The sequence below is a fragment of the Variovorax paradoxus genome (genome assembly GCF_030815855.1).
GTDB classification, from domain to species: domain Bacteria; phylum Pseudomonadota; class Gammaproteobacteria; order Burkholderiales; family Burkholderiaceae_C; genus Variovorax; species Variovorax paradoxus_M.
The window spans coordinates 110,325-166,234 of sequence record NZ_JAUSXG010000001.1 but is presented as its reverse complement, the minus strand read 5'-3'; the positions used below and the strand labels follow the sequence as shown (position 1 = coordinate 166,234).

General features: G+C 67.2%; 52 protein-coding genes and 1 tRNA gene (2 of these 53 cut by a window edge). 27 read left to right on the top strand and 26 right to left on the bottom strand.

The window, feature by feature from the left end; translation table 11 throughout:
- Positions 1-1,623, top strand: partial view of a putative bifunctional diguanylate cyclase/phosphodiesterase gene (locus QFZ42_RS00785; RefSeq protein ID WP_307699119.1) — the 3' portion only. 645 nt of this gene lie to the left of the window's left edge; the window shows 1,623 of its 2,268 coding nt (coding positions 646-2,268); the start codon falls outside the window, past its left edge; it ends in the stop codon at positions 1,621-1,623.
- 185 nt (positions 1,624-1,808) lie between these two features.
- On the opposite strand, the gene QFZ42_RS00780 is transcribed toward QFZ42_RS00785, so the two are convergent.
- From QFZ42_RS00780 to QFZ42_RS00755, 6 genes are all read right to left on the bottom strand, one after another.
- Positions 1,809-2,555, bottom strand: coding sequence for a lysophospholipid acyltransferase family protein (locus tag QFZ42_RS00780; RefSeq protein ID WP_307699118.1), 747 nt, complete (start codon positions 2,553-2,555; stop codon positions 1,809-1,811).
- A 24-nt stretch (positions 2,556-2,579) separates the two neighbouring features.
- Positions 2,580-3,863 carry a dihydroorotase gene (locus QFZ42_RS00775; RefSeq protein WP_307699117.1) on the bottom strand — a complete coding sequence of 428 codons (1,284 nt, stop codon included), beginning with the start codon at positions 3,861-3,863 and terminating at the stop codon, positions 2,580-2,582.
- The gene (locus QFZ42_RS00770; protein WP_013543579.1) at positions 3,860-4,822 is read right to left on the bottom strand and encodes an aspartate carbamoyltransferase catalytic subunit; all 963 of its coding nucleotides are present in this window, start codon (positions 4,820-4,822) and stop codon (positions 3,860-3,862) included. Before QFZ42_RS00770 ends, QFZ42_RS00775 begins: the two co-directional genes overlap by 4 nt.
- An 85-nt stretch (positions 4,823-4,907) precedes the next feature.
- Positions 4,908-5,405 (bottom strand): bifunctional pyr operon transcriptional regulator/uracil phosphoribosyltransferase PyrR, encoded by a 498-nt coding sequence (pyrR, locus tag QFZ42_RS00765; RefSeq protein ID WP_307699116.1) that lies wholly within the window; start codon positions 5,403-5,405, stop codon positions 4,908-4,910.
- The gene (ruvX, locus tag QFZ42_RS00760) at positions 5,402-5,854 is read right to left on the bottom strand and encodes a Holliday junction resolvase RuvX (protein ID WP_307699115.1); all 453 of its coding nucleotides are present in this window, start codon (positions 5,852-5,854) and stop codon (positions 5,402-5,404) included. The genes pyrR and ruvX overlap by 4 nt, the downstream gene beginning before the upstream one ends.
- A complete protein-coding gene (locus tag QFZ42_RS00755) occupies positions 5,854-6,453 on the bottom strand; it encodes a YqgE/AlgH family protein (protein WP_307699114.1) in 600 nt (199 codons plus the stop codon). The genes ruvX and QFZ42_RS00755 overlap by 1 nt, the downstream gene beginning before the upstream one ends.
- Between QFZ42_RS00755 and QFZ42_RS00750 the strand changes: the two genes are divergently transcribed.
- Positions 6,454-7,953 (top strand): cryptochrome/photolyase family protein, encoded by a 1,500-nt coding sequence (locus tag QFZ42_RS00750; RefSeq protein ID WP_307699113.1) that lies wholly within the window; start codon positions 6,454-6,456, stop codon positions 7,951-7,953.
- A 43-nt stretch (positions 7,954-7,996) separates the two neighbouring features.
- Here QFZ42_RS00750 and QFZ42_RS00745 read toward each other — a convergent pair whose 3' ends face one another.
- The 6 genes from QFZ42_RS00745 to QFZ42_RS00720 all read right to left on the bottom strand — a co-directional run bounded on the left by QFZ42_RS00745 (position 7,997) and on the right by QFZ42_RS00720 (position 17,984).
- On the bottom strand, positions 7,997-14,011 hold the full coding sequence (locus QFZ42_RS00745; protein ID WP_307699112.1) for a hybrid sensor histidine kinase/response regulator: 6,015 nt from the start codon (positions 14,009-14,011) through the stop codon (positions 7,997-7,999).
- A 28-nt stretch (positions 14,012-14,039) separates the two neighbouring features.
- Positions 14,040-16,370, bottom strand: coding sequence for a methyl-accepting chemotaxis protein (locus QFZ42_RS00740; RefSeq protein ID WP_307699111.1), 2,331 nt, complete (start codon positions 16,368-16,370; stop codon positions 14,040-14,042).
- Positions 16,371-16,413: 43 nt separating this feature from the next.
- Complete coding sequence (locus QFZ42_RS00735) at positions 16,414-16,947, bottom strand: chemotaxis protein CheW (protein WP_307699110.1); 534 nt, start codon at positions 16,945-16,947, stop codon at positions 16,414-16,416.
- Positions 16,948-16,966: 19 nt separating this feature from the next.
- A complete protein-coding gene (locus tag QFZ42_RS00730) occupies positions 16,967-17,332 on the bottom strand; it encodes a response regulator (protein WP_307699109.1) in 366 nt (121 codons plus the stop codon).
- Entirely contained in the window at positions 17,332-17,730 is a 399-nt protein-coding gene (locus QFZ42_RS00725) for a response regulator (RefSeq protein ID WP_126749384.1), read from the bottom strand. Before QFZ42_RS00725 ends, QFZ42_RS00730 begins: the two co-directional genes overlap by 1 nt.
- A gap of 83 nt (positions 17,731-17,813) precedes the next feature.
- Positions 17,814-17,984 (bottom strand): rubredoxin, encoded by a 171-nt coding sequence (locus tag QFZ42_RS00720; RefSeq protein ID WP_007838397.1) that lies wholly within the window; start codon positions 17,982-17,984, stop codon positions 17,814-17,816.
- Positions 17,985-18,095: 111 nt separating this feature from the next.
- Between QFZ42_RS00720 and thiD the strand changes: the two genes are divergently transcribed.
- Both thiD and hemL read left to right on the top strand, forming a co-directional pair.
- Positions 18,096-19,055 (top strand): bifunctional hydroxymethylpyrimidine kinase/phosphomethylpyrimidine kinase, encoded by a 960-nt coding sequence (gene thiD / locus QFZ42_RS00715; protein ID WP_307699108.1) that lies wholly within the window; start codon positions 18,096-18,098, stop codon positions 19,053-19,055.
- Complete coding sequence (gene hemL, locus QFZ42_RS00710; protein WP_307699107.1) at positions 19,055-20,350, top strand: glutamate-1-semialdehyde 2,1-aminomutase; 1,296 nt, start codon at positions 19,055-19,057, stop codon at positions 20,348-20,350. The genes thiD and hemL overlap by 1 nt, the downstream gene beginning before the upstream one ends.
- A gap of 100 nt (positions 20,351-20,450) precedes the next feature.
- On the opposite strand, the gene purH is transcribed toward hemL, so the two are convergent.
- Genes purH through dusB form a run of 3 tightly spaced genes read right to left on the bottom strand, consistent with a single transcriptional unit; the run spans position 20,451 to position 23,393 of the window.
- Positions 20,451-22,058, bottom strand: a complete 1,608-nt coding sequence (gene purH / locus QFZ42_RS00705; RefSeq protein ID WP_307699106.1) for a bifunctional phosphoribosylaminoimidazolecarboxamide formyltransferase/IMP cyclohydrolase — start codon at positions 22,056-22,058, stop codon at positions 20,451-20,453.
- Between the two features lie 16 nt (positions 22,059-22,074).
- A complete protein-coding gene (locus QFZ42_RS00700) occupies positions 22,075-22,311 on the bottom strand; it encodes a Fis family transcriptional regulator (protein WP_028259705.1) in 237 nt (78 codons plus the stop codon).
- 23 nt (positions 22,312-22,334) lie between these two features.
- Entirely contained in the window at positions 22,335-23,393 is a 1,059-nt protein-coding gene (gene dusB, locus QFZ42_RS00695) for a tRNA dihydrouridine synthase DusB (protein ID WP_307699105.1), read from the bottom strand.
- A 182-nt stretch (positions 23,394-23,575) separates the two neighbouring features.
- Between dusB and QFZ42_RS00690 the strand changes: the two genes are divergently transcribed.
- Positions 23,576-24,046: a YqaA family protein gene (locus QFZ42_RS00690; RefSeq protein WP_307699104.1), complete on the top strand. Its 471-nt coding sequence runs from the start codon at positions 23,576-23,578 to the stop codon at positions 24,044-24,046.
- Between the two features lie 66 nt (positions 24,047-24,112).
- On the opposite strand, the gene QFZ42_RS00685 is transcribed toward QFZ42_RS00690, so the two are convergent.
- Both QFZ42_RS00685 and ychF read right to left on the bottom strand, forming a co-directional pair.
- Positions 24,113-24,787 carry a glutathione S-transferase gene (locus QFZ42_RS00685; protein WP_307699103.1) on the bottom strand — a complete coding sequence of 225 codons (675 nt, stop codon included), beginning with the start codon at positions 24,785-24,787 and terminating at the stop codon, positions 24,113-24,115.
- Between the two features lie 452 nt (positions 24,788-25,239).
- Complete coding sequence (gene ychF, locus QFZ42_RS00680) at positions 25,240-26,331, bottom strand: redox-regulated ATPase YchF (protein WP_307699102.1); 1,092 nt, start codon at positions 26,329-26,331, stop codon at positions 25,240-25,242.
- A gap of 197 nt (positions 26,332-26,528) precedes the next feature.
- Between ychF and QFZ42_RS00675 the strand changes: the two genes are divergently transcribed.
- From QFZ42_RS00675 to rbsD, 6 genes are all read left to right on the top strand, one after another.
- Positions 26,529-27,482, top strand: a complete 954-nt coding sequence (locus tag QFZ42_RS00675; protein WP_307699101.1) for a sugar ABC transporter substrate-binding protein — start codon at positions 26,529-26,531, stop codon at positions 27,480-27,482.
- A 118-nt stretch (positions 27,483-27,600) separates the two neighbouring features.
- Positions 27,601-29,232, top strand: coding sequence for a sugar ABC transporter ATP-binding protein (locus tag QFZ42_RS00670; RefSeq protein WP_307699100.1), 1,632 nt, complete (start codon positions 27,601-27,603; stop codon positions 29,230-29,232).
- Positions 29,229-30,212, top strand: coding sequence for an ABC transporter permease (locus QFZ42_RS00665; protein WP_307699099.1), 984 nt, complete (start codon positions 29,229-29,231; stop codon positions 30,210-30,212). The genes QFZ42_RS00670 and QFZ42_RS00665 overlap by 4 nt, the downstream gene beginning before the upstream one ends.
- A 26-nt stretch (positions 30,213-30,238) precedes the next feature.
- Positions 30,239-31,342, top strand: coding sequence for a LacI family DNA-binding transcriptional regulator (locus tag QFZ42_RS00660; protein WP_307699098.1), 1,104 nt, complete (start codon positions 30,239-30,241; stop codon positions 31,340-31,342).
- Complete coding sequence (gene rbsK / locus QFZ42_RS00655) at positions 31,339-32,304, top strand: ribokinase (protein ID WP_307699097.1); 966 nt, start codon at positions 31,339-31,341, stop codon at positions 32,302-32,304. The genes QFZ42_RS00660 and rbsK overlap by 4 nt, the downstream gene beginning before the upstream one ends.
- Positions 32,301-32,693 (top strand): D-ribose pyranase, encoded by a 393-nt coding sequence (gene rbsD / locus QFZ42_RS00650; protein ID WP_307699096.1) that lies wholly within the window; start codon positions 32,301-32,303, stop codon positions 32,691-32,693. The genes rbsK and rbsD overlap by 4 nt, the downstream gene beginning before the upstream one ends.
- 13 nt (positions 32,694-32,706) lie before the next feature.
- Here the strand turns inward: rbsD and QFZ42_RS00645 are convergent, their stop codons facing one another.
- On the bottom strand, positions 32,707-33,588 hold the full coding sequence (locus QFZ42_RS00645; protein ID WP_307699095.1) for an MOSC domain-containing protein: 882 nt from the start codon (positions 33,586-33,588) through the stop codon (positions 32,707-32,709).
- A gap of 89 nt (positions 33,589-33,677) precedes the next feature.
- Between QFZ42_RS00645 and QFZ42_RS00640 the strand changes: the two genes are divergently transcribed.
- From QFZ42_RS00640 to QFZ42_RS00625, 4 genes are all read left to right on the top strand, one after another.
- Positions 33,678-34,826 (top strand): FAD-dependent monooxygenase, encoded by a 1,149-nt coding sequence (locus QFZ42_RS00640; protein WP_307699094.1) that lies wholly within the window; start codon positions 33,678-33,680, stop codon positions 34,824-34,826.
- A gap of 20 nt (positions 34,827-34,846) precedes the next feature.
- A complete protein-coding gene (locus QFZ42_RS00635) occupies positions 34,847-35,569 on the top strand; it encodes a DsbC family protein (RefSeq protein WP_307699093.1) in 723 nt (240 codons plus the stop codon).
- Positions 35,569-37,419: a M61 family metallopeptidase gene (locus QFZ42_RS00630; protein WP_307699092.1), complete on the top strand. Its 1,851-nt coding sequence runs from the start codon at positions 35,569-35,571 to the stop codon at positions 37,417-37,419. Before QFZ42_RS00635 ends, QFZ42_RS00630 begins: the two co-directional genes overlap by 1 nt.
- Before the next feature lie 75 nt (positions 37,420-37,494).
- Entirely contained in the window at positions 37,495-38,274 is a 780-nt protein-coding gene (locus QFZ42_RS00625) for an enoyl-CoA hydratase (protein WP_307699091.1), read from the top strand.
- 27 nt (positions 38,275-38,301) lie between these two features.
- On the opposite strand, the gene QFZ42_RS00620 is transcribed toward QFZ42_RS00625, so the two are convergent.
- Both QFZ42_RS00620 and QFZ42_RS00615 read right to left on the bottom strand, forming a co-directional pair.
- Positions 38,302-39,579, bottom strand: a complete 1,278-nt coding sequence (locus tag QFZ42_RS00620) for a hypothetical protein (RefSeq protein WP_307699090.1) — start codon at positions 39,577-39,579, stop codon at positions 38,302-38,304.
- Complete coding sequence (locus QFZ42_RS00615; RefSeq protein WP_307699089.1) at positions 39,576-40,244, bottom strand: sigma-70 family RNA polymerase sigma factor; 669 nt, start codon at positions 40,242-40,244, stop codon at positions 39,576-39,578. The genes QFZ42_RS00620 and QFZ42_RS00615 overlap by 4 nt, the downstream gene beginning before the upstream one ends.
- A gap of 149 nt (positions 40,245-40,393) precedes the next feature.
- Between QFZ42_RS00615 and QFZ42_RS00610 the strand changes: the two genes are divergently transcribed.
- A tRNA-Met gene (locus QFZ42_RS00610) sits at positions 40,394-40,470 on the top strand.
- Positions 40,471-40,704: 234 nt separating this feature from the next.
- On the opposite strand, the gene QFZ42_RS00605 is transcribed toward QFZ42_RS00610, so the two are convergent.
- Positions 40,705-41,412: a TetR/AcrR family transcriptional regulator gene (locus QFZ42_RS00605; protein WP_307699088.1), complete on the bottom strand. Its 708-nt coding sequence runs from the start codon at positions 41,410-41,412 to the stop codon at positions 40,705-40,707.
- Positions 41,413-41,560: 148 nt separating this feature from the next.
- Here QFZ42_RS00605 and QFZ42_RS00600 point away from each other — a divergent pair, with 148 nt between their 5' ends.
- Positions 41,561-42,472, top strand: coding sequence for a c-type cytochrome (locus tag QFZ42_RS00600; RefSeq protein WP_307699087.1), 912 nt, complete (start codon positions 41,561-41,563; stop codon positions 42,470-42,472).
- Between the two features lie 36 nt (positions 42,473-42,508).
- Here QFZ42_RS00600 and alkB read toward each other — a convergent pair whose 3' ends face one another.
- Together alkB and QFZ42_RS00590 are read right to left on the bottom strand one after the other, a co-directional pair.
- The gene (gene alkB / locus QFZ42_RS00595) at positions 42,509-43,168 is read right to left on the bottom strand and encodes a DNA oxidative demethylase AlkB (RefSeq protein WP_307699086.1); all 660 of its coding nucleotides are present in this window, start codon (positions 43,166-43,168) and stop codon (positions 42,509-42,511) included.
- On the bottom strand, positions 43,165-44,616 hold the full coding sequence (locus QFZ42_RS00590; RefSeq protein ID WP_307699085.1) for an aminotransferase-like domain-containing protein: 1,452 nt from the start codon (positions 44,614-44,616) through the stop codon (positions 43,165-43,167). The genes alkB and QFZ42_RS00590 overlap by 4 nt, the downstream gene beginning before the upstream one ends.
- Before the next feature lie 98 nt (positions 44,617-44,714).
- Between QFZ42_RS00590 and QFZ42_RS00585 the strand changes: the two genes are divergently transcribed.
- The 4 genes from QFZ42_RS00585 to QFZ42_RS00570 all read left to right on the top strand — a co-directional run bounded on the left by QFZ42_RS00585 (position 44,715) and on the right by QFZ42_RS00570 (position 47,349).
- A complete protein-coding gene (locus QFZ42_RS00585; protein ID WP_307699084.1) occupies positions 44,715-44,903 on the top strand; it encodes a DUF2970 domain-containing protein in 189 nt (62 codons plus the stop codon).
- On the top strand, positions 44,903-45,619 hold the full coding sequence (locus QFZ42_RS00580; protein WP_307699083.1) for a c-type cytochrome: 717 nt from the start codon (positions 44,903-44,905) through the stop codon (positions 45,617-45,619). The genes QFZ42_RS00585 and QFZ42_RS00580 overlap by 1 nt, the downstream gene beginning before the upstream one ends.
- A 16-nt stretch (positions 45,620-45,635) precedes the next feature.
- Positions 45,636-46,919 (top strand): cytochrome c, encoded by a 1,284-nt coding sequence (locus tag QFZ42_RS00575; RefSeq protein ID WP_307704136.1) that lies wholly within the window; start codon positions 45,636-45,638, stop codon positions 46,917-46,919.
- A 181-nt stretch (positions 46,920-47,100) separates the two neighbouring features.
- Positions 47,101-47,349 carry a hypothetical protein gene (locus QFZ42_RS00570; protein WP_307699082.1) on the top strand — a complete coding sequence of 83 codons (249 nt, stop codon included), beginning with the start codon at positions 47,101-47,103 and terminating at the stop codon, positions 47,347-47,349.
- Positions 47,350-47,359: 10 nt separating this feature from the next.
- Here QFZ42_RS00570 and QFZ42_RS00565 read toward each other — a convergent pair whose 3' ends face one another.
- The 3 genes from QFZ42_RS00565 to ruvB all read right to left on the bottom strand — a co-directional run bounded on the left by QFZ42_RS00565 (position 47,360) and on the right by ruvB (position 50,416).
- Complete coding sequence (locus QFZ42_RS00565; protein WP_307699081.1) at positions 47,360-48,229, bottom strand: UDP-2,3-diacylglucosamine diphosphatase; 870 nt, start codon at positions 48,227-48,229, stop codon at positions 47,360-47,362.
- A gap of 172 nt (positions 48,230-48,401) precedes the next feature.
- On the bottom strand, positions 48,402-49,346 hold the full coding sequence (gene dmeF / locus QFZ42_RS00560) for a CDF family Co(II)/Ni(II) efflux transporter DmeF (RefSeq protein ID WP_307699080.1): 945 nt from the start codon (positions 49,344-49,346) through the stop codon (positions 48,402-48,404).
- Positions 49,347-49,351: 5 nt separating this feature from the next.
- A complete protein-coding gene (gene ruvB / locus QFZ42_RS00555; protein ID WP_307699079.1) occupies positions 49,352-50,416 on the bottom strand; it encodes a Holliday junction branch migration DNA helicase RuvB in 1,065 nt (354 codons plus the stop codon).
- Positions 50,417-50,500: 84 nt separating this feature from the next.
- Here ruvB and QFZ42_RS00550 point away from each other — a divergent pair, with 84 nt between their 5' ends.
- The 6 genes in view from QFZ42_RS00550 to QFZ42_RS00525 are tightly spaced (at most 58 nt apart) and all read left to right on the top strand, a layout consistent with a single transcriptional unit that may run on beyond the window.
- Positions 50,501-51,103, top strand: a complete 603-nt coding sequence (locus QFZ42_RS00550) for a CDP-alcohol phosphatidyltransferase family protein (RefSeq protein ID WP_307699078.1) — start codon at positions 50,501-50,503, stop codon at positions 51,101-51,103.
- Positions 51,104-51,161: 58 nt separating this feature from the next.
- A complete protein-coding gene (locus tag QFZ42_RS00545) occupies positions 51,162-52,931 on the top strand; it encodes a bifunctional alpha/beta hydrolase/class I SAM-dependent methyltransferase (protein ID WP_307699077.1) in 1,770 nt (589 codons plus the stop codon).
- A 19-nt stretch (positions 52,932-52,950) separates the two neighbouring features.
- Positions 52,951-54,309 (top strand): phosphatase PAP2/dual specificity phosphatase family protein, encoded by a 1,359-nt coding sequence (locus tag QFZ42_RS00540; RefSeq protein WP_307699076.1) that lies wholly within the window; start codon positions 52,951-52,953, stop codon positions 54,307-54,309.
- On the top strand, positions 54,302-54,742 hold the full coding sequence (locus tag QFZ42_RS00535; protein ID WP_307699075.1) for a hypothetical protein: 441 nt from the start codon (positions 54,302-54,304) through the stop codon (positions 54,740-54,742). The genes QFZ42_RS00540 and QFZ42_RS00535 overlap by 8 nt, the downstream gene beginning before the upstream one ends.
- Positions 54,743-54,792: 50 nt before the next feature.
- Complete coding sequence (locus tag QFZ42_RS00530; RefSeq protein ID WP_307704135.1) at positions 54,793-55,464, top strand: lysophospholipid acyltransferase family protein; 672 nt, start codon at positions 54,793-54,795, stop codon at positions 55,462-55,464.
- Positions 55,461-55,910: the start of a phosphatidate cytidylyltransferase gene (locus tag QFZ42_RS00525; protein WP_307699074.1), read on the top strand. The gene runs 504 nt beyond the window's last position; the window shows 450 of its 954 coding nt (coding positions 1-450); the start codon lies at positions 55,461-55,463; its stop codon lies off the right edge, out of view. Before QFZ42_RS00530 ends, QFZ42_RS00525 begins: the two co-directional genes overlap by 4 nt.

The following is a 55,910-nucleotide window of genomic DNA, read 5'->3' as shown; positions in this document are numbered from 1 at the left end:
TTCGGACACGACCCGGCGAGCCTGCTGGCGAACCCGAACTGGGCGGACGTGCTGATCGACCCGGCCGACCAGGCCGGCGTCGCCGATGCGATGGCGCGCGTTCTGGAAAAGGATGCGGAAGGCGCGTCGATCGAATACCGCCTGTGCACGGGCGACGGCGGGCGGCGCTGGGTCGAGAACCGCTACGTTCCGGTTCGCGACAAGGAAGGCCGGCTCATCGAGGTGGAGGGCATCGTCATCGACGTGACGGAGCGCAAGGCGGCGGAGGAACAGCTGGCGCGGCTCGCGCGCACCGACGGGCTGACCGGCCTGGCCAACCGCGCCACCCTCACGGAACGCCTTCACCAGGCTCACGCTGCGGCGCGGCGGGGCTCCATGCCGTTCGCGCTGCACTACCTCGACCTGGACCACTTCAAGCCGGTCAACGACATGTTCGGCCATCCGGCCGGCGACTTGCTGCTCCGCGAGGTGGCCCAGCGCCTGAAGAATTGCACGCGGGAAACCGATGTGGTGGCGCGCCTGGGCGGCGACGAGTTCGCGGTGCTGCAAAGCGAAATGGGCGAACCGGCGGCGGCAGGCGCATTGGCCACGAAGATCCAGGAGGAACTGGCTCGCCCGTACATGCTCGACGGCAACGAAGTGCATGTCTCCGCGAGCATCGGCATCTGCCCCTACATCCCGGGCAGCGCAGGTCCGGACGAAATGGTCGTGCAGGCCGACCTGGCGCTCTACCGATCGAAGGACCAGGGGCGCAACCAGTTTCACTTCCACTCGGAGGAAATCGACCTGGAAGTACGTGACCGCGTCACGCTCGGCGAAGACCTGAAGAAAGCCATCGAACGCGAAGAGCTGGAGCTCTACTATCAGCCGCAGGTCGAGCTGTCCTCCGGAAAGATCGTGGGCGTGGAAGCACTGCTGCGCTGGAACCATCCCGAGCGCGGCCTCCTCGACGCGGGAGCCTTCGTGCCGATTGCGGAGCGCACCGGCGGCATCGTCATGCTGGGCCGCTGGGTGCTGGACCAGGCCTGCAGGCAAATGAGCCTGTGGCGCGAGCAAGGCGTGGCACCGCCTGTGGTGGCCATCAATCTGTCGCTCGGCCAACTCCGGAAAGGCAACGAGCTGGTGCGCGATGTGGTCGACTGCCTTGCGAAATGGCAGCTCAACCCGTCCGATCTGGAATTCGACGTGACGGAGTCGACCCTGGCCCAGATGACCTGGACCCACAACGACGTACTGCCGCGCCTGCGGGCGCTCGGCGTCCGGATTGCCATCGACGACTTCGGTACCGAATACTCGTCGTTCGAATACCTGCGAACCTACCGCGTGAATCACCTGAAGATCGCGCAGTCGATGCTCAAGAGAGCCGTCGACGACCCCGACAGCGCGGCCACCGTTCGCGCCATCATGAATCTGGCGCGCGAGGCCCGCATCGGCATCATCGTCGAGGGACTGGAGACCGAAGCGCAGCGCGCCTTTCTCCACTCGACGGGCTCCACGGCCCTGGCGCAGGGCTACTATTTCAGCGAGGCCGTGGTTGCCGACGAGGCAGGCGACATGCTGCGCTCCGGCACCATGGAGCAGAGCGAACGCAGCAAGGGCGGGGACCACGAAGCGACCGGCTGATTGCCGCCCCGCCCCGATCCGCCCCGCCTACGCATGTAGGCACTCGCCCACGCGCATGAACTGATTTCTCCCGCAAGCCAGGGCCGTTGCAGCATTCAACCTGCGGCACAGATTGCGGTTCCTCCTCACGGCGCCTTCGTGCGTCGTTAAGCGCTCCTTCGGGAGCGCTTTTTTTATGGATGCCGTCAGTGCGTTTCCCGGCGCAGCTGCTGCACGTCTTCATGCAGCGACTGCGCCCAGGCACGGCGCTCGCGGCCTTGCGACGGCTGCGGCTCGCCGAAGCGCACGATGGCCAGCAGCGGCGGTGCGCGCAGTGTGTTCCAGAGCGAGGTCAGCAGGTTGTCGTCGTCGATATAGCGCGGCGCCTGGCTGGTTTCTCCGGTCGCCGCATCGGCAAAACGCAACGCCGCGGGCAGCACCGGCGCGCCCGAAGAAATGGCCGCCTGCAGCAGGTTGGCATGAAAAGGCAGCAGTCCGCGCCCGTCGCTCGTGGTGCCTTCGGGAAACACGCCGATGCGGTCGCCGCCCTGCAGGGCCTCGGTCATGTGATGCACCACGCGCAGCGCATCGCGCCGGCGTTCGCGCTCGATGTAGAGCGAGCCCGCGCCGGTGGAGAGCGTGCCGATCAGCGGCCAGTGCTTCACGCCCGCCTTCGAGACAAAGCGCACGTGGCACGCGGCGTGAATGGCGCTGATGTCCAGCCACGAGAGGTGGTTGCAGATGAGCAGCACCGGCCCCTGCGCGGGCGGCGTGCCCTGCACCTTGAGCGTGACGCCCATGATCTCGAGCAGGCGCAGCGACCACTGCTGCACGCGCAGGTTGCGCTCTTCCGGCGAAAGCCGCGGAAAGGCGAAGCGGATGGTCCACCAGCCGCCGAGCGCGTGCCCCACCGCGTGCAGCAGGCGCCAGCAGGCCTTCAGTGAATGAAGCATCGAGCCTGCACCCTCTTCTTCTCTTCAGCCGTGAACCACGCGGCCGGCAACCAGCGTGTGGCGCGCGCGCCCCTGCAGCGGGTAGCCAGCGAACGGCGTGTGCTTGCCCTGGCTCTTGAGCGCTTCAGGCTGCACCTGCCATTCGATGGACGGATCGAAGATGCACAGGTCGGCCACGCCGCCCTCGGACAGCCGTCCGATGCCGGTGCCCGCATCGGACGCCGTCAGCAGCCGCGCGGGCGCGGACGTGATCACTTCCAGCGCGCGCCCGATGCCCGCGCCGCTGCGCTCGCCCCATTGCAGCGCCAGCGGCAGCAGCAGTTCGAGGCCGGTGGCGCCGGGTTCGGCTTCGGCAAACGGCAGCGTCTTGGCATCGGCCTCGACCGGGGTGTGGTCTGACACCAGCGCATCGATGGTGCCGTCGGCCAGCGCGGCCGACAGCGCGTCGCGGTCGCCTTGCTGGCGCAGCGGCGGATTCAGGCGCGCACGGCTGTCGAAAAAACCGATGTCCGTATCGGCAAGGTGCAGCGAGTTGATGCTGACGTCGCAGGTGAGCGGCAGGCCCAGCGCCTTGGCGGCGCGCACCAGCGCCACGCCCGCAGCGCTCGAGATACGGCACAGGTGCACGCGCGCGCCGGTGCTCTTCATGAGCTCGACGATGGTGAAGATCGCGATGGTCTCCGCCGACACCGGCACGCCCGAAAGGCCGAGCCGCGTGGCGAGCGGGCCGCTGGCGGCGACGCCCTTGCCGAGGTCGCGGTCCTGCGGGCGCAGCCACACGGTGTAGCCGAAGGTGCTCGCGTAGAGCAGCGCGCGCTGCAGCACCTGTGTGTCCGCGAGCGGCACGTCGGCCTGGCTGAAGCCGATGCAGCCGGCCTCGGTGAGCTCGGCCATTTCGGTGAGCACGCCGCCGGCGAGGTTGCGCGTGAGCGCACCGAGCGGAAAGAGGCGCGCACGCTGCAGCTTCTCGGCGCGGAACTTGAGCATCTCGACCAGGCCGGGCTCATCGAGCACGGGGTCGGTGTCGGGCGGGCACACGAGGCTGGTCACGCCGCCCGCAATGGCCGCGGCCATTTCGCTTTCGAGCATGCCTTCGTGCTCGTAGCCGGGCTCGCGCAGCCGCGCAGCCAGGTCGACGAGGCCGGGCGCGACCACGCAGCCCGCGGCGTCGATGGTGCGGCCGGCCTTGAAGCCGGCCGGCGCGTGGCCGATGCCGGCGATCTTGCCGTCGGCAATGGCGATGTCGGTCTTCTTGTCGGTGCCCGAGGCGGGGTCGATGACGCGGCCGTTGGTGATCAGTGTGTTCATGCTTCGTTGCCTGCGACGATGCTCATGACGGCCATGCGGACCGCGATGCCGAAGGTGACCTGAGGGAGGATCACGCTCTGCTTTCCGTCGACCACGGCGGAGTCGATTTCCACGCCGCGGTTGATGGGGCCCGGGTGCATCACGATCGCATCGGGCTTGGCCAGCTGCAGCTTCTCCGGCGTGAGGCCATAGGTCTTGAAGAACTCCTGCGACGAGGGCAGCAATGCGCCGCTCATGCGCTCGTTCTGCAGGCGCAGCATGATGATGACGTCGCAGTCCTTGATGCCCTCTTCGAGCGTGTGGCACACGCGCACGCCCATGCCGGCCATGTCGCCGGGCACGAGCGTCTTGGGGCCGACCACGCGCACCTCGGCGCAGCCCAGCGTGGTGAGCGCATGGATGTCGGAGCGCGCCACGCGCGAATGCAGCACGTCGCCCACGATGGCGACCGTGAGGTTCGCAAAATCCTTCTTGTAGTGGCGGATCGTGTACATGTCGAGCAGCCCCTGCGTGGGGTGCGCGTGGCGGCCGTCGCCGGCATTCACCACGTGCACGTGCGGTGCCACGTGCTGCGCAATGAGGTACGGCGCGCCCGACTCGCTGTGGCGCACCACGAACAGGTCGGCGGCCATCGCGCTCAGGTTGGCGATGGTGTCGAGCAGCGACTCGCCCTTGGTGGCCGAGGAGCGCGCAATGTCGAGGTTGATGACGTCGGCGGAAAGGCGCTTGGCGGCGATCTCGAAAGTGGTGCGGGTGCGCGTGCTGTTCTCGAAGAACAGGTTGAACACGCTCTTGCCGCGCAGGAGCGGCACCTTCTTCACCTCGCGGTCGCTCACGCTCGTGAAGTTGGCGGCGGTGTCGAGGATGTGCGTGACGATGTCCTTGGGCAGGCCCTCGATCGACAGCAGGTGGATCAGCTCGCCGTTCTTGTTGAGTTGCGGATTTCGCTTGTAGAGCATTACCAGGCCTCCCGCCGGGCCGCCCCAAGGCAGGCCTGCGCCCCCCCGGGGGGCAACGAATACACGAAGTGATGAGTGTGGGGGCTCACGAGTTCTCCTCCACTTTGAGACTGAAGGCGCCGTCGTCTGCGCGCGCGAGTGCGAGCAACTGCGTATCCGGCAGCGTGAATTCCGCGGCCGCGAAGTCGGCCGCCACCGGCAGTTCGCGCCCGCCGCGGTCGACCAGCACCGCAAGCCGCACGCAGGCCGGGCGGCCGAAGTCGAACAATTCGTTGAGCACCGCGCGAATCGTGCGGCCGGTGTAGAGGACGTCGTCGAGCAACAGCACGTCGGCGCCGTTCACATCGAAGGGCAGCGCGGTCTGCGCGCTGGCCGAGAGGCCGCGGCGCGCGAAGTCGTCGCGGTGCATGGCCGAGGAGATGACGCCGGGGGCGCCGGCCAGGCCCAGGTCTTTCTGCAGCCGCTCGACCAGCCAGGCGCCGCCGGAGGTGATGCCCACCAGCTTCGTCTCTGTGCGCATCAGCGCTTTCACGCCGTTCAGCAGCTCCTTGTAGAGCACTTCGGCATCGGGTATTGAACTCAAGGGAGACTCCTCAAAAATTGCTCCAGGATGATGCAGGCCGAAGCGGCATCGGCATCTCGCGCGCCGGAAGCCAGCGCTTCGGTGGTGCTGTAGCGCTCGTCGACCTCGAACACCTGCAGGTTGAAACGGCCGCGCAGCTGGCGCGCGAATTTCTGCGCTCGGCGGGTGTTCTCGTGCGGGGCGCCGTCAGGGTGGTAGGGCACGCCGACCACCAGTGCGTCGGGCTGCCATTCCTTGATGCGGGCCTCGACCTGCGCGAAGCGGGCGTCGCCCTCGGCCTTGATGGTGGCCTGCGGAGTCGCGGTGGCCAGCAAGCGATTGCCGCTCGCGACGCCGGTGCGCTTCAGGCCGAAGTCGAAGGCCAGGAAGCTCTGGAAATGGGAAGGAACGGCAACGGGAACAGAAGGAGAAGCGGCGGGAACAGGGGCGTCTGGCATGGCAGCGGCCATCAGGCGTGTCCCGCTTCCGGTGACAGTTTCCACGCTTCCAGGCCCAGCAGCAGCAGCGCCTTGTCGTAGCGCTGTTCGACCGGGGTATCGAAGATGACGGCCGGGTCGGCGCTCACGGTGAGCCAGCTGTTTTCGGCCAGTTCCGATTCGAGCTGCCCCTCGCCCCAGGCCGAATAGCCCAGCGAAACCAGCACCTTGCGCGGTCCGGCGCCGGTGGCCAGCGCCTCCAGCACGTCTTTCGAGGTGGTCATTTCGAGGCCGCCGGGAATGGTCATGGTCGAGGCATAGACCGATTCCTCGGGCTTCTCGGCATGTGAAAACACCGGCTCGTGCAGCACGAAGCCGCGCTCGGTCTGCACCGGCCCGCCCTGGAAAACGGGCGCGTCACCGAGTTCGGGGCGCGCTAGGTGGAGTTCGATCTTCTCGAACAGCACCTTCAGGTTGATGTCGCTGGGTTTGTTGATCACCAGGCCGAGCGCGCCGCGCTCGCTGTGCTCGCAGAGGTAGACGACGCTGCGGTTGAAAGTTTTATCTTCCATCCCCGGCATCGCGATCAGAAAGTGATGCGTGAGGTTCATCGGGGCAGAATCGGAAGCCATATGCCGCCGATTTTACTGGCCGTCGACAAGACCTATCCCAAAGGGCTCCTGTGGTTTCGCCGCGACCTGCGCGTGGACGACAACGCGGCGCTCTATCACGCCCTGCGGGCCTGCCGTCAGGTGGTGTGCGTTTTCGTGTTCGACCGGGCCATTCTGGACCCCCTACCCCGCGCCGACCGGCGCGTGGAGTTCATTCGCGAATCGCTCGTGGAGCTCGACGCCGAGCTGCAGGACCTGAGCGGCGGGCTGATCGTGCGCCACGCCGCCGCGGTCGAGGAAATTCCCGCTTTGGCGCACGAACTGGACGTGCAGGCCGTGTTCGCCAACCGCGACGACGAGCCCGATGCGCTGGCGCGCGACGCCCAGGTGCTCGGCGCCCTGGCGAATGCGGGCGTGGCTTTCCACACCTACAAGGATTCGACCGTTTTCGACCGCGACGAGGTGATGACCAAGGTCGGCCAGCCCTACACGGTGTTCACGCCCTACAAGCGGGCCTGGCTGGCCAAGGTCGACGCGTTCTTTCTCAAGTCGTACCCGGTGCGGGCCTACGCCGACGCCCTGGCACCGCCGCCCGAGGCGCAACGCGCGCCGGTGCCCTCGCTCGAGGAGATCGGCTTTCAGGAAACCAACCTCTCCGAACTCGAGATTCCTACCGGTACGCAGGGCGCGGCGGCGCTGTTCGAGGACTTTTTCCAGCGCATCGACCGCTACGACGCGGCGCGCAACTTTCCGGCGGTGCGGGGGCCGAGCTACCTGGGCGTGCACCTGCGTTTCGGTACGGTGTCGATCCGGCAGCTGGCGGGGGTGGCGCACCAGCTTTCGCTGCAGGGCGACTCGGGCGCTGCGACCTGGCTCAGCGAACTGATCTGGCGGGAGTTCTACTTCCAAGTCCTGGCGCACTTCCCGCACGTGCATTCGGGCGGCGAATCGAAGAGCTTCCGCCCTGAATACGACAAGATCCAATGGCACCACGGCAAGCACGCCGATCAGCTCTTCGAGGCCTGGTGCCAGGGCCGCACGGGCTACCCGCTGGTGGACGCCGCCATGCTGCAGATCAACCAGAGCGGCTACATGCACAACCGGCTGCGCATGGTCACGGCGAGTTTTCTCTGCAAGAACCTCGGGCTGGACTGGCGGCGCGGCGAGCGTTATTTTGCGCTGCACCTGAATGACTTCGAGCTCGCATCGAACAACGGCGGCTGGCAGTGGGCCAGCTCCAGCGGCTGCGACGCGCAACCGTATTTCCGCATCTTCAATCCGGTGACGCAGAGCGAGCGCTTCGACGCCGAAGGCAAGTTCATCCGCCGCTACCTGCCGCAGCTCGCAGGGCTGTCGAACGCCGCGATCCACGCACCCTGGACGGCCTCGCCGGTCGAACTGGAGGCGGCCGGCATCAAGCTCGGCGAGACCTATCCCCTGCCCATCGTCGATCACGCCGAGGCGCGCGAGAAAACGCTGCAGCGCTACGGCGTGGCGCGGGCCAAGGCGCTGCAAAAGTAAAGGGGCCCGTCGGGCCCCTTTACTGGTCGAGCTCCGGAGAGCGTCAAGCAGCAGCCGCCAATGCCGGTTCGCTGGTGTACGCACGCACCAGGCGCAGCAGTTCGTCTTCCGAGTAGGGCTTGCCGAGATAGTGGTTCACGCCCAGCGTGCGCGCGTAGTCGCGGTGCTTCTCGGCGATGCGCGAGGTGATCATGATGATCGGCAGACCCGCCATCGACTCGTCCGCGCGGATGTTGCGCGCCAGGTCGAAGCCGTCCATGCGCGGCATTTCGATGTCCGACAGCACCACCGCCGGCCGCTCCTGCTGCAGCCGTTCGAGCGCCTGCAAGCCGTCGGCCGCGAGCGACACACGATAGCCTTCGCGCTGCAGCAGGCGCTGCGTGACGCGGCGCACCGTGATGGAGTCGTCGACCACCAGCACCAGGGGAACCTGCGGCACCGGAGGTGCCAGCATCGGCAACGGTTCCTGCGGTGCACCGTGCTCCGCATCGGCCGACGCGGCGTGTGCGGACACCGCCAGCGCGGCGGCCTGGCGCATGCGCGCCTGCTCGCCGTGCACCGCGGCCAGCGCCACCGGGTTGTAGAGCAGCGCCACCGCGCCCGAAGCCAGCACCGAGATGCCGGCCAGACCCGGCAGACGCGCAAGCTGTGGCCCGAGGTTCTTGACCACGACTTCCTGGTTGCCCAGCACTTCGTCCACGTGCAGGCCCACCCGCTGCGCGGCGCTTCGCACGATCACGACGGTGTTGTTCTTGCTCGAAGAATGCGCGCTGCGCGCCGAGGCCTGCAGCAGCGCGCCGGCCCAGTAGAAGGGCACCTGTTCGCTGCCGAACGGATGGCTGTTGTGCAGGTAGGCCGCTTCGAGCTCGGTGCTGCTCACGCGCTGCACCAGCTCCACGAGATTGGACGGCACGCCGATCGACACGTCTCCGGCGCGCAGCATCACCACGTGCGTCACCGCGGTGGTGAGCGGCAGCACCAGCTTGAAGGTGGTGCCTTGTCCGGCCGTGCTGTGCGTTTCGATGCGGCCGCCGAGCGCCGCGATTTGCGCGCGCACCACGTCCATGCCGATGCCGCGGCCGGCCAGTTCGGACACCTGCCCCGCCGTCGAGAAGCCGGGCTTGAAGATCAGCTCGGTGGCTTCTTCGGGCGACAGTTCCTGGTCGGGCCCCAAGAGGCCGAGGGTGCGGGCACGCTCGGCGATGCGCTTGTGGTCCAGGCCGGCTCCGTCGTCGCGGAAGCTCACCGAGACGTCGTTGCCTTCGTGGTGCAGGTCGATCACGATCAGCCCGCTCGCGTCCTTGCCGGCCTTTTCGCGTGCAGCCACGTCCTCGATACCGTGCGCCACGCAATTGCGCAGCAGGTGCTCGAAGGCGGGCGTCATACGGTCGAGCACGCCGCGGTCCATTTCGATGGAGCCGCCGACGATGTCCAGGCGCACCTGCTTGCCGGTGTCTTTCGACGCCTGGCGCACCACGCGGTAGAGGCGGTCGGAAATGCCTTCGAACTCCACCATGCGCGTGCGCAGCAGGCCGCGCTGCAGTTCGCGCGTCTGGCGCGCCTGCACGCTCAAGTCGTCTTCCGTGGCCTGCACCGTCTTTTGCAGCGTGCGCTGCACGGTGGCCACGTCGTTCACCGACTCGGCCATCATGCGCGTAAGTTCCTGCACGCGGGTGAAGCGGTCGAACTCGAGCGGGTCGAAGCTCTGCTGCGAATCCTTGGCTTGCGCCAGGCGGGATTGCATCTGGCTTTCGGCCTGCACTTCGATGTCGCGCAGCTGCTGGCGCAGGCGGTCGAGGTTGCCCGTCAGGTCGGAGAGCGAACCGCGCAGCTGACCCAGTTCGGCTTCGAGGCGCGAGCGCGTGATGATGACCTCGCCGGTCTGCGCCACCAGGCGGTCGAGCAGCTGGGTGCGGATGCGAACGGCCTGGGTGGAAGCCGTGCGCAACGGCGCGAGCAGTGCAGGTGCCGGCCGCGGGAATAGCGATGGTGCGACGGCCGTCTCCGCGGCGCCTGCGCCCTGGTCGCCATCGGCAGCGGTTTCGTCATTGGCGGGCACGCCGGATTCGGCGGCAACCTGCACCAGCTGAACGCCCGGCACGGCGGTGGAGGCCGCCACCACGAGCTGGGCCACTTCGGCCTGGGTGGCATCGTCCGCCGCGCGCAGCGCGTCGAAGGTGGACTGCAGCGCATCCAGGCGCGTGAGCAGCTTTTCGATTTCGACCCGGTCGGCACCGCCCTGGGTGCCCAGGACTTCGATCTCGGACTCCATGCGGTGCGCCCGCTCGCCAAGGCGCATGGCGCCGGCCAGCCGGGCGCTGCCCTTGAGCGTGTGCAGCGTGCGAAGCACGGAGGCGCGCGGTGCGCTGTCGTCGGGATGGTGTGCCCACTGGCGCAGCGCCTGACCCAGCTGGGGCAGCAATTCCGCAGCCTCTTCCTCGAAGATCGGGAACAGGTCGACGTCGACCGCATCGGCCAGGTCGATGGCATCTTCGGAATCGTCCAGCGCCACGTCGGCCACGCTGTCGGTGGACACCATGTGCTGGAGCGGCCGGGTCTCGACCCGGGCGGCCGCCTCTGGCGGCATGGGTGCTGCAGCGATGTCGCGCAGCGCCTGCAGCGTTCCTTCGGAAGGTTCGCGCAGGAAACCCACGGCGAACTGGTGCAGCAGGCGGCGCAGCTCATCGGCCGCGGCAACCAGCACCACGCCCTGTTCGCGCGTACCGCTGCCCTGCATCTGCAGATGCTGGAGCGCGGCTTCGAGCAGGCGGGCCATGCCCGAAAGGCTATGGAAGCCGACGGTGGCCGAGCTGCCGGCCAGCGAATGCGCGAGCGCAACGGTCGAATCCGGCAGGCGCTCGTGCGATTCGAGTGCCCACTCGCCGACGTCGGTGGCCAACTGCCTCGACCATTCGTCGGCCTCGTTGAGGTAGACGTTGTAGAGCGCAATGCCGATGCGCAATGGTCCGATGACCTTGACCTGGTCGTCCGCACCGGAGGGAGCAGCGGCTTCGGCCGTTTCCTGCACCTCGGGTTCAGGTTCGGGTTGCGGCGCGTCTTCGGCAGCTGCAATCGTGTCTGCAACCACCACTGGCGGTTCGACAGGCTCCGCCGCTGCGGCGGGCGTTTCGGCCACGGCTGCGGCGGGTTCTTCCGGCTCCAGCAGGAACGCCGGTGCGGCAGCCACGGGCTCTTCTTCGACGGGCACGGACACAGGCACGGCCGGGGCAAGGGCTGCGGGCTCGCTGTCCTTTGCCAGCGAAGGCTCGGGTGCCCAGTCCAGGTCGGGCAGTGCCGTCGGCGTTTGCAGCAGCTCAGGCGTGGCGACGGGTGCGGGTGCTGCCTTCTCGGGCGCCAGGAAATCGAAATCTCCGCTGCCGGTCAGCACTTCGAAAGACTCTTCCGGGCTCGGCTTGGTATCGAAGTCGAGGAAGTCGGTCGATGCGAAGTCATCGTCGGTTTCGTGCCTTGCGGGCTGCTCCAGCGCCTGCACCGGCAATTCGAAGGCCGGTTCGGGGGCGGGTGCAGGCTCCGGCGGCGCGGCGGGAGCCAGCGACAGGTCGGGCAACGGCGGGAGCTCAGGCAACTCCGGCATCGGCAGCGAGGCGGCCACAGGCGGCTCCGCGGCAATGTGACGCGCCGCCACTGCAAGAGCGTCCGCATCGGCGCGCGGTGGTGCGGTCGGCACGGGCTCGCCGGCCAGCAGGGCGTTGGCCACGCGGCTGAAATACGACGACTGCCAGCTGTGCTGGGCGCCCGAAGCAATGGCTTCCACCCATTCGCTGAATTCGCCGAGCGCATTGCGGGTCGCGGAAAGCAGCTCGGGCGTGGCATCGCGCTGATCGGCCAGCCAGGTGTTCAGCACCTGCTCGAACGACCACGCGGCATCGCCGAAGTCGGTCAGGCCGACCATGCGCGAACTGCCCTTCAAGGTGTGGAACGCGCGCCGCAGGATGGTGAGTTCTTCGGTGTCGTCAGGGTGGCCGCCGAGTTCGTCGATGGCGGCCAGGCCGTTCTGCACCACCTCGCGGGCCTCGTCGAGGAAGATGTTCTGCAGGTCGTCTTCTTCGAGCTCGGTCACCTCGGTGTCGGGCAGCGCCGCGGGACCGGTGATCTTGTTCGTCCAGCTGTCGGCCTTGCGGCTGAATTCCTCGATGGGCGAGACCTTCGCCTTGCGGTTGGGCGTGGCGAGCGCGGCGAGCTTCGAGGCGATCTGTGCGTCGACCTCCTCGATGCTGAGCACGGCTTCTGCGCCTGCAGGCTTGCCGTCCGCCACTGCGACATCCGCGGGGCCGCTGTCGGCGGCCTGGCGGCCCATCAGCGGCTTGAGTTCGCCGGCTTCGGTATCGAACACGAACAGGCGCTTGGCGAGCGCCGGCTGGTAGCCCAGCATATCGATCAGGAAGCCGAGCGCGCCCAGGTTGTTGCCGAGCGCGTCGAAGCTGTGCATTTCCTCGACAGGCGATGCGTTGCCCACCAGCATCTGCTCGACCTCGTCTCGCATGCGCTGAACGGTGTGCGCGGCCTGCTCCAGGCCCAGCACCGAGAACACGCCGCGCATCTGCAGCAGCTGGCTCGGCACGGTGCGCAACAGCGCCTTTTCGGCGGGACGGCGGAAATACTGGTCGAGCGACTTCTCGAGTTCGCTCAGGTGGCTGCGCAGCTCGTCGACCACCGTACCCATGGTCTGGCGATCGCTCACGCGGCGATACAGGTCTTCCATCCAGGGCTCGAGCGGCTCCGAATGTCCGCCTGCGCGCACGCGTTCGATGCGGCCGGCCAGCTGCAGGGTGCGGGAGGTGAGTTGCGGATCGCTCGGGTCCAGGTCTTCGAGCGCGGCTTCCAGGTAGAGCACCGAGGTCGCGACTTCCATCGCGAGTTCGGTGTCGGGCGGCTGGCCGGATTTCAAGGACGCTTCGACCGCATGGGTCAGCGCCTGCACCATCGGCAGGCTCGGCGGATGCAGCTTCTGCAGCGATTCGCCGAGCTGCGCGAAGGTGTCGGCCACCTGGCGCGTGCGGGTGGCATCGCCGCCCGAGAGCGCCGACCACATTTCCTTGGCGGTTTCGATGCGCTTGCGCGCCTGCGTGAGCACCAGCGGATCGAAGCGGCCGAACTGCTCGACGGCGTAGTCGATGTACGGCTCGCCCGCGACGCCCCAGGCGGTTCGCACGGTGCGCAGCGTGGCGGCGTCGTCGCGCGCGGTGGGCACGGCCTGCGCGCAGAAGAACAACAGGTCCTGGCCCAGCCGGTCGGAAACGGTGCTGTCGCCGCGCGCCAGCGTGGCGTATTGCAGCAGCACGCGCGAGGCGGCGCGCTTGACATAGGAATCGGCCGGAATCAGTTCCAGCGCCAGGGCCTCAAAGAAGCCCCCGGCCAAGGTCCAGAAACTCGCGACGCGGGGCAGCAGCGCACCGCGCCCGAGCCCCAGGCACAGGGCCTGCAGCCGGCGCGCGGCTTGCGCGTCGCCGGTCTTGACCAGCTGCAGCACTTCGCGGTCGAGCCGCGAACGCACCGCCGGGTCATAGGCCAGGGCAGCCTGCGTCAGCGCGGGACGGACTTCGACCCAGCGCCAGGCAATGCTCCAGAGGTCCGCCGGATGAACGCGCTCGTTGCCGACCAGTTCGAGCACGTCGCGGTATTGAGGAAACAGCGCCACCGACGAGACGGGCTTGCCGGCCAGCAGTGCGTTGAGGAAATCGACGACGGCAAAACCGGCACGCTCGATCTTCTGAACCGCGCTGTCGGTGCAGCGCTGCGGTTCGGCAATGAAGCCCTGAACCGCGAATTCGATGGAGCCGAGCACCAGCGCCGGGGCGGTGTTGCCCACCATCTGCAGTGCACCGACGGATTGGTGCAACTGCTGGCGGGCCATTTGCAGCGGGCCACTCTCGAGTTCCGAGGTATTGCCCACGTCGTGCACGAAGCGCCGCAGCGACTTGGCAACGCTGTCGAGGGATTTCTGGATTTCTCCCAAGACCCAGGCCAGCGGCCCAAGGTCTTCGGTGGCCGGCACGTTGCCAGCGAGGGGGGCCGTGGCAGGGTTTTGAATCGACACGTTGGATGCTCGCCGTTCTTATCTCTTGTCAGGCAATTTTGAAACGGGCAACGGAACGACGCAGTTCTTCGGCCATCTGCGAAAGCTCGCGCACCTGCTGGGCGGTGGTACGGGTACCTTCTCCGGTCTGCTCGGTCACTGCAAAAATGTGCTGGATGTTGGCGGCCACCACGTTGGCCGAATCGGCTTCGCGGGAGGCGGACTGCGAAATCTGCTCGATCAGCTCGGCAAGGCGGCGCGACACGCGGTCAATCTCGGTCAGTGCGGTACCTGCATTGTCGGACAGCTTGGCCCCTTCGACCACACCCTGCGTGGAACGCTCCATGGCGCCCACCGCATCCTGCGTGTCGGTCTGAATCGCCTTCACCAGCGCCGAAATCTGGCGCGTGGCGTCCGCGGAGCGTTCAGCCAGCCGCTGCACTTCTTCCGCCACCACCGAGAAGCCGCGACCGGCTTCACCGGCCGATGCGGCCTGAATGGCGGCGTTCAGCGCCAGCACGTTCGTCTGTTCGGTAATGTCCGAGATCAGCTCGGTGATTTCGCCGATCTCCTGCGAGGATTCGCCCAGGCGCTTGATCCGCTTGGAGGTTTCCTGGATCTGGTCGCGGATGGAGTTCATACCGCCGATGGCGTTCTGCACGGCCTGCAGACCGGAAGAAGCAGCTTGCAGCGACTGGCGCGCCACCGTGGCCGACTCTTGCGCTTGCGAGGACACGCCGTTGATTCGCTCGGCCATGGTCAGCACCGACTGGCCGGTTTCGCGAATTTCGCGCAACTGTTCGGTCGAGGCGGCGAGCAGCTCGGTGGAGGTGCTTTCCACCTGCGACGTCGTCTGCGCCACGCGGGTGGCCGTGTTCTGCACGTTGCCCACCAGCAGACGCAGTTCTTCCACCGTGTAGTTCACCGAGTCGGCAATGGCGCCGGTGATGTCCTCGGTCACGGTGGCTTCCTGCGTCAGGTCGCCTTCGGCCACTGTCTGCAGTTCGTTCATCAGCCGAAGAATGGCGGCCTGGTTGGCGTTGTTGATGCGGCCGGCCTCTTCGGAGGTCTGCTCCGCAGCCAGACGTTCGCGTTCGGCGTTGGCGGCACGTTCGCGGCCTTCGCGCACCTGCACGAAACCGATGGCGCCGGCGAGGGCCAGGGCGGCCAGCGAGAGCACGAACAGCAGCACGATCGTTCCGGCGCCCAGGCCGGTGCGCGCGGAGAGCTTGTCCTGCAGCTCGCCGAGCGATTTGCGCAGCGGCTCGCTGTCGGTCAGGATGGAAGCCTGCGCTTCACGCGCGGCCACCAGGCCCTGCAGGTTGCCCAGAATGGCGGAGGCCTGCGTGCGCATCTGCTCGTAGGTCTTCAGAATGGCTTCGAGCTGCTGGCGGGTCTGCGGGTCTTTCGAGCCGGGGAAGCGCTGCTGCGCATTGCCGTCGAGCAGGCCGCGCGTGGTTTCCTGGAAGGTGTTCAAGTCCTTACCGAGCAGGAACACGGCGTCCGGGTTCACGCCTTCGACCGTGAAGAATTCATTGGTCGACTTGCCGATACGCTGGGTCAGCATCACGAGCTGGCCGGCGGCGGAAATTTCGGGCAGCGTGGCGTTCTGCTGCATCTTCAGCGACGCGACGGTTTCCGTCATTTCGAGCAGCGCGGACGATTGCTGGTTGATGTCGCGCAAGGCGGCACCCACCTGGGTCAGGATCTGGCGCTGGGACAGCACGACCTTGGCGCTGGCGTCGGCACGGGCGACCAGCGGGTTGATCTTGCCCATGTCCTCGTCGTACTGGTTGCCCACGCGTTCGAGGCGCAGCGCATCGTCGCCGTTGGTCAGGCCCTGCACGCGGCGCGTGAGGTCGTCGGCGCTGTCCTTCACTTCGACGAAGGCGGGCGCGCTGCCCACGAGAGCCTGCGAAATCGATTTTGCGAGACGCTGCGACTGCATCAGCGACTGGCCGGTGGCCGCCACCTGCTGCGCGAGACGCTCGGCGCGAAGAATCGCGGAGCCGGCCACCAGCAACAGCAACAGCACCACCACAGCCAGCAGGATGGCCAGTATCCGCTGCTGACGCGCCGGCCTGGAGCTCGCTTTTGCGGCCGCGGCTTGCGCCTGGGCAGCGTCGAGCGCGCCCGCACCGGCCTCGTTGGCCGCTTCGCCGCTGGTCAGCGCGCCGCCATCGGCAAAGCCGGTGGGCGCGGGATCGGCGGGGGCATTTCGGCCTTGTTTCCGGGCCAGCCGGACGGTCTTTTCTTCCAGCGCCTGGACCGTGTCGACATTGTCGAGCGACAGGGTGGAACCGGAGCCGTCGACGCGGGCCTTGTCGTTGCCGCTGTTGGCGGGCAGTAATTTCTTGAACTTGTCGGCGATCGAGCTCACGGTCGGTCCTTCAGGGTGGTTGTCTTCGGGCTGTGCGAAAGCACTAGGCGCCAATACTCAAAAACTGGGGTTGCTGCGAAAGCGCCTGCAGGTTGATTTCCTGCCAGCGCTCACCCGCCGCATCGGTGTACAGATGCCCAAGCCAGGCAGGTGCTTCTGCGCTTGGCGGCTCCGCGGCCGTGAAGGCCTCGGCGCCGCGCAACCCCGCCAGTCGGTCGACCAGCAATGCGCAGTTGACTTCGAGCAGCTCGTTGAGGGCAACGAGCCGCGATTGCATGCGGGCCGCCTCTGTGGCGAGCGGACCGCTTGAAACGCCCGTGGCGAATGCCGACAGCTGCACCACGCCAAAGAGGCCGCCGCGCAGGTTGGCAACGCCCAGGAACCAGGGCTCCGTGTACGGCACGGGCTGGGGGGGCGTCCAGGGGAAAATTTCTCCCGCGTGGCCGAGAGGAAAGAGGTACTTGCCCTCGCCCGCCTCGACCGCGAGCCACGTGGCGGCGACGCCGGTCGTGCGTGCGGCCTGCAGGCGGCTTGCAAGCCGGGACTGGAAGGCTCGGAGAGCGTCGCGATTCGCCATGGACTGAGTCGGCTCCAGTTCAGGCGAGCGCGGTGATCTTGGACATCAGGTCGGCCTCGTTGACCGGCTTCACGATGTAGTCGCGCGCGCCCTGGCGCATGCCCCAGACGCGATCGGTCTCCTGGTTCTTGCTGGTGCACAGGATGATCGGGATGGTGCCGTACTTCGGGTCGCGGGCGATCGCGCGCGTCAGCTGGAAGCCGTTCTGGCCGGGCATGACCACGTCCATGAGGATCAGGTCGGGCTGCTCTTCCTCGAGGCGGCGCATGGCGTCTTCCGCGTTTTCGGCGGTCTTGACGGCAAAGCCGTTCTTGCGGAGCAGGTCGGACAGGAACACCAGTTCCGTCTTGGAGTCGTCGACGACGAGGATTTTTCGAATGGGCATTACTGCACTTCCTGTTGAACAATGCCAAACTGCTGCACGGCCTGCAGCAGCTGGTCTTTGGTGAAAGGTTTGGTCAGGTAGTCCTGCGACCCGACCATGCGGCCGCGAGCCTTGTCGAAGACGCCGTCTTTCGAAGAGAGCATCACGACCGGAACATTGGAGAATTGAGCGTTGCGCTTGATGATGGCGCAGGTCTGGTAACCGTCCAGGCGAGGCATCAGGATGTCGCAGAAAATCAGATGCGGCTTGTGATCGTTGATTTTCGAGAGCGCGTCGAAGCCGTCCTCCGCAAGAAGAACCTCGTGCCCGCCCTGCTTCAGAAATATTTCGGCACTGCGCCGGATCGTATTGCTGTCGTCGATGACAAGCACCTTGTAACCTGATCCATTCGGCCCCATTGCACACGCTCCTGCTGAAATGCGACTTGGATGCCCGCCGCGCCGTACATCGACGCAAATCGCGTAGCCCTATGCCATGCTCTTCAGATTTCAACCATTTCGAAGTCTTCCTTGCGCGCACCGCACTCAGGACAGGTCCAGTTCATCGGAACATCGGCCCAGGCCGTGCCTGCTGCGATGCCGTCCTCCGGTACACCAACCGCTTCGTCATAGATCCACCCACAAATCAGGCACATCCAAGTTTTCGTATTCATCGGAGCTTAAAGTCCTTGTTCATTAAATGCAACGAGTGTATCTATGCGTATCTCACTGGCAGACGGTAAACGTCGCGCCTATGCCACCATCCAGGGGATTTTGCCCGGCGTATGACCATTTACTTACATCCAGCAGACAACGCCCGCAAACCGGGCGATCTTAACGACCCCTCGGCGGACGCTGAAGAGGTCGCCGAGCGCGACCTGAATCCGCCCTGCGTGCTGGTCTTCAACGCCAGCGATCCGAGCGGCGCCGGGGGCCTGGGCGCCGATGCCCTGGCCATGGCGTCGGTGGGCGCTCACATGCTGCCGGTGGTGACGGGCGCCTACGCCCGCGACACGGCCGAGATATTCGACCATTTCGCCTTCGACGAGGAGGCCGTGGCCGAGCAGGCGCGCGCCATCCTCGAGGACGTTGAAGTGCAGCTCATCAAGGTGGGCTTCGTGGGCAGTCCCGACACCCTGAGCACCATTGCCGAGACCGCCTCCGACTACCCGGAAGTGCCGCTGGTGGCCTATATGCCCAACCTTTCCTGGTGGGACGAAAACCTGATCGAGCCCTATCTCGACGCTTTTCGGGAGTTACTTCTTCCCCAGGCCACAGTGTTGGTTGGAAACCACAGTACGCTGTGGCGGTGGCTGCTTCCCGACTGGAGCGGCGACCGTCCGCCCGGCGCACGCGACATCGCCAAAGCCGCTGGAGAGTTCGGCGTGCCCTACACCCTGGTGACCGGCATGGTGCTGCCCGACCAGTTCATCGACAACGTGCTGGCCTCCCCGCAGTCGGTGCTCGCCAGCGAGAAATACGAGCGGCTCGAAGCCGTTTTCGCCGGCGCCGGCGACACCCTGTCGGCCGCGCTGGCCGCCCTGCTCGCGAGCGGCACCGACCTGGTGGCCGCCACCACCGAAGCCCTAGCCTACATGGACCGCTGCCTCGATGCGGGCTTTCGGCCGGGCATGGGCCACGTGCTTCCCGACCGCCTGTTCTGGGCCGAACCCGAAGAGGACGATGACGAAGACCCCGACGCCCCCCCAGACTTTGCCCTGCCCCCTCACGACACCCGACACTGATGCCTACCGCTGACCAAAACGACATTCTTTTCGACCGCGCCCGCGCCGTCATTCCCGGCGGCGTCAATTCGCCGGTCCGCGCCTTCAAGGCCGTGGGCGGCACGCCGCGCTTCATCCGCCGTGCCGAAGGCGCCTACTTCTGGGACGCCAACGACAAGCGCTACATCGACTACATCGGATCGTGGGGCCCGATGATCCTGGGCCACGGCCACCCGGCGGTTGTCGAAGCGGTGCAGAAGGCCGTGCTCGAGGGCTTCTCGTACGGCGCGCCCACCGAGCGCGAAATCGAGCTGGCCGAGGCCATCCTCGCGCTGGTGCCCTCGATGGAGATGGTGCGGCTCGTGAGCTCGGGCACCGAAGCCGCCATGAGCGCGCTGCGCCTGGCGCGCGGCGCCACCGGCCGCAAGCACATCATCAAGTTCGAAGGCTGCTACCACGGCCACGCCGATGCGCTGCTGGTGAAGGCGGGATCGGGCCTTGCCACTTTCGGCCATCCCACCTCGGCCGGCGTGCCGCCCGAAGTGACGCAGCACACGCTGGTGCTCGAGTACAACAACATCGCGCAGCTTGAGGAAGCCTTCGCGCTGCACGGCAACGACATCGCCTGCCTCATGATCGAGGCGATTGCCGGCAACATGAACTTCGTGCGCGCCGCGCCCGAATTCGCCCAGCGCTGCCGCGACCTGTGCACGCAGCACGGCGCGCTCCTGGTGTTCGATGAAGTGATGACGGGCTTTCGCGTCGGCCTGAACGGCGCACAGGGCGTGCTGGGCATCACGCCCGACCTCACGGTGCTCGGCAAGGTCATCGGCGGCGGCATGCCGCTGGCGGCTTTCGGCGGCCCGCGCGCCATCATGGAACAGCTCGCGCCGCTCGGCCCGGTCTACCAGGCGGGCACGCTGTCGGGCAACCCCGTGGCCACGGCCTGCGGACTCGCCACGCTGAAGGAAATCGCCAAGCCCGGCTTCTACGAGGCGCTGTCGAAGAAAACGCAGTCGCTGGTCGCGGGCCTCAAGGCCGCCGCCGCGGCCGAAGGCCAGCCCTTCAACGCCGACAGCGAAGGCGGCATGTTCGGCTTCTTCCTCATGAACGAGCTGCCGCAGAACTACGCCACCGTGATGACCACCGACAACGCGAAGTTCAACGCGCTGTTCCACGGCCTGCTCGACCGCGGTGTGTACATTGCACCGGCGCTTTACGAAGCGGGTTTTGTAAGCGCCGCGCACAGCGACGATGACATTGCCGCCACGATCGAGGCCGCGAGGCAGATCTTCAAGGCGTCCGGGACCCATTAAGGCCGAACCTCCGGCCAAGAAAAAAGGCCGGGCTGTCCGCCAGCGAAACGCTGGCGAGCAGCCCGGCCTTCGCCCAGACGGGCGCACGGGGCGTTGGCGTTCAGTGGCGGAAGTGGCGCACGCCCGACAGCACCATGACCACACCACGCTCGTCGGCGGCATCGATCACTTCCTGGTCGCGCATCGAACCGCCGGGCTGAATGACGCAGCTCGCGCCGGCATCGACCACCACGTCGAGCCCGTCCCGGAACGGGAAGAAAGCATCGCTCGCCACGGCCGTATCTTTGAGCGACAGGCCCGCATGCTCGGCCTTGATGCTTGCAATGCGCGCCGAATCGAGGCGGCTCATCTGGCCCGCGCCCACGCCCATGGTCATGCCGCCGGCGCAGAACACGATCGCGTTGCTCTTCACGTACTTGGCAACCTTCCAGGCGAACAGCAGGTCTTGCAGCTGCTCGGGCGTGGGTTGCTTCTTCGTGACCACCTTGAGGTCGCTTGCCGCGAGCTCGTGGTTGTCGGCGGTCTGGATCAAGAGACCCGATCCGACGCGCTTGACGTCCATCGCGTTGCGGCCGTTGTCCCAGTCGCTGGCACCGCCCTTGGGCAATGCGATTTCGAGCACACGCACGTTGAGCTTGGCCTTGGTCGCCTGGAACACCTCGAGCGCCTCGGGCGTGTAGCCCGGTGCCATCAGCACTTCGACGAACTGCTTGGCAATGGCTTGTGCGGTTTCGCCATCGACCGGGCGGTTGAACGCGATGATGCCGCCGAAGGCCGAGGTCGGATCGGTCTTGAAGGCCTTGCCATAGGCTTCGGCCGCGTCCTTACCAACCGCAACGCCGCAAGGATTGGCATGCTTCACGATCACGCAGGCGGGCACGTCGAAGCTCTTGACGCATTCCCATGCCGCGTCGGCATCGGCGATGTTGTTGTAGCTGAGCTCCTTGCCCTGCAGCTGCTTCGCGGACACGAGCGAGCCGGGTGCCGGATGCAGGTCGCGGTAGAACGCCGCCTGCTGGTGCGGGTTCTCGCCGTAGCGCAGGTCCTGCACCTTGACGAAGCGGCCATTGCTTTGCGCCGGGAACAGCGAGCGCGTGGGCGAAGGCTGGCCGATGCTGGCGTCGAAATCGATGGCGGAAAGATAGTCGCTGATGGCGCCGTCGTAGTCGGCGATGCGGTTGAACGCTGCCACCGAGAACGCGAACTTGGTCTTGTCGCTGAGCTTACCGCCGGCCTGGAGCTCGGCCAGGGCCACGGGATACTGCGAGGCGTCGGTCAGCACGCCGACGTCCTTCCAGTTCTTGGCGGCGCTGCGCACCATGGCCGGGCCGCCGATGTCGATGTTCTCGATCGCGTCCTCGAGCGTGCAGCCCGCCTTGGCCACCGTGGCTTCGAACGGATAGAGATTAACGATCAGCAGGTCGATGGTGTCGATGCCGTGTTCCTTGATGGCCGCCACGTGCGCGGGCAGGTCGCGGCGCGCGAGCAGGCCGCCGTGGATCTTCGGATGCAGCGTCTTCACGCGGCCGTCGAGCATTTCGGGAAAACCGGTGTGGTCGGCGACTTCGGTCACCGGCAGGCCGGCATCGGCCAGCAGCTTGGCGGTGCCGCCCGTGGACAGCAGCTTGATGCCCAGCGCATGCAGCGCTTGCGCGAATTCGAGGATGCCGGTTTTGTCGGAGACGGAGATGAGTGCGGTCTGGGCCATGGAATATGCCGTGTAGTTATTTCAAAAGTTTGTGTTCAACCAGCTTCTTGCGAAGCGTGTTGCGATTCAGGCCCAACCATTGCGCGGCTTTGGACTGATTGCCTTCGGCGCGCGTCATCACGACATCGAGCAAGGGTTTCTCGACCACGCGCACGAGCATCTCGTACATGCCGTCGGGCTCGGTGCCGCGCAAATCGCGAAAGTAGCTGTCCAGACTGTTGCGAACGCAGTCCTCGATGTGTTTCTTGCTCATGCTTTTTCTTCTCTTCTTCTCTCTCAATCAGCGGCGCAAGCCGCCTCCTCTTCACCGGACAGCTCTTCGGCCGCCTGGTACACGGGCATGCGGTCCATGCGGTCCGCCAACCCGTCTAAATAATCGCCCACCGCACGCAGTTGCGCAACGGAGTCTTCGATGACGTTCATCTGCGCGCGGAAGGCTTCGCCGTCAGGAAGCGTACGCACATACCAGCCGATGTGCTTGCGCGCGGTGCGCACGCCACTGAACTCGCCATAGAGCGCGTAGTGCTCCACCAGGTGATCGAGCAGCAAGCGGCGGACCTCGACGACAAGAGGCGGCGCAAGATGCGTACCCGTTGCCAGGAAATGAGAAATCTCGCGGAAGATCCAGGGCCGGCCCTGGGCTGCGCGGCCGATCATCACCGCGTCGGCGCCGGTGGCCGCGAGCACGTCGCGCGCGTTCTCGGGCGAACGGATATCGCCGTTGGCCACCACGGGAATGCGCACCGCGGCCTTCACGGCGGCAATGGTGTCGTACTCGGCGCGGCCCTTGTAGCCCTGCTCGCGGGTGCGGCCGTGCACGGTGAGCATCTGCACGCCGGCCGATTCGAAATCGCGCGCAAGCTTGACCGCATTGCGGTGCTCTTCGCTCCAGCCGGTGCGCATCTTGAGCGTGACCGGCACATTGAAAGGTTGCGCCGCATCGACCACGGCCTGCACGATTTCCAGCGCCAGCGGCTCGTCGCGCATCAGCGCCGACCCGGCCCATTTGTTGCAGACCTTCTTGGCCGGGCAACCCATGTTGATGTCGATGATCTGCGCACCGCGCTCGATGTTGTAGACCGTGGCCTCGGCCATCATGGCCGCATCGGTGCCGGCGATCTGCACCGCAATGGGGCCGGGCTCGCCGTCGTGGTTGGCGCGGCGCGATGTCTTGAGCGTGTTCCAGAGCTCCTTGCGCGAGGTGACCATCTCGCTGACCGCATAGCCGGCGCCGAGTTCGCGGCACAGCATGCGGAACGGCCGGTCCGTCACGCCGGCCATGGGCGCGGCGAACAGGCGGTTTTCCAGCGTGTGGGTGCCGATCTGCAAGGTCATGGAGGAGAAAGCGTCGCGAGTTCGGCTGCTGAAAAATGAGGCACGATTGTAGCCACGCGCGATTTCGGTGACTGAAACGATTTGCGCCTGCGGTACAGGCGTAAACACCAGCCTTCGGCGGCGCCTTCTCCGACCCGACGGACGAAGCGGGCTACCTATACTGCGTCGACCCATTTCACCTTATGCAAGCCTGGCTCGACGCTCTCCTCGCGCTACTCGCGCTTCCGCAGTTCGGACTCTCCACGCTGTTCATCGCGGCCTTCGTCTCGGCCACGCTGCTGCCGGTGGGCTCGGAGCCGATTCTTTTCGGCTTGCTCAAGCTCAATCCCGACATGTTCTGGTCGGCCATCGTCGTGGCGACAGTGGGCAACACGCTGGGCGGCGCAGTCGACTGGTGGATCGGCTACGGCGCCCACAAGGTCGCAGACAAATACTCGCACTCGAAACATCATGTGCGCGTATTGAGCTGGCTGGAGCGGCTCGGCCCGAAGGCCTGCCTCTTGAGCTGGCTGCCGATCGTGGGCGATCCGCTCTGCGCGGTCGCGGGTTGGCTCAAGCTGCCGTTCTGGCCATGCCTGGGGTACATGGCCATCGGCAAGTTCCTGCGTTATGTGTGCATGACCGTCGCGCTGCTCTATATCTTTCCGGGGTAGCCGCCGCCCGGCTTCCGGGGGCCGTGCGCAGCGCTCTCCGCGCGAAAGACGCGAAGCCCGACTCCTTCAGCTCAAAAGGCCGTAGGGGCCGCCGCGTTCGAGCGCGCGCCGGTAGGCTGGCCGCGCATGGATGCGCTCCAGGTAGGCCATGAGCCTGGGCCGCGTTGCGTCGAGGCCGCCGCGCGCCTGCGAGGCTTCGACCGGAAAGCTCATCTGGATGTCGGCGCCCGTGAATTCGCTGCCGGCAAACCACTCGCTCTTGCCGAGCTCGGCTTCCATGAAATTCAGGTGGCTCTCGATGTTGGGCATGACGATGGCCGCCTTGGCCTTGCCCGAAATCATCTTCGCAATCGGCTTCACGAAGAAAGGCATCTTGCTGCTCTCGATCTTGTCGAACACCAGCTTCATCAGCAGCGGCGACATGGCCGTGCCCTCGGCAAAATGCAGCCAGTAGCGGTAGCGCAGCGCCTCGGGCGTGCCCGCCGCGGGCGCCAGCCGGCCGTTGCCGTAGCGCTCGATCACCGTCTCGATGATCGCGCCCGATTCCGCCAGCGTGAGTCCGTCCCTCGTCGTCACCACCGGCGACTTGCCGAGCGGATGAATGGCCCGCAGCGAAGCGGGCGCCAACATGGTTTTCGGATCGCGCTGGTAGTGAACGATTTCGTAAGGCAGCGCGAGTTCTTCGAGCAGCCACAGCACGCGCTGCGAACGTGAGTTGTTGAGGTGGTGGACGGTGAGCATGTGAATTGAGCAGTTGCGAGTGGTTGCTGGAGTTTTCGATATCAGTTGTGCGCCACCCGTACGCCTTGGCATCGGCGGCAGTTGTCAACCACTGGTTGACAACTGAATCGGCGTCCAGTTCGCCTTCCGCAAAGATGGCCTTCAGGTGTTTGGCGACGTTTTGCTTGCTGGTCTGGAACAGCGCGGCCATGCCCGCCTGCGAGAGCCAGAGCGTCTCATCGGCGAAGCGGCACTCCACGCGAGTGCGGCCATCCTCCGTCTGGTAGAGCAGGAATTCACCGGCGGTCATGGCAGGCTCCGGGTGTTGTCCGGCTCGGCGCCCGCCCGTCCCGCACGCGATTCATGCCGATGTTCTTGACTCTCCGCATCCGACCTCCTCTTTGCAGCGGAGCATGCCAGAAGATGGCCGGAGCTACATCGCCTGCAAGCGCCGATTGGAAGCCGATGGAGTCTCAGGAGCTGAACAGGAAGTTCATCACGTCGCCGTCCTTGACGACGTATTCCTTGCCTTCCGAACGCATCTTGCCCGCGTCCTTGGCGCCCTGTTCGCCCTTGTAGGCGATGTAGTCGTCGAAAGCGATGGTCTGGGCGCGGATGTAGCCCTTTTCGAAGTCGCCGTGAATCACGCCGGCGGCTTGCGGGCCGGTGTCGCCGATGTGGATGGTCCAGGCGCGCACTTCCTTCACGCCGGCGGTGAAGTAGGTCTGCAGGCCCAGCAGCTTGTAGGCCGCGCGGATCAGGCGGTTCAGGCCGGGCTCGTCCTGGCCGATTTCGGCGAGGAACATCTTCTTGTCCTCGTCGTCCATCTCGGCAAGTTCGGCTTCGATCTTGGCGCAGATGGCGACCACGGGCGCGCCTTGCTTGGCCGCGTATTCGCGCAGGCGGTCGAGGTAGGGGTTGTTCTCGAAGCCGTCTTCGGCCACGTTGCCGACGAACATCGCGGGCTTGGCGGTGATGAGCGTGAACGACTTCACCAGCGGCTGCTCTTCCTTCGTGAACTCGAGCGCGCGCACCGGTGTGTTCTCGTTCAGCGCCGCCTGGCAGCGCTCGAGCAGGCCGACGAGCTTCTGCGCGTCCTTGTCGCCCGAACGGGCCACCTTGGTGTGGCGGTGCAGCGCCTTCTCGACCGTGGCCAGGTCGGCCAGGCAGAGTTCGGTCTGGATCACTTCGATATCGGAGATCGGGTCGACCTTGCCGGCCACGTGGATCACGTTTTCGTCGTCGAAGCAGCGCACCACGTTGACCGTGGCGTCGGTTTCGCGGATGTGCGCGAGGAACTTGTTGCCCAGGCCCTCGCCCGTGCTGGCGCCGGCCACGAGGCCAGCGATATCGACGAACTCGACGATGGCCGGCACCACGCGCTCGGGCTTGACGATCTCGCTGAGCTGGGCGAGCCGCGGATCGGGCACTTCCACCACGCCCACGTTGGGCTCGATGGTGCAGAACGGATAGTTTTCCGCTGCGATGCCGGCCTTGGTCAACGCATTGAAAAGGGTGGATTTACCGACGTTGGGCAGGCCGACGATGCCGCATTGCAAACTCATGGGGGGTCCTCTTGGGTAACCAAGGATTTTAGAGGACGTGCTTCTCCCCGCGCTTTTGCGGGCTCCGGAGCGCGTGAAAACGGCGACGCGTCAGGGTTACACCCGATTAGCAAACGTTTGCGCAAACGTTTTCGATGGGTAACATCGGCACCCCGGCACAGACCGGCGCATCGCTCAACCCCTCAGGAGACACACCCATGAAGTTCACCCGCCGTACGCTGCAAAGCGCAGCCGCACTGACGTTGCTGGGCGCCCTTGCCGCCTCGCCCGCCCTGGCACAAGAAAAGCCGAAGGTCGCGCTGGTCATGAAGTCGCTGGCCAACGAGTTCTTCCGCACCATGGAAGACGGCGCCAAGGCGCACCAGAAAGCGCATGCCTCGGAGTACACGCTGGTGGCCAATGGCATCAAGGACGAGACCGACACGGCCGCCCAGATCAAGATGGTCGAGCAGATGATGGCGCAGAAGATCAATGCGCTGGTCATTGCGCCGGCCGATTCGAAGGCGCTGGTGCCGGTGGTCAAGGCTGCCATCGACCGCGGCATCCTGGTGGTCAACATCGACAACCAGTTCGACGCCGCCGCGCTGAAGGAAAAGGGCATCCAGGTGCCTTTCGTCGGTCCCGACAACCGTGCCGGCGCGAAGCTGGTCGGCGACGAGCTCGCCAAGAGCCTGAAGGCCGGCGACAAGGTCGGCATCATCGAAGGCGTTTCGACCACCTTCAATGCGCAGCAGCGCACCCTCGGCTACCAGGACGCCATGAAGGCCGCCAATGTGACGGTGGTGGGCGTGCAGTCCGGCCAGTGGGAAATCGACAAGGGCAACACGGTGGCCGCCGGCATGATGCGCGAGCACCCCGACCTCAAGGCGCTGCTCGCGGGCAACGACAGCATGGCGCTCGGTGCCGTGGCCGCCGTCAAGGCCGCGGGCAAGACCGGCAAGGTGCTGGTGGTGGGCTACGACAACATCGGCGCCATCAAGCCGATGCTCAAGGACGGCCGCGTGCTTGCCACCGCCGACCAGTTCGCCGCCAAGCAGGCGGTGTTCGGCATCGAGACCGCGCTAAAGGCGCTGGCCGAGAAGAAGCCGCAGTCGAGCATGCCCGCCGAAGTGAAGACCGACGTGGTGCTGGTCACCAAGTCGTCCAAATAAATGTTGCTCGCCCCCAGTCTTCGCGCACTTCGTGTCGCTTCGCCAACCCCCTACCGGGGGCAACACCTGAGGCCCGGCGAAGCCGGTTCCTCGGTGTTTCTGGAATGAGGTGGTCAGCGTGACTGACGCACATCGCAGTACGCCCGTGCTCTCGCTGAGCGCGCTCGGCAAGGATTACGCGGCGACGGTGCTCGACGACGTCTCCCTGGTCCTGCACGCCGGCGAGGTGCTCGCGCTTACGGGCGAGAACGGTGCCGGCAAGAGCACGCTGTCGAAGATCGTCTGCGGCCTGGTGCAGCCGACGCGCGGTCGGATGCTGCTGGGCGGCGCGGCGTTCGAGCCCGCATCGCGCCGCGATGCCGAGCGCCTGGGCGTGCGCATGGTCATGCAGGAGCTGGGGCTGGTCAACACGCTGTCGGTGGCCGAGAACCTGCTGCTCGACCGGCTGCCCAACCAGACTGGCTGGATCCGTCGCGGCAAGCTGCACGAACTGGCTGCGCGTCAGCTCGCCAAGATCGGCATGCAGAACATCGACCCGGCCACGCCCGTGGCGCGGCTGGGCATCGGCCAGCAGCAGATGGTCGAGATTGCGCGCAACCTGCAGGACGACACGCGCGTGCTGGTGCTCGACGAGCCCACCGCCATGCTCACGCCGCGCGAAACCGCACACCTCTTCGAGCAGATCGACCTGCTGAAGGCGCGCGGCGTGGCCATCGTCTATGTGTCACACCGTCTCGAAGAGCTGCAGCGCATTGCCGACCGCGTGGCAGTGCTGCGCGATGGCCGGCTGGTGGACGTGCGCGCCATGGCCGGTGTGCGCGAATCCGAACTGGTGCAGCGCATGGTCGGCCGCGCGGTGCACGAGCACGAGGGCCGCGACCGCCGTGTGGCCGGTCCGGTGCTGCTGAGTGCGCGCGGCATCGGCCGGGCGCAGGCCGTGCGCGATGTCGACATCGATCTGCACGCGGGCGAAGTCATGGGGCTGGCCGGCCTGGTCGGCTCCGGGCGGACCGAACTCGTGCGGCTGCTGTTCGGCGCCGACCGTGCGGACCGCGGCGACATTCTTCTCTACGACGGCATCGCCGCCACGCAGCCGGTGCAGCACGCCCGCAAAGGCTGGCGCTCGCCGATGCAGGCCATCCGCGCCGGCATCGGCCTGGTGACCGAAGACCGCAAGTCGCAAGGGCTGCTGCTCACGCAACCGATTCGCGTCAACGCGACGCTGAGCGACCTGGGCGCCATCTCGCACGCCGGTTGGCTGCAGCGCGCGAAGGAGCGCAGCATTGCCAGGCGGCTCGTCGAGCTGCTGCGCATCCGCTCGCGCAGCATCGAGCAGCCGGTGGCCACGCTGAGCGGCGGCAACCAGCAGAAGGTGGTGTTCGCGCGCTGGCTGCACCGCGAATGCAAGGTGCTGCTGCTCGACGAGCCCACGCGCGGCGTGGACGTCGGTGCGCGCGCCGATCTGTATGCCGAACTCGACCGCATGACCGACGCCGGCAAGGCGCTCTTGATGGTGTCGAGCGACCTGCGCGAGCTGATGGCCATGTGCGACCGCATCGGCGTGATGAGCGCCGGCCGGCTGGTCGCGGTGTTCGAGCGCGGCCAGTGGAGCGAGCAATCGCTGCTCGCCGCCGCATTCAGCGACGCGGCGGGACGCGCCACCTCATCGGCGATCCCGACGCCCCTGGCGGCGGAACCCGCCACTTCCGATTCGAATACGGCCCAACCGGCCTCCGCCGACACACCATGAACGCAGCCGCTGCCACATCCGCCCCGCCCTCCGCTCTGAAGGGCCAACTGGGCACTTACCTCGGCCTGACGATCGTGCTCGTGGGCATGGTCGCGCTCTTCGGCACGCTGAGCGAATACTTCTTCACGCGCGAAACCTTCATTTCCATTGCCAACGAAATCCCCGCGCTGGCGGTCATGGCCGTCGGCATGACCTTCGTGCTGATCATCGCGGGCATCGATCTCTCGGTGGGCTCGGTGCTGGCCCTCAGCGCCGCGGTGACCGCCGCAGCCATCCTCGAGTGGAAGCTGTCGGTGCCGGTGGCCGCGGCCCTCGGCCTCGCGACCGGGCTGGTGTGCGGCACCGTGACGGGCGCCGTATCGGTCGCATGGCGGCTGCCGAGCTTCATCGTCTCGCTGGGCATGCTCGAAGCGGTGCGCGGCGGCGCCTACCTGGTGACCGATTCGCGCACGCAGTACGTGGGCGACGCCATTTCGGGCCTGGCCGCACCCTGGGTCGGCGGCATCTCCGCCGCCTTCGTGCTCGCGGTGGTGCTGGTGGTCGTCGGCCAGCTGGTGCTCACGCGCACGGTCTTCGGCCGGCATGTGGTGGGCATCGGCACCAACGAAGAAGCCATGCGGCTCGCGGGCATCGACCCGCGGCCGATCCGCATCATCGTGTTCGCCGCTACCGGTCTCCTGGCCGGGCTCGCGGGGCTGATGCAGTCGGCGCGGCTCGAAGCGGCCGACCCCAATGCGGGCGTCGGCATCGAACTGCAGGTGATCGCGGCCGTGGTCATCGGCGGCACCAGCCTCATGGGCGGGCGCGGCTCGGTGGTCAACACCTTTTTCGGCGTGCTGATCATCGCGGTGCTCGAGGCCGGCCTCGCACAGGTGGGTGCCAGCGAGCCGAGCAAACGCATCATCACCGGCGCGGTGATCGTGGTTGCGGTGATCATCGACACCTTGCGCCAGCGCCGGGCCGATCGCCGCCTGACCTAAAGCCGCAAAAAAAGGGAGAACACGCCATGGCCACCATCAAGGACGTCGCGCTGCGCGCCGGGGTTTCGGTAACCACCGTTTCGCACGTGGTCAACGACACGCGCCACGTGAGCGCCAAGGGCCGCGAGCGCGTCGAAGAAGCGATTCGCGAACTGGGCTACGTGCCCAACGCCATGGCGCGCAGCCTGAAGAGCAACACCACCTCGACGCTCGGCATGCTGATTCCGAACAGCTCGAACCCGTACTTTGCCGAGATCGTGCGCATCGTGGAAGACCGCTGCTTCGGCGCCGGCTACACGCTGGTGCTGTGCAACACCGACGACGAGCCCCGCCGCCAGAGCGTCTACCTGCAGGTGCTGGCCGAGCGCCGCATCGACGGGCTGATCGTGGTGTCGACCGGCGCCGGCGACGACGACTCGCTCGTCACCCAGCTGCACGGCCTGCGCATTCCCACGGTGCTGGTCGACCGCGAAATTGCCGACCCGGCCTGCGACCTGGTGGAGACCGCCCACATGCAGGGCGGCCTGCTCGCGGTGCGGCACCTGCTGTCGCTCGGCCACAAGCGCATTGCCTGCATCGGCGGGCCCACCGGCGTGATGCCGAGCGAGCAGCGCATCGAGGGCTGGCGCATCGCGCTGGCCGAAGCCGGCGCCACACCCGACATCGCGAACGCCGATGTGCTGCTGTGGCGCGGCGGCTTCACGAGCCAGGGCGGCTACGAGGCGATGCACGCCATTCTGCGCACCGAGCAGGCGCCCTCGGCCGTGTTCGTGTGCAACGACCTGATGGCGATCGGCGCCTTGCGCGCCGCGCATGAGAGCGGCGTGCACGTGCCCGACGACCTGTCGATCGTCGGCTTCGACGACATCGAGCTCTCGGCCTACACCAGTCCGCCGCTCACCACCGTGGCGCAGCCCAAGGAACGCATCGGCGCACTGGCGGTCGACATGCTGCTGGAGCGCGTGAGCGGCAAGCGGCGCGATGCACGCAAGGTGGTGCTGCAGCCCGAGTTGCGCGTGCGCGCTTCGACGGCGCGGCATGCCAGCTTCCGCGAGGCGGCCGCGCCCTCGTCGCCCGCGCTTTTGGCGGAAGCGCCCCCCACCGCCAACCGAAAGTCCCGCACCCCGTGAGTTCGCAGCCTTCTTCTTCCGGCGCCCCGCAGCCGCCGCGCATCGTGGTGCTCGGCAGCCTGAACATGGACATCGTGCTGCGCGTACCCCATGCGCCGTCCGCGGGTGAAACCTTGCTGGGGCACTCGATCGCGCACATTCCCGGTGGCAAGGGAGCGAACCAGGCCGTGAGCTGCGCACGCGAAGGCGGGCAGGTCGGAATGATCGGCTGTGTCGGCAACGATGCGCACGGCCAGGCGCTGCGCGAAGCGCTGTTGCGCGACGGCATCGACACCGCTGCGCTGCGCACCGATGCTGCCGAGCCCACCGGCACGGCGCTGATCCTGGTGGAAGACGGCGGCCAAAACCGCATCGTGATCGTCCCCGGCGCCAATGCGAAGGTCGAGATCGACGAGGCGGTGCTGCGGCAACAGCTGCAAGGCGCGGCCTTTCTGGTGGCGCAGTTCGAGACGCCGCTCGACCAGGTTTCTCGTGCCATCGCGGTGGCACATGACGCAGGCTGCAAGGTGCTGCTCAACCCTTCGCCTGTGCAGCCCATCGCCGAGCCGCTGTGGCCACGCATCGATACACTGGTCGTCAACGAGATCGAGGCGCAGGCTCTGTGCGGCCAGGCGGCCGACAGCCCGCAGGAAGCGGCGCTGGCGGGCCAGGCCCTGCGTGCCAGGGGCATCGCACGCGTGGTCGTCACGCTCGGCGCGCGCGGTGCCGTGGCCATCGATACCGAGGGGGCGCGCCACCATCCCGCACCGCAAGTACAGGCGGTCGACACCACCGCGGCGGGCGACACCTTTCTCGGTGCGCTGGCTGTTGCACTGGGCGAAGGCCAATCGTTCGACGACGCCGTGCGCCTGGGCATCCGCGCGGCCGCGCTGTGCATCCAGCAGCCCGGCGCCCAACCCTCCATTCCGCAGCGCGACGCCGTGCTGCGGAGCCCCTTGCCTCCCGACTGGATCGCCCTGTGAAACGTACCGCCCTGCTGAACGCCGAACTCTCCCAGGTCATCGCCTCGATGGGCCATGGCGACATGCTGGTGATCGGCGATGCGGGCTTGCCGATTCCGGACGGTCCAAAGCGCATCGATCTTGCGGTGACACGCGGCGTGCCGCTGCTCACCGATGTGCTTCAAGCTGTTCTTTCGGAGATGCAGGTCGAAAGCATCGTGGTCGCGGACGAAGCGCTGAACGGCGCCAAGGCCCTGCCCGCCTGGTACCCGCAATCGCTCGGCATTGCGCCGCAAACCGTGTCCCACGAAGAGTTCAAGCGCCGCAGCGCGAAGGCACGTGCCATCGTGCGCACGGGCGAATGCACGCCCTACGCCAACATCATGCTCATTGCCGGCGTGAGCTTCTGAGGCACGCCCTTTCTTATTCGAACCGGTAGTTCGCGCCCACGGCCTGCCCCACCTTGAGCATGTGCTCCACCCCCTGCAGCACGATGCAGTTCATGCCGAAGGTGATGCGGCCGTCGACACGTGCGTCAGCGCGGTAGGTGCGCAGCATGTCGCCGACTTCGGGGCTGCTGACGGCGGTGGCCGGATCGATATCCGGAATCGGGCAACGCGTGCAGGGCTTGACCGGCTGGAGCTCGGCCTCGCCTTCGCCCGTGGCGATGTGCAGCGCGTCGACACGGTCCTCGTCGTGCGACTCGATGCCCGCCAGCACGATGTTCGGCCGGAAGCGCTCGATGCCGACCGCATCGTGGCCTGCGGCGGCCAGCCGCTCGTTGAGCTCGGCCAGCGACCCTTCGCTGGCGACCAGCAGCGGATAGCCATCGGCGAACTGGTTCTCCGCCTCGATGCCGTCGGTCCATTGGAGGCTCGACAGGCGCTTGTGCTCGGGGTCGAAGCGCACCAGGCGCAGCGTTTGCGGCTTGCCCGGTTTGGAGAGAAAGTCGCTGAACCACTGCGCGGCGATGTCGCCCATGTCGTAGGCGGCCACCTCGTCTTTCCAGACGCGCACGCGCACCGGCTTCTCGACCCGGTCGAACGCGAGGTGCAGGGCCAGCATGCCCGGCGCGCGCAGCACCACTTCCATCTGCTTCATCTGCGGCTGGATCAGCGCCATGCGCGGCAGCTGCCGCTGCGTGACGAACTCGCCGTTGGCGTCGACCACCATCCATGCGCGGTCGAATTCGAGCCCGGTTTCGGTCAGCAGCACCTCGGGAAGCTCCACGCCCGCGCATGACTTGACGGGATAGACGAACAGGCGCGAGATGGTGGCTTGAAGGTCGAAAGCGGGCTGTGACACGTGGGGGTTCCTTGGAATTCGGCAGCGATTGTCCCGCATCGGCCATTCGGGGGCGAGCCTGGGGCCGGGCTTGTTCTTACAATGAGCCAATGGCCCTCCCCCCTGAAGTTTGCATACGCGGTGCCGGCATCGTCGGCCGCACGCTGGCCCTGCTGCTGGCGCGCGAGCGCGTGCGCGTTGCGCTGGTGGCTCCGTCCGCCGTGGCGGGCCAGGAAGACATCCGGGCCTATGCGCTCAACACCGCCTCGAAGACGCTGCTCGAATCGCTGCGCGCCTGGCCGGACGCGGCCCATGCCACGCCGGTGCGCGAAATGCTCGTGAACGGCGACGAGGGCGGCCGCGTGCAATTCAACGCCGTGCGCCAGAAGGTCGATGCGCTGGCCTGGATCGTCGACGTGCCCGCGCTGGAGCAGCGGCTGGCCGACGCGGTCCGCTTCCAGCCCCAGGTCGAGATCGTGGCCGAGCCCGTGCCCGCCCCGCTCACCGTGGTGTGCGAGGGCAAGGCCAGCACCACGCGCGATGCGCTGGGCGTGAGCTACGCGGTGACCCGCTATCCGCAGCATGCGATTGCGGCGCGGCTCGAGGCCGCCCAGTCGCATGACGGCGTTGCGCGCCAATGGTTCAACGACAAGGGCGAGGTACTGGCGCTGCTGCCGATGGGCGGCGCGCACGGCCGTTCGCTCGCGCTGGTGTGGTCGGTCGATCAGCTTCGCGCGCCCGCGCTGCTGGCGCAGAGCGCCGAAGAATTCAATGCCGCCGCGAGCGAGGCCAGCCACGGCGCGCTCGGGCCCCTGCAACTCACGAGCGAGCGCGCCGCCTGGCCGCTCGCGCGCGCCATTGCCGACCGCTGGACCGGCGCCATGCCCACCCCGGCGCAGGGCCCGTCCGCGCCTTCGTCGCAGTCCTGGGCGCTGGCCGGCGATGCCGCCCACACGGTGCATCCGCTCGCGGGCCAGGGCCTCAACCTCGGCTTGGCCGATGCCGCCATGCTGGCCGACGTGATCAAGCACCGCGACTACTGGCGCAGCGTGGGCGACGCGCGCCTGCTGCGCCGCTACGAGCGTGCTCGCCGCGCCGACGTGCTGCAGATGAGCCTGGCCACCGACGGCCTGCAGCAACTTTTCTCGCACAGTGCGGGGCCCCTGCCCGCGCTGCGCAACTGGGGCATGCGCGGCTTCGACCGCACGCGCCTCCTCAAGCATTGGATCGCCAACCAGGCGATGGGCTTGAAGGCATGAATCCATCGACCGGACTTCCAATGAAACTCGCACGCCACCTTCTTTTCGCCGCCTGCACGCTGGGTGCGGCCGTCACGGCCCTTGCCGGCGAAGCCGAGATCCGCAAGAACCTTCCGGCGCGCATTCCGCAGTTCCCGGCCATCGACGAAGTCACCAAGTCGCCGCTGTCGGGCCTTTATGAAGTGCGCGTGAACGGGTTCCAGATCTACTACACCGACGAGCAGGGCAACTACCTGCTGCAGGGCAACCTCATCGACGTGAATGCGCGCAAGAACCTGACCGAGGAGCGCATCGAGAAGCTCAGCCAGGTCTCGTTCGACAAGCTGCCCGTGAAAGACGCGATCAAGATCGTACGCGGCACCGGCAAGCGCAAGCTCGCGGTGTTCGAAGACCCGAACTGCGGCTACTGCAAGCGCTTCGAGAAAGACATGAAGACGATCGACAACGTCACCGTCTACCTGTTCCTCTACCCGGTGCTCGGCCCCGACTCGGCAACCAAGTCGCGCGACATCTGGTGCAGCAAGGACAAGGGCAAGGCCTGGGGCGACTGGATGGAAACCAGCGTCAAACCCGGCGCCGCGGCAAGCAGCTGCGACGTGACCGCCCTGCAGCGCAACGTGGAATTCGGCCGCAAGTACAACATCACGGGCACGCCCACGCTGATCTTCAGCGACGGCACCCGCGCGCCGGGCGCCATTCCGGCGGAGCAGGTCGAGAAGCAACTCACCGCTTCCACCAACTGATGGCCGCGCCAGCCGTTTCGCGGCGCGCCGTGGCGCAGCCGGCCGCAGCGGTGCGCTATCGCATCGAATGCGCGGACCTGCATGCGCACCTGTTCGCCGTCACCTTGACCATCGAAGCACCTGCCGCGCAGCAACGCGTTTCGCTGCCGGTGTGGATTCCGGGCAGCTACCTGGTGCGCGAGTTCGCCAAGAACCTGCAGGGCCTGCGCGCCACGCAAGGGCGCCGCAAGCCCGTGCTGACGCAGCTCGATAAGTGCAGCTGGCAAATCGACTGCGTGCCGGGCCAGCCGCTGGTGCTGCACTATCAGGTCTGCGCCTACGACAACTCGGTGCGCACCGCCTGGCTCGACGCCGAACGCGGCTTCTTCAACGGCACGAGCCTCTGCCTTCGGGTCGAAGGCCAGACCGATGCGCCGCATGCGCTGGACATCGTCGCACCCGCTTCTTCATCTGACGATATGCGGTGGTCGTGTGCCACCGCCCTGGTGCCTTCGAAGACCGACAAGCAGGGCTTCGGCAGTTACCTGGCCGCCGGCTACGACGAGCTGGCCGACAGCCCGGTCGAGATGGGCGCCTTCTGGAGCGCGGAGTTCGAAGCCTGCGGCGTGCCGCACCGCTTCGTCATCGCGGGCGCCGCGGCCTCGTTCGACGGCGAGCGCCTGATCGCCGACACGCAGGCCATCTGCGAAGCCGAAATCCGCTTCTGGCACGGCGACAAGGCAGGCAAGCGCGGCGGGCCGAAGCTGCCCATCGACCGCTACGTGTTCATGCTCAATGCGGTGGACGACGGCTACGGCGGGCTCGAGCACCGGCACTCCACCGCACTGATCTGCAACCGGCGCGACCTGCCGCAGCGCGGCGCCAAGAAGCAGCCAGAGGGCTACACCACGCTGATGGGCCTCATCAGCCACGAGTACTTCCACACCTGGAACGTCAAGCGCATGCGCCCGGCGGAATTCGCGCAGTACGACTACAGCCGCGAAAACTACACGCAACTGCTCTGGTTCTTCGAAGGCTTCACCAGCTACTACGACGACCTGCTGCTGCGCCGCGCCGGCCGCATCGACGACGCGGGCTACCTGCGCCTGCTCAACAAGACCATCAACCAGGTGCTGCAAACGCCGGGCCGCCTCGTGCAGCCGGTCGCCGATGCGAGCTTCGACGCCTGGGTCAAGTACTACCGGCAGGACGAACAAACGCCCAACAGCACCGTGAGCTACTACACCAAGGGCGCGCTGGTGGCACTGTGCTTCGACCTCACGCTGCGGCGCGAAGGCAAGGGCACGCTCGACGACGTGATGCGCCACCTGTGGGTGCAGAGCCGAGGCGGCCCGATCAGCGAGGCCGACATGGCCACCGCGCTCGAGGCCGTGGGCGGACGCTCCTATGCGGCGGAAATTGCGCAGTGGGTGCATTCCACCGACGAGTTGCCGCTCGCGGACTTGCTGCGCGCGCACGGTGTTGCGGCGCTCGAAGACCCTTCGCAGCCGGCGCAGGCGCTGGGACTGCGCGTGGCCGAAGCCAGCGGCAGCGTCCAGGTCAAGGTGGTGCTGCGCGGCGGCGCCGCCGAAAAGGCCGGCTTCTCGGCCAACGACGAGTGGATCGGCATCGAACTGCCCGCCGCCGGCAAGAAGGGACAGCAACGTTCCGCGCAGGCTTGGCGCATTGCCAAGCTCGACGACCTGGCGCTGTATCTCGGCGACGCCACCCGCTTCACCGCGCTGGTGGCGCGCGATCGCAAGCTGTTGCGGCTGCCGCTGGTACGACCGGAAGGTGCCACCACGTGGCGCCTGTTCCTGCACGACGCCGCGAAGGTGACGGCCTGGCTGGCACCGGGTGCGCGGCGCTGACTTGGTGCGGCACGCCTGCACCGGATGCTGGGTATAGTGAAGCGAAGCGCTTTTTTCCTTCCCCCCGGAGACACCATGAGCTACGAAAACATCGAAGTGCGGACCGAAGCAGGCAAGGTCGGCATCGTCACCCTCAACCGTCCCAAGGCGCTCAATGCGCTCAATGATGCGCTGATGACCGAGCTGGGCCAGGCCCTCAAGGCCTTCGATGCCGACGACGCCATCGGCTGCATCATCCTGACGGGCAGCGAGCGCGCCTTTGCGGCCGGAGCCGACATCGCCGCCATGGCCAAGTACAGCTTCATCGACACCTACAAGGGCGACTACATCACGCGCAACTGGGAAACGATCCGCTCGATTCGCAAGCCCGTGATCGCGGCGGTGAGCGGCTTTGCGCTGGGCGGCGGCTGCGAGCTCGCGATGATGTGCGACTTCATCATCGCGGCCGACAACGCCAGGTTCGGCCAACCCGAAATCAAGATCGGCGTGATTCCCGGCGCCGGCGGCACGCAGCGCCTGCCGCGTGCGGTGGGCAAGAGCAAGGCGATGGACATGGCGCTCACCGCCCGCATGATGGACGCGGCCGAGGCCGAGCGCGCGGGCCTGGTGAGCCGGGTGGTGCCGTATGAAAAGCTGGCCGACGAGGCGCTGGGCGCCGCGCTGGTCATCGCGGGCTACTCGCAGATCGCGGTGATGGCAGCCAAGGAATCGGTCAACCGCGCCTTCGAGAGCGGCCTCTCGGATGGCGTGATGTTCGAGCGCCGGCTGTTCCACGCGCTGTTCGCCACGGCCGATCAGAAGGAAGGCATGGACGCCTTCCTCAACAAGCGCCAGCCCGACTTCAAGAACGCCTGAACGCGCTTCGGCGCTCTCGCTTGTCTGCTATTGCCGCGTGAGCAGTGCCCGCAGCGCGGCGAGCGCCGATGCCGGCGGCGTGCCGACCGATGGACGGCCACCCGCTTGCGGCGTCCATCGCACCTGGTCGCCTGCGATCTCGAGCACGGCAATCTGGGCCGTGCCGCGGTAGAGCTCCAGGCGCGCCTCGACCGGTGCGGCCAGGTCGCTGCCGGCAACCGTGGCCGAACGCGCCACCGAATTCACCGATGCCGCCAATCCTTCGACGTCGCCGCGCACATGACGCACGGCTTGCCCGGCGTGCAGATAGTTGAAGGACGTCCAACCGTCCAGCGCCGAGAACGTCGACGTATCGCCCTGCGGGCTTGCGGCCCCGGCGGCGGCCGCCGCGCGCGGAGCGGGTGCCTGGCGCAAAGCGCCGGAAGGCTCGGCGTTGGCGTTGCGCTGTGCAGACAACGCAGGCGCACTGCCGTCCCGGGATTCGCGCTCCATCGACGGCGGAGCTGCCAACACCATGGGCGCGGCTGGTGAAGCGGACGCCATGGCGGGCGTGCCACCGACGGCCCGGGCGCGGTCTCTTTCCGACTCGGTTGAACGACGCTCCTCCGTGCGCGGGAACGCGCGGGACTCGGTTGCGGATTGCTCCGCAACGGACGCTGGTGCTGGTGCTGGTGCTGGTGCTGGTGCGGCGAGCACGGGCGCTGGTGGCACCTCCGATGTCTTCCTGTCTATTTCCTGCGTGGGCCCGGTTTGCTTGCCGGCGGGTGCCGGTGCAGGCTTGCGCAAAGCATCGCCCCTGCTCTTGGCCGACTGCTCATTCGCCGTACCGCGGGCAGGTTCGGCCGCTTGAGGGGCTGGCCGGACGGGCGCGGTGTCCTGTGCCGCAGGTGCTTGCGGAGTTGGGGCAACAGCCGCGGGACTGGGCGCCGGAGGTTGCACGGGCGCCGGCGCCGCGGTCCCACCAACCTGGGCCTCTCCGTCGAGCCGCGCATCGGGAATCGGTTCGCGGTACCAGAGCACGGTCACGAAGGTGGCCACGAGCACGGTTGCAAAGGCCGCATTCCACGGCATGCGGGAATGCGCTTCTCCTCCACCGAACCATCGGCGCCACCACGGCGCGGCAGCCACCGGCACCGTTGCGGGAACGGGCGCCAGGTTGTGCGCCATCTTCCTGATCGCGTCGCGGGTGCGCGGATCGGGCATGGCGTCGCGGTCCGGCGCATGGTCGAGCGCGCGGCGCAATGCGGCGCCGTGCAGCGCGTCGTCGCCGTCGAAACCCTTGCTGCTGTGGCCTCCGCCACTCATGCGCGCTGCTCCAGAACCGACAGGTAGCGTTCCATGCAACCGCGCAGTTTCTGCAGCCCGTAGCGCAGACGGCTGCGCACGGTTTCAAAACCGATCTCCAGGCTGGCGGCGAGCGCTTCCACGGTCAGCCCGTCCTCATGGTGCAGCAGGAACGCGGCGCGCTGCTCGGGCGGCAGTTCGTCGAGGCAGGCCAGCAGGCGGCGGCCGGCGGCGCGCCAGAACGCGAGTTCCTCGGCCGAAGGATGCGACGCGGCATCGACCGCGCCGCGCACGCCGCGGTCGAGCGTGGGCACGCCGTCGTTGCCGTCGTCCGGATGAGGCGGATCGAGCGCCACCTCGCGCCCGCTCACGCGCAGACGGTCCATGGCCAGGTTGTGCGCAATCGTGAAGGCCCAGGTGCGCCATGCGGCGCCTTGCGGCGAGAAGCTGTCGCGCGCGGAGATGATGCGCACCCACGTGTCCTGGAACACCTCGTCGGCCTGCGCCGCCAGCCGCGCGCCCAGCAGCCGCTTGACGAAGCGGAACAGCCCGCCCTCGTGGCGCGCGTAGAGCACGTCGAACGCCGCGCCGTCGCCGCGCGCATAAGCCAGCATCAACTGATCGTCGGGCATGGCGTCGCGCTCGGTGGCGGCTTTGACGGAAGGGGCGCGGGGCAGCGCGGACATCGGAGGATTCTCACCCGGACTTGTACGGGCGGCGGGCACCTTCGGGGTTGGGCATCGCAAAAAAGACATCGCATTCGGCGCGCCGGGCCTTGATTGACGGCCCGCAGCCTGCGCTATAATCTTGGGCTCGGTACAAAACTGTGCCGAACGGCTCTTTAGCTCAGTCGGTTAGAGCGATGGAATCATAATCCACAGGTCCGCGGTTCGAATCCGTGAAGAGCCACCAAGTTCATTAAAAGCCTTGCAAGTCAACGACTTGCAAGGCTTTTTTGTTTCTGCGGCGCACCGTTTTCGCGCCTCTTCCCAGCTGTTTTTCCACCCGCCAGGCCAAGTGCCCGTTCAGCAGGCAATGTGGTGCGAACCCGCGCCAGTGCTTGCTTCGCAGGCCTGGGTCCTCAGACAACCCACAGAGTTGTGCACAGAAAAAAGGAACAAGTCATCGAGTTGACTTGGCCGGACTTCAGGGCTTGCGTCGGCCGCGCGCCGGTTCGATCGGCCCGCCCGCCAGGGGGGGAAACGGCGGCAACGGACGGCCCGCCACTTCTTTCGCAGCGGCTGGCTCCATACCGAATGCGCGCAACAGGCAAGTCGCCACGTCTCGCCCGTGGTTGGCCGGCGAGCCTCCCATGGCCACGCTGCGCATGGCCTGTGACACGCTGCCGCTCAACACGTCCATGGCGGCCGCTTCGCTGGGCACGCGAAAGCTCTTTTGCTTGATGGCCAGGCGCAAGTCGGCCAGCGCGTAGTGCTGGATTTCGAGCACCAGTTGCGGCGCCGCCGCTGAAATTTCGAGCATCAGCAGCGCCCATGCGGGGCTTTCCTGAGCGAGCCAGATGTAGCGCCGAATGCCGATGGCCATGCGCTGGGCACCCTCGGCCACGCCGTTCTGGCTGTCGGAGATGCGCTGGCACAGCGTGTCCGCCAGCCACAGCGCCACGGCGCCCGCCACTTCTTCCTTGGTCTTGAAGTGGTTGTAGACGGTGCCGGTCGTCATGCCGGCCACGGCTGCTATTTCCTGCATGGTGGCGGCCGCGTAGCCGCGCGCGCTGAAGACCTTGATGGCCGCCTGCACCAGTTGCAGCCGCGTGCGTTCGCGCTTCAAAAGGCCAGGCCGGGGCACCGCAAGACTATCGGCCAGGGCTGCCGGAAGTTGTATTGACGACGCCATGAAATCAATTGCACCATTCATTTTTGAACGCAGAATCCATTTTTAATCATCACATTCAATCACAAGAGTCTGCCATGCGACCCGATCCCCATCCTCCCCTCCCGATCTTTCAAATGCAAAGCGTTGCACATGCGCCTCGGGGGCTTGCATGAGCGCCGCCGGAAAGTGGGCGAAGCGCGCCGGGGTGCTGGCCGCCGTGCTGGTCGGCATTGCCGCCGCGGCGCTGTGGGTCGGCAACGAGCTCGCGGCGCGCAAGATGCAGCGCACGGTCGACATCGCGGTACAGGGCGTTGCGTTCCGTAGCGCGGGTGACGGCGCGGCGCTCGAGCGGGGGCGCTATCTGTTTGCATCCCGCGGCTGCGTCGATTGCCACGGCGCACAGGCCAACGGCCGGGTGTTCCTGGACGACGGCAAGGGCATGCGCATTGCCGGGCCGAACATCAGCCCCGGCCCAGGCAGCGTGGTGGCTGGCTACACGCCCGTGGACTGGGTGCGGGCCATTCGCCATGGTGTGTCGCGCAGCGGCCGGCCGCTCATGGTGATGCCGAGTGAAGACTACAACCGGCTGACCGACGACGATCTTGCATCGTTGGTGGCCTACCTGCGCTTCAAGGAGCCGGCCAGCGGCGCGGGTGCGGTGGTCGAGCTGCCGCCGCCGGTGCGCGCCTTCTATGGCTTCGGCCTGATGCAGGATGCCGCCGCGAAGATCGATCATGCAAAGCCGCCCGAACAGCCGGTGCCCGAAAGCGTGACCGTGAAGCACGGCGCCTACGTGGTGAACATGTGCCTGGGGTGCCACGGTGCCAAGCTCGCGGGCGGCAAGATCCCGGGCGGCCCGCCCGAATGGCCGGCGGCTTCGAACCTGACGCCGGGCGAGGGAAGCGCGATGGTCCGCTATCCGGATGCGGAGGCGCTGCTCGCGCTGTTCAGGACGGGCAAGCGGCCGGACGGAACGGCGGTGAAGGTCATGCCCTTCGAGTCGCTGCGCGAGATGAACGACACCGACGTGCGCGCGCTGCACCTGTACCTGAAGAGCCTTCCGTCAGGCTCGCAGAGCTAGCGTCGCGCACGGCCATCGCGCCTGCCTCGCTCCACCTCAACCCGCCTTCCGGAAAGTCAGGTTGATGCGCCCGCTGCCCAGCAGCGCATGCGGCCGGTCTTCGAGCGGCAGCACGCCGTGGTAGCGCAGCCGGTCCGGGCCACCCCACACCACGACGTCGCCGTGCACAAGCGGAATGCGGGCGGCCTTGTCGCCGCGCGCGAGCCCGCCGAAAAGAAAGGTGGCCGGCATGCCGAGCGACACCGAAACGATGGGCGCGCTGTAGTCGCGCTCGTCCTTGTCCTGGTGCAGCGACAGCCGCGTGCCGGGTTCGTAGCGATTCACCAGGCAGGCGTCGGGCCGGAAGCCCTCGAATCCCGCCTCGGCGGCCGACGCTTGCGCCAGCCGCTCGAACACGAGGGGCATCGGTGGCCAAGGCTGGCCCGTCTCGGGGTCGAGCGCGCCATAGCGATAGCCGCGCCGGTCCGAGATCCAGCCGAGTCGGCCGCAGTTGGTCATGGCGACCGACATCGTGAGGCCGCCGGGTGTCACGAGGTGCCGGAAGGCGGCGCGCTGTTCGACCTCGCGCAGTGCGGGCAGCAGCTCGTCGACGAAAGGCAGCGCGAACCCGCGCAAGACGAACGCGCCGGGGCCGATCGCCTCCTTGCCGCGCGGCAATCCGGCATCGGGGGCATCAGGAAAAAGATCGAGCGTCACGAAGCGATTTTCTCGCGCGGCGGGTTCTCTGCGGCCGCCGCTGCCACCAATTGCCCCAGGGTCTGCATCGCTTTTTCGCTCTGCGCATTCCAGGCATGCCCGTAGTTCAGCCGCAGGCAGTGGGCAAAGCCGCGCGTGGCCGAAAAGATCGGCCCCGGCGCGACACTGATGCCGAGCTCCAGCGCCTGGCGATGGATGTCGAGCGCATTCACATGCGACGGCAGCTCGACCCACAGGAAGTACCCGCCGAGCGGCCGCGTGGCGCGCGTGCCCGCCGGAAAGTAGTGGCCTACCGCTTGCGCGAAACTCGCCTGCTGAACGGCCAGGGTCTGGCGCAGCTTGCGCAGATGCTTGTCGAGGCCGCCCTTCTCGAGGTAGCCCGCCAGCGCGAGTTGCGCGGGCACCGAGGTGCTGAGCGTGGTCGTCAGCTTGAGCCGCGCCACGGCGCGCGCGAAGCGCCCGGCCGATGCCCATCCGATGCGGTAGCCCGGCGCCAGGCACTTCGAGAACGACGAGCAATGCAGCACGAGCCCCTGCGTATCGAAGGCCTTGGCCGGCGGCGGGCGCCGGTCGCTGAAGTAGAGCTCGGCGTACACGTCGTCTTCGATCAGCGGGAGCGCATGCCGCGCCAGCAGTTCCACCAGGGCCTTCTTCTTCGCATCGGGCATCAGGCTGCCGAGTGGATTCTGGAAGGTGGTCATCAGCCAGCAGGCCTTGGGCTGGTGGGCTGCGATGGCGAGTTCGAGCGCACCGAGGTCGATGCCTTCGCCGGGATGCGTCGGCACTTCGATCGCGCGCAGGCCCATGCGTTCGAGCGCCTGCAGGGCCGCATAGAAAGTGGGCGATTCGACGATCACCGAATCGCCAGGCCGCGTGACCGCTGCAAGACACAGGTTGAGCGCCTCCAGCGCGCCGTTGGTGACGACGATCTCGTCGACCGCCGCCTGCATGCCGTCGCCCAGGTAGCGCAGCGCGATCTGCCGGCGCAGTGCCGCGCTGCCGGGCGTGAGGTCGTCCACGGTGCTCCACGGATCGAGCGACTTGGCGCTCGCGGCCATGAACTGGCCCAGCCGCGCGAGCGGAAACAGCAGCGGGCTCGGAAACGCCGAGCCGAAGGGCACCACCTTGCGCGACATGCTGGCTTCGAGAATGTCGAACACGTGGTCGCTCACGTCCAGCGACTTCGGCCCGCCCGCCGGGCGCGACGTGAGGTTGGCCTCGGGCGGCGCATCGCGCACGCCGCCGCCCGTGACGTAGTAGCCCGATCGGTCCCGGGCGCGCACCAGCCCGCGCGCTTCCAGCAGGTAGTACGCCTGGAACACGGTGGAAGCGCTCACGCCCCGGCTCTCGCCGGTCTGCCGCACCGAAGGCAGACGGTCGCCGGTCTTCAGCGTGCCGTGACGGATCGACGCCTCGATGTCGGCGGCAAGGGCTTCGTAGCGCTTCATTTCGGGGCAGTCTTCATTCGATGAGACTTTATCTGCTCCGGTGATTTGAGCCGGATCTGCATCTGTTTTTTTTGGCGCGGTTGCGGCACAGTCGGTGCATGTCGAATTTCATGCGCGCGGTACGCGCGGTTCTCTGGAGTTTCATCGGCCTGGGCGGCCGCCGCGCGGAGGCCGACCGGCGCGCCGCACAGCTCGGATTGCTGCCGCTGATCGGCGTCGCGCTGGCGATGGTGCTGCTGCTCATCGGCGCGCTGCTGGTGCTGGCGCACTTCGCGGCGGGCACCTGATGAAGAGCGCCCACTGGCTCGCGGGAATCGCGTTGCTGCTGCTCGGCCACGGCCTCAACGCGGCGGCGGCGGCGACACCCGCCGCATCCCCTCCCAATGGCATCGAGCAGCGCGTGGCCGCCTGCATCGCCTGCCACGGGCGCGAAGGCGCCACCACCAATGTCGGCTACTTTCCGCGGCTGTCCGGCAAGCCCGCGGGTTATCTGTTCAACCAGCTGCGGAGCTTTCGCGACGGCCGGCGCTTCAATGCCGACATGAATTACATGGTGCAGCACCTCTCCGATGCGTACCTGATGGAAATGGCCGAATACTTCGCGGGCCTGGACCTGCCCTACCCGCCCGTCTCGGCCGCGAGCGACGCACTGCCCGCGCAGCTCGCGCGTGGCCGGCAGCTGGCGCTCGAAGGCGATGCGGCGCGGCGCATTCCGGCCTGCGTTCAATGCCACGGCGCGGCGCTCACCGGCGTGCAGCCTGCCATTCCGGGGCTGCTCGGCCTGCCCCGCCTCTATGTGTCGTCGCAGCTCGGCGCCTGGCTCACCAACGAACGGCATGCGCTCGCTCCCGACTGCATGGCCGACATCGGCCGCCGCATGACCACCGCCGACATCAACGCGGTGGCCAGCTGGCTCGCGGTGCAGCCGATGCCGGCCGATCCGAAGCCCGCCGCGTCCTTGCCCGCCCCGCTGCCGACGGCCTGCGGCGGCATGCCGAAGTGAGGCGCCCATGAAGAAGATGCGCTATCTCGGCTGGACGCTGCTGGCGTTGGTGCTGCTGGCGGGCGCCGCGGCCGGCGGGATCGTGGCGCTGAACCTGCGCGGCGAAGACCCGCTGCCGCAGCAGGCCGAGCCCTTCAATGCCACGCCCCAGCAGGTCGAACGCGGACGCTACCTCGCGCTGGCCGGCAACTGCGCGGGCTGCCACACCACGCGAGGCGGCCAGCCGTATGCGGGCGGCCTGCCGATCGAGACGCCGTTCGGCACCGTGTATTCGAGCAATCTCACGCCCGACGACAAATCCGGCATCGGCAACTGGAGCAGCGCGCACTTCTGGCGCGCCATGCACAACGGCCGCAGCAAGGATGGCCGGCTGCTGTATCCCGCATTCCCATATCCGAACTTCACGCAGGTGACGCGCGAAGACTCGGACGCCATCTACGCCTATCTGCGCAGCGTGCCGCCCGCGCCGGTGCCGAACCTGGCCCACCGGCTGCGCTTTCCCTACGACACCCAGGCTGCGCTGGCGGTGTGGCGGGCCCTCTCTTTCAAGCCCGAGGCTTTCGTGGCCAATTCGGCCAAGCCGGCCGAATGGAACCGCGGCGCCTACCTGGTCGGCGGGCTCGGCCATTGCATCGCCTGCCACGGCAGCCGCGATTCGCTCGGCGCAACGCAGGCGAAGCTGGGCCTTTCGGGCGGACTGATCGCGGCGGAGAACTGGTATGCGCCCTCGCTCACGGACCCGCACGAGGCCGGCGTGGCCGATTGGCCCCAGGCCGACATCGTCGCGCTGCTCAAGAGCGGCGTCGCGCCACGTGGCTCGGTCATGGGACCGATGGCCGACGTGGTGTTCCGCAGCACGCAATACCTGAGCGAGGCCGACCTGGCGGCCATGGCGAGCTATTTGAAAGATCTGCCCGGCGTGCCGGAGCAACCCGCGGCGCCAGCGCGCACCGCCACGGCCGCCACGCGCAGAGACGCCGACACCATGGCGCGCGGCGCGAGGATCTACGACCAGCGCTGCGCCTATTGCCATGGCGACCAGGGCCAGGGAGCGCCGGGCGCGTTTCCGCCGCTGGCAGGCAACCGTGCCGTGAACATGGCTCAGACAACGAACCTCATCCAGGTGATTGCGCACGGCGGGTACCTGCCCGCCACCGAAAGCAATCCGCGGCCTTACGGCATGCCGCCGTTCGGCCAGGTGCTCGACGCGGCCGACGTGGCGGCGGTGCTCACGTTCATTCGAGGGTCATGGGGCAACGACAGCCCGCCGGTGACACAACTCGACACGATGCGGCGCTGAGCGAGCCGCACAAGCCTCTTGGCACCGTCGGCACCGTCGCCGGCCAGCGAAATCGCGACTTTTGAAATCTTTTGTTTTCATTCGGGATTGTCCGAAGCATCGGCCCTGCCTCTTCTGTTCCAATTTGTTTCGGGAGTTGTTCTTAGGCGCCACAGAACGCGCCGCCCGAAGGAGAGCAACCTTGAGCCTTGTCGCTACGAATTTCTCGCACGCCACCGTCGAACGGCTGTGCGACTACGAATTGCCGGATCCGCTGGCGCATGCCACGGCGCCGGCAGCCCTGTTTTCCGACCCCACTGGCGCGGAGAACTTCGCGCTTGCCTGGTGGCTGTGGATGGATGAAATGGGCAAGAACATGCTGAAGCACTACGACACTTGGCGGGAACAGCACCTCGGCCTAGCGGCCAAGCGTCCGCCGGGCAGCCGCTGAGGCCGGGCCTTCAGGCCGCCGCAGGCTCGCGCTGTGCGCCGGCCTTCGCAGACACCGGCAGGTGCTGCGCCCAATCGACGATTTCCAGCGTGCCGTCGGCATGCTCGGCCAAGGCCGTGAGGCTTTCGACCCAATCGCCGTCGTTGCAATAGAGGATGCCGTCGATATCGCGCATCTCGGCGTGGTGGATGTGGCCGCAGACCACGCCTTGCACGCCGCGCTTGCGCGCCTCGCGTGCCACGGCGTTCTCGAAATCGCCCACGTAGCTCACGGCACGCTTGACCTTGCCCTTGAGGTACTTGGAAAGCGACCAGTACGGCAGGCCCATGCGCGCGCGCAGCGAGTTGAGGTGCCGGTTGAGCTTGAGCGTGAATTCGTAGAGCGAATCGCCCACGTGCGCGAGCCACTTGGCGCACTGGATCACGCCGTCGAACAGGTCGCCGTGAATGATCCAGAGCTTGCGGCCGTCGGCGGTCTCGTGGATCCACTCTTCCGCCACGTCGATGCCGCCGAAGTTGTGGTGCAGGTACTTGCGCGCGAACTCGTCGTGGTTGCCCGGGATGAAGATCACGCGGGTGCCCTTGCGCGCCTTTCGCAACAGCTTCTGGATCACGTCGTTGTGCGCCTGCGGCCAGTACCAGTGGCGCTTGAGTTGCCAGCCGTCGATGATGTCGCCGACCAGGAACAGGGTTTCGCACTCGGTGTGCTTCAAGAAGTCGAGCAGCGCGCGGGCCTGGCAGCCGGGCGTTCCCAGGTGCAGGTCGGAGATCCAGAGGGTGCGATAGCGCAGCGGCGGGCGCGCAAGATCGTCGTCCTCCGGCTCGGGGGCCCGGGTCGCAGTGTCGCGCCATGCGCGGAGGAAAGCATCGTCGCGTTGCATGGACGGGTAGGCTCCCACCGCGGCATGACGGCGCGATGGCAATCCCGTGACATTCCAATGACGCAAAAGGCCGCGGAGCAGGCCATGCCAGTGCACCCGCGGATCGGGCTTTGCCCGGCCGCCGGGTGCGCCTCCCAGTGGGGGAGGCGCCGAAGGCGCTTCGGGGGCGTCCTTAGCAGCGCTGGATTTCCACCGTCGAGTGGCGGATTTCCTCGTGCATCGAGAAGCAGGCCCGCACCTCGTCGGCCGACAGCGTGGGTGAATGCGTCACCACCGTGAGCGCACAGGCGTACGCCTCGCGGCCCACGCGCCACACATGCAGGTCGGCCACGCGGGTTTCCGAATCGGCCAGCGTGGTCTCCACGCCTTCGCGGATTTCGGCTGTGACGGGATGGTCCATCTCGCGGTCGAGCAGCACCTTGCCGGTTTCCTTGAGCAGCCCCTTGGCCCACACCGACACCAGCACCGCACCGACGATGCCCATCATCGGGTCGAGCCAGGACCAGCCGAAGAACCAGCCGCCGAGCAGCGCGGCGATCGCCAGCACCGAGGTGGCGGCATCGGCCACCACGTGCAGGTAGGCGGAGCGCAGATTCAGGTCGTGGCCGTGCGCGTGGCCATGATCGTGGCCGTGACCATGGTCGTGTCCATGCCCGTAATGGTGAGCCGACCCGAGCAGCCGCGCGCAGACCAGGTTGACCACCAGTCCGAGCACGGCCACCGCCACGGCTTCGCGGTAGTGAATGGCCGAAGGCGAGAGAAGCCGTTCGATGGAACCCACCACCATCCAGGCCGCCACGCCCAGCAGCATCAGCGCGCTCGCGAAGCCGCCCAGCACTTCGATCTTCCAGGTGCCGAAGGCAAAGCGCGGATCGTGCGCATAGCGCCGCGCCGCCGCATAGGCAAAGGCGCTCAGGCCGATGGCCAGCGCATGCGAGCTCATGTGCCAACCGTCGGCCAGGAGCGCCATGGAGTTGAACCACCAGCCGGCGCCGATCTCGACCACCATCGCGGCGAGGGTGATCCACATCACGAGGCGGGTGCTGCGCTCGGCCGATTCGTTGCCGGCGCCGAAGTGATGGTCGTGCTGCCAGGCACTCAGGTCATGGGTGTGCATGGGTTTCAGATTCCGAAAAGGTCTTGTCCATCCGAGCGGCTCGAAGGCGGCGTCACGCCCAGGTGGCGATAGGCCGCCAGCGTGGCGATGCGCCCGCGCGGGGTGCGCTGCAGGTAGCCCTGCTGAATGAGGTAGGGCTCGATCACGTCTTCGATGGTGCCCGGCTCCTCGCCGATACTGGCCGCCACGTTGTCCAGGCCCACCGGGCCGCCGTCGAAGCGGTGGATCACGGCTTCGAGCAGCTTGCGGTCCATCAGGTCGAAGCCCTGCGGATCCACGTCGAGCATCGCGAGCGCCTTGTGCGCAATGTCTTCGGTGATGCGGCCGTTGCCCTTCACCTCGGCGTAGTCGCGCACGCGGCGCAGCAGGCGGTTGGCGATGCGGGGCGTGCCGCGCGAACGGCGCGCAATCTCGAAACCGCCGGCTTCGTCGGTTTCCACCTTCAGCAGGCCGGCGCTGCGCCGCACGATGAGCGCCAGTTCCTCGGGCGTGTAGAACTCCAGCCGCGCGACGATGCCGAAGCGGTCGCGCAGCGGGTTGGTCAGCATGCCGGCGCGGGTGGTGGCGCCCACCAGCGTGAAGGGCTGCAGGTCGAGCTTGATGCTGCGCGCCGCGGGCCCCTCGCCGATCATGATGTCGATCTGGTAGTCCTCCAGCGCGGGATAGAGGATTTCCTCGACCACCGGGCTCAGCCGATGGATCTCGTCGATGAAGAGCACATCGTTGGGCTCGAGGTTGGTCAGCAGGGCCGCCAGGTCCTTGGGCTTCTCGAGCACCGGGCCGGAGGTCTGGCGCAGGTTCACGCCCAGTTCGGCCGCGATGATGTGCGACAGCGTGGTCTTTCCAAGGCCGGGCGGCCCGAACAGCAGCACGTGGTCGAGCGCTTCCTTGCGCTTGCGCGCCGCGCCGATGAAGATTTCGAGCTGCTCGCGCACCTTGGCCTGGCCGACGTATTCGTCGAGCAGCTTGGGGCGCAACGCACGCTCGATCGCCTCTTCATGGGGCGAAGCGGGGGCGGCGGACACCACGCGGGGGGGAGCGGGCGCGAAATCGTCGGTCTGAATGGTCATGGGAGAGGGTTTTGCGTTTGTGAGTTTAGTGCCTGCTCACTGGCAGAATGCTTCGGCCATATAACAAACGAGGGGAAGCCAAGGGTGTCGATCTACGAACTGAAACCTCGGTTCCAGGGGCTGCTGCGGCCGCTCGTCGGGCGCCTGCACGCCGTGGGCATCACCGCCAACCAGGTCACGCTGGCCGCGTGCCTGGTGTCGGTGGCACTCGGGCTCTGGCTTTTCTTCGCGGCTCCGTCGCTCGCGGCTTTCGCGCTCATTCCGGCCTGGATGTTCATTCGCATGGCGTTCAACGCCATCGACGGCATGCTGGCGCGCGAGCACGGGCAGCAAAGCAAGCTCGGCGCCTTCCTCAATGAACTGACCGATGTGGTGTCCGATGCCGCGCTGTACCTGCCGTTTGCGCTGGTGCAGCCGTTCAGCCCGTTCTGGGTCGGCACGGTGATCGTGCTCGCGGGCCTGAGCGAATTCGCGGGCGCACTCGGCCCCACGGTCGGGGCCTCGCGCCGCTACGACGGGCCGCTCGGCAAGAGCGACCGCGCCTTCGTGTTCGGCGCGCTCGGCCTCTACGTGGCACTGGGGTGGCCGCTGCCGGGCTGGACGGCCTGGCTGATGCCTCTTCTCGCCGTGCTGGTGGCCTGGACGGTGGTCAACCGCATCCGCCGCGCACTGGCCGAAGCCGTGTGAACCCATCCACGAACAACGAACAACGAACAACGAACAAAGAAATAACGACAGGGATTCGATGACCGACACAATCACCCACCAGCGCACTCCGCAAGAGCGCCAGTTCCGCACGCACGACGGCGAATCGCTGTTCTACCGGCACTGGCCGGCCACGGGGGCCACGCGCCGCGGCGCGATCGTGCTGTTCCACCGCGGCCACGAGCACGGCGCGCGCATGGCGCACCTGGTCGACGAACTCGACCTGCCCGACTTCGACTTCTTCGCCTGGGACGCGCGCGGCCACGGCCGCTCGCCGGGCCAGCGCGGCTACAGCCCGAGCTTTGCCACGTCGGTGCGCGACGTGCAGACCTTCGTGCAGCACATCGGCAGCGCGCACGGCGTGGCGGAGCACGACATCCACGTCATCGCGCAGAGCGTGGGGGCCGTGCTGGTCTCCACCTGGGCGCACGACTACGCGCCCAAGGTGCGCGGGCTCACGCTGGCCTCGCCGGCGTTCAAGGTCAAGCTCTACGTGCCGTTTGCGCGCGCGGGGCTCGGGCTCATGCACAAGCTGCGCGGCCTGTTCTTCGTCAACAGCTATGTGAAGGCGAAGTTCCTCACGCATGACCCCGAGCGCATTGCGAGCTACGAAAGCGATCCGCTGATCTCGCGGCCCATCGCGGTGAACATCCTGCTGGGCCTCTACGAAGCGGCCGACCGCGTGGTGGCCGATGCCAACGCGATCACGCTGCCGGTGCAGTTGCTGATCTCGGGCGCCGACTGGGTGGTGCACCACAAGCCGCAGCACCAGTTCTTCGAACGGCTGGGCAGCGCCATCAAGACCAAGCTGGAGCTGCCGGGCTTTTTCCACGACACGTTGGGCGAGAAGGACCGGGCGCCGGCGGTGCGGTCGATTCGCGACTTCATCCTGCAGCTGTTCGACCAGCCGCCGGTACCGGTCGACCTGCGCGCCGCGCACCTGAGCGGCAACACCGCCGATGAGTCGCGTGCGCTGGCCGAGCCCCTGGCGCCGCTCTCGCCGCGCGGCGCCTACTGGGCCTTGACGCGCGGCAGCCTGCGCGTCGGCGGCAAGCTGTCGAGCGGCGTGAAGCTGGGACACGACACCGGCTTCGATTCGGGCAGCACGCTCGACTACGTCTACCGCAACGAGCCGCAGGGCAAGGGTGCGCTCGGCCGGTCCATCGACAAGACCTACCTGAACTCGATCGGCTGGCGCGGCATCCGGCAGCGCAAGATCCATGTCGAGGAGCTGATCCGCATCGCCATGGAGCGCCTGGCCGAGATGCACCGCGAGGTGCGCGTGATGGACATCGCGGCCGGCCATGGCCGCTATGTGCTCGACGCGGTGGCTGCGAGCCCGGTCAAGGCCAGCTCGATCCTGCTGCGCGACTACAGCGGCATCAACGTGCGCGACGGCCGCGCGCTGATCGCCGAGAAGGGCCTGGAAGAGGTCGCCCAGTTCGTGCAGGCCGACGCCTTCGACCGCATCAGCCTGGCCAGCGTGACGCCGCGGCCCACACTGGCCGTAGTGTCGGGCCTGTACGAGCTCTTCCCCGACAACGAGATGGTGCAGCGTTCGCTCGCAGGCGTGGGCGACGCGGTCGAAGACCGCGGCTACCTGGTCTACACCGGCCAGCCCTGGCATCCGCAACTCGAGATGATTGCGCGCGCGCTCACCAGCCACCGCCAGGGCGAAGCCTGGGTGATGCGCCGCCGCACGCAGGCCGAGATGGACCAGCTGGTGGAGGAGGCGGGCTTCCGCAAGATCGACCAGCGCGTCGACGAATGGGGCATCTTCACCGTCTCGCTCGCGGTGAGGGTCGGGTGACCGGCAGGCTCGGCGCCCTATGAAACACTGGCTGGCACAGCGTCCATGGAAGCGGGCCGCCGCATGGCTGGTGTTCCTGGGGCCGTTGTTCTACGCGACCTACGGGCTCGCCAACTGGTGGGCCACCACGCTCGCGCAAGTGCCCTCGATGGCTTTCGCGTGGGAGCGGCAGGTGCCGTTCTGGGCCTGGACGATCTTTCCGTACTGGACCATCAATGTCTTCTACGCGCTCTCGCTCTTTCTCGCGCGCAGCAAGCACACGCTCGACCGGCATGCGCTGCGGCTCGTGAGCGCCACGCTCGTCGCCTGCGCCTGCTTCGTCGTCTGGCCGCTGCATTTCAGCTTCGGGCAGCCGGCGGTCGAGGGCGCGCCGGCGTTCTTGTTCAACGCGCTGCGCGGCTTCGACCAGCCCTACAACCAGGCACCTTCGCTGCATATCGCGCTGGCGGTGATCCTGTGGGACTGGTACCGCCAGTTCCTGCGCGCGCTGTGGGCGAAGCTGGTGCTGCATGTGTGGGCGTTCGCCATCTGCGCCTCGGTGCTCACGACCTGGCAGCACCACTTCATCGACATTCCGACCGGGGCGCTGCTCGGAATCTTCTGCGTCTGGCTGTGGCCGCTGGAGCGCACGGTGTCGATGCCGGGCGCCTGGCAATGCACGCGCGATGCGCAGCGCTGGAAGCTCGCCAGCTTCTACGCCGCCGGTGCGGCCGTGTTTCTTGCGGCGGCTTTGTACGGCGGCGGCATGTGGCTGTGGCTCGCTTGGCCCGCGGCCTCGCTGGCGCTGGTGGCGCTGGTGGCGCTCAACTACATCGGCTTCGGTGCGCGCGGCTTCCAGATGAACACTCAAGGCCGCATGGGCTGGGCGGCGCGCTGGCTGTTTGCGCCCTATCGACTCGGCGCGGCCCTCAATGCCTGGCTCTGGACGCGCAGGCTGCCGGCGTCGGTCGAAGTGGTGCCGGGCCTGCGCCTCGGACGCCTGCCGACCCAGGCCGAATGGATCGCCGCCGGACGGCCACGGATCGTGAGCCTGTGCGCCGAGTTGCAGACGCCCGCGGGCGTGCCGCACGCGCGCTGCGTGCCGATCCTCGACCTGACCGTGCCGCCGACCGTGCGGTTGCAACGCGCGGCCGCCGTCATCGAAGGACAGCGCCTCGATGCCGCCGGCGCGCCGGTGTGGGTGTGCTGCGCGCTGGGCTTCTCGCGCAGCGCCGCGGCGACCATCGCGTGGCTGGGGCGCTACGGCGCATCGGGCGGCCTCGCGCAAGCCGAAGACACGGTGCGCCTTGCGCGCCCGCAGATCGTGCTGCGACCCGCGTGGCGGATTTCACTCGAGCCGCTGGGCACCGCCGCTGCCGGAGTGCCGCCCCATGACTGACAACGAACGCGCCACCTGTGCGGCGCTGGCCGGGCTGCTTCGCGCCGCGGCGGTGCTGGCGGCCTGGGGCTTCGCGCTCATGTGCATTGCGGCGCTGGTGCTCGCGCTCACGGTGCGATCGCTCTCGGTCACGGCCGCCATGAGTTTTGGCGCAGTGGTGGTGCTGGGCACGCTCGAGCGCTATTTCGCATTCAGGCTGCAGCTCGACCAGGCGCTGTTCGACGATCTGGCGCGCGGCGCCATCCCGTCGCTGAATGCGCTCGACACCGCGCTCGACCGGCTCGGCCTGCGCAATGCACCGGCAACGAAAGCAGCCCGGCCGCTCGACGACCGCGTGCAGGGCACCCGCCAGCTCATGCAGCGCCATGCCGTCGTGATCGCCTGCCAGAGCGCCATGTTTCTCCTTGCCTTGATGACCCAGGACCTCACGTGACCGAAGAAGAAGATCAAAATAACAGGGAAACCGGCCGGCCCGAAAGTACGGTGCTGCGCCGCGCGCTTGCCGTCGTCGCGGGCAAGCTGATCATCGGCGCAGCCGGCCTCCTGACCGGCGTGCGCGCCATCTGGAGCGGCACCACGCCCAAGGCCGAGCAGACGCTGTACTTCGCCAATCACACGAGCCACGGCGACTTCGTGCTGCTGTGGGCCACGCTGCCGCCCGATCTGCGCGCGCTGACGCGGCCGGTGGCCGGGCAGGACTACTGGATGGCCTCCAAGATGCGCCAGTTCATCGGCGCCGACGTGTTCAACGCGCTGATGATCCGGCGCGACGGCTCGGGCCAGGGTGGGAACCCGGTCGACCAGATGAAGGAGGCGCTGGAGGGCGGCGATTCGCTCATCATGTTCCCCGAGGGCACCCGCAATACGGGCGACGAGATCCTTCTGCCGCTCAAGAGCGGCCTCTATCACCTCGCGCGCGCCTGCCCCAACGTGCGGCTGGTGCCGGTGTGGATCGAGAACCTGAAGCGCGTGCTGCCCAAGGGCACCTTGGTGCCGATTCCGCTCGCCTGCACGGTTCGCTTCGGCGCGCCGATCACGCTGGCCGAAGGCGAAGACAAGAGCAGCTTTCTTGCGCGCGCACGCGCCGCCATGCTCGACCTGCGCCCCGAATACGACCGGGTGCCAGAACAAGAAAAAGCAACGACGACGCCATGAACATCTCGCCCTCCACCCAGACCACGCTGCAATTGTTCGGTGGCGTCGCCGGCGTGCTGATTCTTGCCTCGGCCATCGGCGCAGCGCTCAAATGGCGCGTGGCGCAAGGCCAGCCCCATTCGGTGATCGACAACCTCAACGCGCGCGTCAATGCGTGGTGGGTGATGGTGGCGGTGATCGGCCTTGCCTTCGCCTTCGGCAAGGGCGGCGTGATCGTGCTGTTCTATTTGATCTCGTTCTACGCGCTGCGCGAGTTCATCAGCCTGGCCTACACGCGGCGCGGCGACCATCATGCGATTGCGGCGGCGTTCTACATCGGGCTGCCGGTGCAGTATTTCCTGGTGTGGATCGATTGGTACGGGCTCTATTCGATCTTCATTCCGGTCTACGCCTTTCTCGTGCTGCCCATACTCGCGGCCGTGGGCGGCGACACGCAGCGCTTCCTG

Bases quoted from the DNA above. Each gene is read 5' to 3' on its own strand.
- QFZ42_RS00690 (WP_307699104.1), top strand. From the start codon at position 23,576: ATGCAAGCCTGGCTCGACGCTCTCCTCGCGCTACTCGCGCTTCCGCAG.
- QFZ42_RS00755 (WP_307699114.1), bottom strand. From the start codon at position 6,453: ATGGCTTCCGATTCTGCCCCGATGAACCTCACGCATCACTTTCTGATC.
- QFZ42_RS00770 (WP_013543579.1), bottom strand. From the start codon at position 4,822: ATGCTCTACAAGCGAAATCCGCAACTCAACAAGAACGGCGAGCTGATC.
- QFZ42_RS00540 (WP_307699076.1), top strand. From the start codon at position 52,951: ATGAAACACTGGCTGGCACAGCGTCCATGGAAGCGGGCCGCCGCATGG.
- QFZ42_RS00700 (WP_028259705.1), bottom strand. From the start codon at position 22,311: ATGAGCAAGAAACACATCGAGGACTGCGTTCGCAACAGTCTGGACAGC.
- ruvX (WP_307699115.1), bottom strand. From the start codon at position 5,854: ATGGCCGCTGCCATGCCAGACGCCCCTGTTCCCGCCGCTTCTCCTTCT.
- QFZ42_RS00615 (WP_307699089.1), bottom strand. From the start codon at position 40,244: ATGTCCGCGCTGCCCCGCGCCCCTTCCGTCAAAGCCGCCACCGAGCGC.
- QFZ42_RS00730 (WP_307699109.1), bottom strand. From the start codon at position 17,332: ATGCCCATTCGAAAAATCCTCGTCGTCGACGACTCCAAGACGGAACTG.
- QFZ42_RS00660 (WP_307699098.1), top strand. From the start codon at position 30,239: ATGGCCACCATCAAGGACGTCGCGCTGCGCGCCGGGGTTTCGGTAACC.
- QFZ42_RS00780 (WP_307699118.1), bottom strand. From the start codon at position 2,555: ATGCTTCATTCACTGAAGGCCTGCTGGCGCCTGCTGCACGCGGTGGGG.
- QFZ42_RS00675 (WP_307699101.1), top strand. From the start codon at position 26,529: ATGAAGTTCACCCGCCGTACGCTGCAAAGCGCAGCCGCACTGACGTTG.
- QFZ42_RS00620 (WP_307699090.1), bottom strand. From the start codon at position 39,579: ATGAGTGGCGGAGGCCACAGCAGCAAGGGTTTCGACGGCGACGACGCG.
- QFZ42_RS00590 (WP_307699085.1), bottom strand. From the start codon at position 44,616: ATGAAGCGCTACGAAGCCCTTGCCGCCGACATCGAGGCGTCGATCCGT.
- QFZ42_RS00625 (WP_307699091.1), top strand. From the start codon at position 37,495: ATGAGCTACGAAAACATCGAAGTGCGGACCGAAGCAGGCAAGGTCGGC.
- QFZ42_RS00545 (WP_307699077.1), top strand. From the start codon at position 51,162: ATGACCGACACAATCACCCACCAGCGCACTCCGCAAGAGCGCCAGTTC.
- purH (WP_307699106.1), bottom strand. From the start codon at position 22,058: ATGGCCCAGACCGCACTCATCTCCGTCTCCGACAAAACCGGCATCCTC.
- QFZ42_RS00775 (WP_307699117.1), bottom strand. From the start codon at position 3,863: ATGAACACACTGATCACCAACGGCCGCGTCATCGACCCCGCCTCGGGC.
- QFZ42_RS00635 (WP_307699093.1), top strand. From the start codon at position 34,847: ATGAAACTCGCACGCCACCTTCTTTTCGCCGCCTGCACGCTGGGTGCG.
- dmeF (WP_307699080.1), bottom strand. From the start codon at position 49,346: ATGCACACCCATGACCTGAGTGCCTGGCAGCACGACCATCACTTCGGC.
- thiD (WP_307699108.1), top strand. From the start codon at position 18,096: ATGACCATTTACTTACATCCAGCAGACAACGCCCGCAAACCGGGCGAT.
- ychF (WP_307699102.1), bottom strand. From the start codon at position 26,331: ATGAGTTTGCAATGCGGCATCGTCGGCCTGCCCAACGTCGGTAAATCC.
- QFZ42_RS00735 (WP_307699110.1), bottom strand. From the start codon at position 16,947: ATGGCGAATCGCGACGCTCTCCGAGCCTTCCAGTCCCGGCTTGCAAGC.
- QFZ42_RS00665 (WP_307699099.1), top strand. From the start codon at position 29,229: ATGAACGCAGCCGCTGCCACATCCGCCCCGCCCTCCGCTCTGAAGGGC.
- QFZ42_RS00600 (WP_307699087.1), top strand. From the start codon at position 41,561: ATGAGCGCCGCCGGAAAGTGGGCGAAGCGCGCCGGGGTGCTGGCCGCC.
- QFZ42_RS00580 (WP_307699083.1), top strand. From the start codon at position 44,903: ATGAAGAGCGCCCACTGGCTCGCGGGAATCGCGTTGCTGCTGCTCGGC.
- hemL (WP_307699107.1), top strand. From the start codon at position 19,055: ATGCCTACCGCTGACCAAAACGACATTCTTTTCGACCGCGCCCGCGCC.
- ruvB (WP_307699079.1), bottom strand. From the start codon at position 50,416: ATGACCATTCAGACCGACGATTTCGCGCCCGCTCCCCCCCGCGTGGTG.
- QFZ42_RS00750 (WP_307699113.1), top strand. From the start codon at position 6,454: ATGCCGCCGATTTTACTGGCCGTCGACAAGACCTATCCCAAAGGGCTC.
- QFZ42_RS00630 (WP_307699092.1), top strand. From the start codon at position 35,569: ATGGCCGCGCCAGCCGTTTCGCGGCGCGCCGTGGCGCAGCCGGCCGCA.
- QFZ42_RS00535 (WP_307699075.1), top strand. From the start codon at position 54,302: ATGACTGACAACGAACGCGCCACCTGTGCGGCGCTGGCCGGGCTGCTT.
- QFZ42_RS00565 (WP_307699081.1), bottom strand. From the start codon at position 48,229: ATGCAACGCGACGATGCTTTCCTCCGCGCATGGCGCGACACTGCGACC.
- QFZ42_RS00640 (WP_307699094.1), top strand. From the start codon at position 33,678: ATGGCCCTCCCCCCTGAAGTTTGCATACGCGGTGCCGGCATCGTCGGC.
- dusB (WP_307699105.1), bottom strand. From the start codon at position 23,393: ATGACCTTGCAGATCGGCACCCACACGCTGGAAAACCGCCTGTTCGCC.
- QFZ42_RS00720 (WP_007838397.1), bottom strand. From the start codon at position 17,984: ATGAATACGAAAACTTGGATGTGCCTGATTTGTGGGTGGATCTATGAC.
- QFZ42_RS00685 (WP_307699103.1), bottom strand. From the start codon at position 24,787: ATGCTCACCGTCCACCACCTCAACAACTCACGTTCGCAGCGCGTGCTG.
- QFZ42_RS00585 (WP_307699084.1), top strand. From the start codon at position 44,715: ATGTCGAATTTCATGCGCGCGGTACGCGCGGTTCTCTGGAGTTTCATC.
- QFZ42_RS00725 (WP_126749384.1), bottom strand. From the start codon at position 17,730: ATGGGGCCGAATGGATCAGGTTACAAGGTGCTTGTCATCGACGACAGC.
- QFZ42_RS00605 (WP_307699088.1), bottom strand. From the start codon at position 41,412: ATGGCGTCGTCAATACAACTTCCGGCAGCCCTGGCCGATAGTCTTGCG.
- QFZ42_RS00575 (WP_307704136.1), top strand. From the start codon at position 45,636: ATGCGCTATCTCGGCTGGACGCTGCTGGCGTTGGTGCTGCTGGCGGGC.